Source organism: Chloroflexota bacterium (assembly GCA_009840355.1).
In the GTDB taxonomy this organism is placed as follows: Bacteria; Chloroflexota; Dehalococcoidia; order Lucifugimonadales; family JADFKI01; genus Bin90.
Map to the genome: position 1 here is coordinate 1 of VXNZ01000039.1, position 57,671 is coordinate 57,671.

At 58.9% G+C, this 57,671-nt stretch carries 46 protein-coding genes, 2 tRNA genes and 1 riboswitch (1 of these 49 running past the window's edge); of the genes, 31 read left to right on the forward strand and 17 right to left on the reverse strand.

Features of this window, described 5'->3' with window-relative positions:
* Positions 1-463: 463 nt before the first annotated feature.
* A complete protein-coding gene (locus F4X57_10695) occupies positions 464-1,114 on the reverse strand; it encodes a GPP34 family phosphoprotein (protein ID MYC07618.1) in 651 nt (216 codons plus the stop codon).
* A gap of 825 nt (positions 1,115-1,939) precedes the next feature.
* Between F4X57_10695 and F4X57_10700 the strand changes: the two genes are divergently transcribed.
* The 10 genes from F4X57_10700 (at position 1,940) to F4X57_10745 (ending at position 12,985) form a co-directional block, all read left to right on the forward strand.
* Positions 1,940-3,421, forward strand: a complete 1,482-nt coding sequence (locus F4X57_10700; GenBank protein ID MYC07619.1) for a circularly permuted type 2 ATP-grasp protein — start codon at positions 1,940-1,942, stop codon at positions 3,419-3,421.
* Positions 3,422-3,714: 293 nt separating this feature from the next.
* Positions 3,715-5,118 carry an ammonium transporter gene (locus tag F4X57_10705; protein ID MYC07620.1) on the forward strand — a complete coding sequence of 468 codons (1,404 nt, stop codon included), beginning with the start codon at positions 3,715-3,717 and terminating at the stop codon, positions 5,116-5,118.
* 38 nt (positions 5,119-5,156) lie between these two features.
* Positions 5,157-6,098, forward strand: a complete 942-nt coding sequence (locus tag F4X57_10710) for an alpha-E domain-containing protein (GenBank protein MYC07621.1) — start codon at positions 5,157-5,159, stop codon at positions 6,096-6,098.
* Positions 6,099-6,348: 250 nt separating this feature from the next.
* A complete protein-coding gene (locus tag F4X57_10715; protein ID MYC07622.1) occupies positions 6,349-6,687 on the forward strand; it encodes an STAS domain-containing protein in 339 nt (112 codons plus the stop codon).
* A gap of 164 nt (positions 6,688-6,851) precedes the next feature.
* The gene (locus tag F4X57_10720; GenBank protein MYC07623.1) at positions 6,852-7,106 is read left to right on the forward strand and encodes a hypothetical protein; all 255 of its coding nucleotides are present in this window, start codon (positions 6,852-6,854) and stop codon (positions 7,104-7,106) included.
* Positions 7,107-7,538 carry an ATP-binding protein gene (locus F4X57_10725; protein MYC07624.1) on the forward strand — a complete coding sequence of 144 codons (432 nt, stop codon included), beginning with the start codon at positions 7,107-7,109 and terminating at the stop codon, positions 7,536-7,538. It begins immediately after the preceding gene.
* A complete protein-coding gene (locus F4X57_10730) occupies positions 7,535-8,857 on the forward strand; it encodes an ABC transporter substrate-binding protein (GenBank protein MYC07625.1) in 1,323 nt (440 codons plus the stop codon). Before F4X57_10725 ends, F4X57_10730 begins: the two co-directional genes overlap by 4 nt.
* A 15-nt stretch (positions 8,858-8,872) precedes the next feature.
* On the forward strand, positions 8,873-11,185 hold the full coding sequence (locus F4X57_10735; protein ID MYC07626.1) for a HAMP domain-containing protein: 2,313 nt from the start codon (positions 8,873-8,875) through the stop codon (positions 11,183-11,185).
* A gap of 95 nt (positions 11,186-11,280) precedes the next feature.
* Positions 11,281-11,757, forward strand: coding sequence for a nucleoside deaminase (locus F4X57_10740; protein ID MYC07627.1), 477 nt, complete (start codon positions 11,281-11,283; stop codon positions 11,755-11,757).
* Between the two features lie 31 nt (positions 11,758-11,788).
* On the forward strand, positions 11,789-12,985 hold the full coding sequence (locus F4X57_10745) for an LLM class flavin-dependent oxidoreductase (protein ID MYC07628.1): 1,197 nt from the start codon (positions 11,789-11,791) through the stop codon (positions 12,983-12,985).
* Positions 12,986-13,194: 209 nt separating this feature from the next.
* Here the strand turns inward: F4X57_10745 and aroA are convergent, their stop codons facing one another.
* From aroA to F4X57_10765, 4 genes are all read right to left on the reverse strand, one after another.
* The gene (aroA, locus tag F4X57_10750; GenBank protein ID MYC07629.1) at positions 13,195-14,472 is read right to left on the reverse strand and encodes a 3-phosphoshikimate 1-carboxyvinyltransferase; all 1,278 of its coding nucleotides are present in this window, start codon (positions 14,470-14,472) and stop codon (positions 13,195-13,197) included.
* Between the two features lie 113 nt (positions 14,473-14,585).
* Entirely contained in the window at positions 14,586-16,013 is a 1,428-nt protein-coding gene (locus F4X57_10755) for a methyltransferase domain-containing protein (protein ID MYC07630.1), read from the reverse strand.
* Positions 16,010-17,665 (reverse strand): hypothetical protein, encoded by a 1,656-nt coding sequence (locus tag F4X57_10760; protein MYC07631.1) that lies wholly within the window; start codon positions 17,663-17,665, stop codon positions 16,010-16,012. Before F4X57_10760 ends, F4X57_10755 begins: the two co-directional genes overlap by 4 nt.
* 9 nt (positions 17,666-17,674) lie before the next feature.
* Positions 17,675-19,252 carry a D-aminoacylase gene (locus tag F4X57_10765; protein ID MYC07632.1) on the reverse strand — a complete coding sequence of 526 codons (1,578 nt, stop codon included), beginning with the start codon at positions 19,250-19,252 and terminating at the stop codon, positions 17,675-17,677.
* A 457-nt stretch (positions 19,253-19,709) separates the two neighbouring features.
* On the opposite strand from F4X57_10765, the gene F4X57_10770 reads away from it, so the two are divergent.
* From F4X57_10770 to F4X57_10800, 7 genes are all read left to right on the forward strand, one after another.
* Positions 19,710-20,823, forward strand: a protein-coding gene (locus F4X57_10770; protein ID MYC07633.1) for a peptide chain release factor 2 whose coding sequence is annotated in 2 segments (ribosomal slippage) — positions 19,710-19,775 and positions 19,777-20,823 — 1,113 coding nt in all. Because the reading frame shifts where the segments join, the coding sequence is not laid out codon by codon here.
* Positions 20,824-20,946: 123 nt separating this feature from the next.
* Positions 20,947-22,839, forward strand: coding sequence for a peptide ABC transporter substrate-binding protein (locus F4X57_10775; protein MYC07634.1), 1,893 nt, complete (start codon positions 20,947-20,949; stop codon positions 22,837-22,839).
* A gap of 93 nt (positions 22,840-22,932) precedes the next feature.
* On the forward strand, positions 22,933-23,610 hold the full coding sequence (locus F4X57_10780) for a hypothetical protein (GenBank protein ID MYC07635.1): 678 nt from the start codon (positions 22,933-22,935) through the stop codon (positions 23,608-23,610).
* A gap of 212 nt (positions 23,611-23,822) precedes the next feature.
* On the forward strand, positions 23,823-24,752 hold the full coding sequence (locus F4X57_10785; GenBank protein MYC07636.1) for an ABC transporter permease: 930 nt from the start codon (positions 23,823-23,825) through the stop codon (positions 24,750-24,752).
* 71 nt (positions 24,753-24,823) lie between these two features.
* Positions 24,824-25,789: an ABC transporter permease gene (locus F4X57_10790; protein ID MYC07637.1), complete on the forward strand. Its 966-nt coding sequence runs from the start codon at positions 24,824-24,826 to the stop codon at positions 25,787-25,789.
* Between the two features lie 258 nt (positions 25,790-26,047).
* The gene (locus F4X57_10795; GenBank protein ID MYC07638.1) at positions 26,048-27,568 is read left to right on the forward strand and encodes a hypothetical protein; all 1,521 of its coding nucleotides are present in this window, start codon (positions 26,048-26,050) and stop codon (positions 27,566-27,568) included.
* A gap of 90 nt (positions 27,569-27,658) precedes the next feature.
* Positions 27,659-27,732 (forward strand) — tRNA-Val (locus F4X57_10800).
* A 203-nt stretch (positions 27,733-27,935) separates the two neighbouring features.
* Here the strand turns inward: F4X57_10800 and F4X57_10805 are convergent.
* Positions 27,936-29,381: a trehalose-6-phosphate synthase gene (locus F4X57_10805; protein MYC07639.1), complete on the reverse strand. Its 1,446-nt coding sequence runs from the start codon at positions 29,379-29,381 to the stop codon at positions 27,936-27,938.
* Between the two features lie 78 nt (positions 29,382-29,459).
* Entirely contained in the window at positions 29,460-29,945 is a 486-nt protein-coding gene (locus tag F4X57_10810) for a DoxX family protein (GenBank protein MYC07640.1), read from the reverse strand.
* 469 nt (positions 29,946-30,414) lie between these two features.
* Positions 30,415-30,623: riboswitch (cobalamin riboswitch) on the forward strand.
* Positions 30,624-30,806: 183 nt separating this feature from the next.
* Here F4X57_10810 and cobN point away from each other — a divergent pair.
* The 12 genes from cobN (at position 30,807) to F4X57_10870 (ending at position 46,024) form a co-directional block, all read left to right on the forward strand.
* Positions 30,807-34,757, forward strand: coding sequence for a cobaltochelatase subunit CobN (gene cobN / locus F4X57_10815; GenBank protein ID MYC07641.1), 3,951 nt, complete (start codon positions 30,807-30,809; stop codon positions 34,755-34,757).
* Between the two features lie 73 nt (positions 34,758-34,830).
* A complete protein-coding gene (locus F4X57_10820) occupies positions 34,831-35,604 on the forward strand; it encodes an alpha/beta fold hydrolase (GenBank protein ID MYC07642.1) in 774 nt (257 codons plus the stop codon).
* A 34-nt stretch (positions 35,605-35,638) separates the two neighbouring features.
* Positions 35,639-36,586: a hypothetical protein gene (locus tag F4X57_10825; GenBank protein MYC07643.1), complete on the forward strand. Its 948-nt coding sequence runs from the start codon at positions 35,639-35,641 to the stop codon at positions 36,584-36,586.
* Between the two features lie 10 nt (positions 36,587-36,596).
* Positions 36,597-38,645, forward strand: a complete 2,049-nt coding sequence (locus F4X57_10830; protein ID MYC07644.1) for a magnesium chelatase subunit D family protein — start codon at positions 36,597-36,599, stop codon at positions 38,643-38,645.
* Between the two features lie 737 nt (positions 38,646-39,382).
* Positions 39,383-39,595, forward strand: a complete 213-nt coding sequence (locus F4X57_10835; protein ID MYC07645.1) for a hypothetical protein — start codon at positions 39,383-39,385, stop codon at positions 39,593-39,595.
* A gap of 91 nt (positions 39,596-39,686) precedes the next feature.
* Positions 39,687-40,421 carry a CbtA family protein gene (locus tag F4X57_10840; GenBank protein MYC07646.1) on the forward strand — a complete coding sequence of 245 codons (735 nt, stop codon included), beginning with the start codon at positions 39,687-39,689 and terminating at the stop codon, positions 40,419-40,421.
* Positions 40,422-40,443: 22 nt separating this feature from the next.
* A complete protein-coding gene (gene cobO, locus F4X57_10845) occupies positions 40,444-41,046 on the forward strand; it encodes a cob(I)yrinic acid a,c-diamide adenosyltransferase (GenBank protein MYC07647.1) in 603 nt (200 codons plus the stop codon).
* A 123-nt stretch (positions 41,047-41,169) separates the two neighbouring features.
* Positions 41,170-41,451 carry a hypothetical protein gene (locus F4X57_10850; protein MYC07648.1) on the forward strand — a complete coding sequence of 94 codons (282 nt, stop codon included), beginning with the start codon at positions 41,170-41,172 and terminating at the stop codon, positions 41,449-41,451.
* Positions 41,452-41,714: 263 nt separating this feature from the next.
* Positions 41,715-42,806 (forward strand): nicotinate-nucleotide--dimethylbenzimidazole phosphoribosyltransferase, encoded by a 1,092-nt coding sequence (gene cobT, locus F4X57_10855; protein MYC07649.1) that lies wholly within the window; start codon positions 41,715-41,717, stop codon positions 42,804-42,806.
* Positions 42,803-43,744: an adenosylcobinamide-GDP ribazoletransferase gene (locus F4X57_10860; protein MYC07650.1), complete on the forward strand. Its 942-nt coding sequence runs from the start codon at positions 42,803-42,805 to the stop codon at positions 43,742-43,744. The genes cobT and F4X57_10860 overlap by 4 nt, the downstream gene beginning before the upstream one ends.
* On the forward strand, positions 43,741-44,742 hold the full coding sequence (locus F4X57_10865; protein ID MYC07651.1) for a cobalamin biosynthesis protein: 1,002 nt from the start codon (positions 43,741-43,743) through the stop codon (positions 44,740-44,742). The genes F4X57_10860 and F4X57_10865 overlap by 4 nt, the downstream gene beginning before the upstream one ends.
* A gap of 427 nt (positions 44,743-45,169) precedes the next feature.
* Positions 45,170-46,024 (forward strand): aspartate dehydrogenase, encoded by an 855-nt coding sequence (locus tag F4X57_10870; GenBank protein ID MYC07652.1) that lies wholly within the window; start codon positions 45,170-45,172, stop codon positions 46,022-46,024.
* Positions 46,025-46,120: 96 nt separating this feature from the next.
* Here F4X57_10870 and F4X57_10875 read toward each other — a convergent pair.
* Positions 46,121-46,208, reverse strand: a tRNA-Ser gene (locus F4X57_10875).
* A 191-nt stretch (positions 46,209-46,399) separates the two neighbouring features.
* On the opposite strand from F4X57_10875, the gene F4X57_10880 reads away from it, so the two are divergent.
* Positions 46,400-47,287, forward strand: a complete 888-nt coding sequence (locus tag F4X57_10880; GenBank protein MYC07653.1) for an ion transporter — start codon at positions 46,400-46,402, stop codon at positions 47,285-47,287.
* A 90-nt stretch (positions 47,288-47,377) separates the two neighbouring features.
* On the opposite strand, the gene F4X57_10885 is transcribed toward F4X57_10880, so the two are convergent.
* Positions 47,378-48,862 (reverse strand): sulfatase-like hydrolase/transferase, encoded by a 1,485-nt coding sequence (locus tag F4X57_10885; GenBank protein ID MYC07654.1) that lies wholly within the window; start codon positions 48,860-48,862, stop codon positions 47,378-47,380.
* An 83-nt stretch (positions 48,863-48,945) separates the two neighbouring features.
* Between F4X57_10885 and F4X57_10890 the strand changes: the two genes are divergently transcribed.
* Positions 48,946-51,045, forward strand: a complete 2,100-nt coding sequence (locus tag F4X57_10890; protein MYC07655.1) for an NgoFVII family restriction endonuclease — start codon at positions 48,946-48,948, stop codon at positions 51,043-51,045.
* A gap of 34 nt (positions 51,046-51,079) precedes the next feature.
* Here the strand turns inward: F4X57_10890 and cbiE are convergent, their stop codons facing one another.
* The 8 genes from cbiE to F4X57_10930 all read right to left on the reverse strand — a co-directional run.
* A complete protein-coding gene (gene cbiE, locus F4X57_10895; GenBank protein MYC07656.1) occupies positions 51,080-51,766 on the reverse strand; it encodes a precorrin-6y C5,15-methyltransferase (decarboxylating) subunit CbiE in 687 nt (228 codons plus the stop codon).
* Positions 51,727-52,674: a GHMP kinase gene (locus tag F4X57_10900; GenBank protein ID MYC07657.1), complete on the reverse strand. Its 948-nt coding sequence runs from the start codon at positions 52,672-52,674 to the stop codon at positions 51,727-51,729. Before F4X57_10900 ends, cbiE begins: the two co-directional genes overlap by 40 nt.
* On the reverse strand, positions 52,665-53,291 hold the full coding sequence (gene cobU / locus F4X57_10905) for a bifunctional adenosylcobinamide kinase/adenosylcobinamide-phosphate guanylyltransferase (GenBank protein ID MYC07658.1): 627 nt from the start codon (positions 53,289-53,291) through the stop codon (positions 52,665-52,667). The genes F4X57_10900 and cobU overlap by 10 nt, the downstream gene beginning before the upstream one ends.
* Before the next feature lie 14 nt (positions 53,292-53,305).
* On the reverse strand, positions 53,306-53,566 hold the full coding sequence (locus F4X57_10910) for a DUF4160 domain-containing protein (GenBank protein MYC07659.1): 261 nt from the start codon (positions 53,564-53,566) through the stop codon (positions 53,306-53,308).
* A complete protein-coding gene (locus F4X57_10915) occupies positions 53,559-54,149 on the reverse strand; it encodes a DUF2442 domain-containing protein (GenBank protein MYC07660.1) in 591 nt (196 codons plus the stop codon). Before F4X57_10915 ends, F4X57_10910 begins: the two co-directional genes overlap by 8 nt.
* Before the next feature lie 45 nt (positions 54,150-54,194).
* Positions 54,195-55,721 (reverse strand): cobyric acid synthase, encoded by a 1,527-nt coding sequence (locus F4X57_10920; protein ID MYC07661.1) that lies wholly within the window; start codon positions 55,719-55,721, stop codon positions 54,195-54,197.
* 249 nt (positions 55,722-55,970) lie between these two features.
* Positions 55,971-56,618 (reverse strand): histidine phosphatase family protein, encoded by a 648-nt coding sequence (locus F4X57_10925; protein ID MYC07662.1) that lies wholly within the window; start codon positions 56,616-56,618, stop codon positions 55,971-55,973.
* A gap of 134 nt (positions 56,619-56,752) precedes the next feature.
* Positions 56,753-57,671 carry the 3' portion of a histidinol-phosphate aminotransferase family protein gene (locus F4X57_10930; GenBank protein MYC07663.1) on the reverse strand. Its footprint extends 167 nt past the window's final position, so 919 of the gene's 1,086 nt are visible here — the last part of the coding sequence; its start codon lies beyond the right edge, outside the window; it ends in the stop codon at positions 56,753-56,755.

Here is a 57,671-nt window from a genome sequence, read left to right on the forward strand (position 1 = left end):
AGCCAAAGTTATGAATAGAACGGCTCGTGTCAACAACATATGGACTTGGTACTAGTTTGACCTTTGTGCCTGTCATTCGTGTATGTGTTGACTAGGCTGTGTGGACATTTCGACGATGGCTTTAATTGCCTTGTCATTTCGAGCGAAAGCGAGAAATCTAAAGTCGAAAATAGGCTTATGTGCAACGGTCCTTGCCTTCGCGGGGACATGTTAGATTCCTCACTGCGTTCGGAATGACAAGGAAACTGGGTGCGGAATGACATTATAAGCGTATCTGGGCAAATGTCCGCAGAACCTAATTCGCTGACAGCGCTGACAGATTGGGTATAACAACCTGCCGTTCCCGCTTCGCGGGGAAAGGAGAGCGGCGATGAGAATACGAGAAGAGTCCCTTCTGTCCGAAGAGCAGAAGGGACTCTTGCAATCGTCAACCAGTGTCAGGCGTATGACTTAGTGTGCCGTCCTAGTATGCGTGCGGCTGCACCGATGCGGCGATGGTCATTTCGATGTCGTGGATACCTCTTGACAGCGCTTGTCCGATTAGGTCTAGGCGGCGTACTTGTTCAATGCGGGGTGCTACGTTGTCTAGTTCGCGGTTGGATAGCAGGCTCTTGAAGATGCCGCAGGCGTCGGCAAGGCAGATGATGACCACATCGCGCGGCGACGGTATCTCGTCGCTGAACAGGACGCCCATGATGCGCAACTTCACCTCGCGCTCGGCGGTGCCGTCGATGGACGGGTAGCGCCGCGAACGGAACACCCACAGGAAACGGTCGTCTTCCACTTCCAAAATGCCCTGTTCTATCAGCCGCGACAACACCTGTTCGCGGATGGTGTCCGCCTTGTCCGCGGTCTGCTCCAGCCAGTAGCTCGTGTTGCGGTTGGTGCCGGCGGCAATATCCTCGAGCGTCGGGTCGAGCAGGCTGTCGCCCGTCGGTGTGCTGTCGATCAGCACCATGTTCTCCAAGTCGGTGTCGATGCGGTTCTCCAAGGCGAGGTCCATCAGCACGCCGCCTGCGAGCGCGTAGTCCAAAGACCACTTGGGAACGCGGGCGAACCGTCCGTCGCCATCGTTAAGCAGCAGTAGAATAACCTCCTCTGCGAATCTCAGCATGAAATTTCTCCTCTCTGTAAGTTGGGCATCATGTCGTTCACATCCATTCCAACCGTTTCCCCCGCCCAGCGGAGAAGGGTCAGCAGAGCGAATGCCGCGCTTACTATATGCTATCTCATTTTGCTTTTGCGCACACTATAATAGCATGATATTATGCCCGATAAATACATGGCGCGACTTGATTTCGAGAATTGTATCTGTGCCGCCCCTTTTCCATTTGACGATGGAAGCCTTCCATAAATCCCTTTCCCCTTGACATGGGGCTGAAGCCTTGGAATGCCGGGCTGCGGCGATTTAGGAATGATAATTATCGAGTATCAAGTATTCTCACCATAGAGGGAATATTGCAACGCGTAAGAAGCTCAACCGCGTGGATTCCTGCTTTCGCAGGAATGACGAATTGAAAATCAAATGCATAGTGAGAATGACAATTATCGGTTGGGTTGACAATATCATATAGTCGCCCCCACACTACTCATTCACAAACGCACGAAGGCACAAAGGCACGATGGTAAACGCACGAAGGTAAACGGGTAGAAGTGCAGGGTCTTTCAGTTGTCACCCTGAACGAAGTGAAGAGTCTAAAATCGTTGTGTGGAAACAAGGCTGTCCGTAGTTAACGCGTTTAGATTTCTCGCTTCGCTCGAAATGACCTGAATAATACCTGAATTATCATGAAAGAAATATGCAAAAGGGTACATTTAGGACAATTGACGGGAGTTTCACCCCCATCCTAACCTTCCCCCATCAAGGGGGAAGGGACTTTTGCATATTTCTCAATCGTGACATGAGTGATCGAAAGACCCTAGGTAGAAGTGGCAAGATATGGATTTTGACGCTTATCGATTGAATCCGGCGATATATGATGAGATGTTTTCTGATGACGGTAGTCCTCGCAGGCATAGTTTGCTGCTGCATCAGGAACTGCTTGATATATCGCTGGAAGAGCTGTCAACCATTCAGGAGCGCGTAACGCGGTCGTTCTCGAACGAAGGCATTACATTTACCGTTTACGGCGACGAAGAGGCTGAGGAGCGCATCATACCCGTCGATTGCGTGCCGCGAGTGTTGTCCGCTTCCGAATGGCTGCACATCGAAAGCGGGCTTACGCAGCGTATCGCGGCGCTTAACCTGTTCCTGCAGGATGTGTACGGCAACGCGGCGCCGGTGGGCGCAGACGGCGAATCCGGCGGCAACGGCACAATGCCGAGAATCATCGCGGATGGCGTGATACCGGCGGACATGGTGGAAAACTGCCCGCAGTACCGTACCGAGATGCGCGGCTTTTCCGCGCCGCACGGCGCTTGGGTTTCGATATGCGGCACGGACATCGTGCGCACCAACGACGGCTTTATGGTGCTCGAAGACAACCTGCGCGTGCCGTCCGGCGTGTCCTACATGATTGCGAACCGCAAGGCGGTCAAGACGAGCTTCCGCCTCCTATATCGCCAATCGAGAGTGCGCGAGGTGGAACACTACGGCAGCGTATTGCACGAGACGCTGGCCGAGCTTGCACCTGAAGGCAGGACCGACGCTACCATCGCTTTGCTGACGCCCGGCATCTACAACTCGGCGTTCTATGAGCACATGTTCCTCGCGCAGGAAATCGGCGCGGAGCTGGTCGAAGGCAGAGACTTGCAGGTGGACAACGGCGTCGTGTATATGCGCACGACGAAGGGACTGCGCCGCGTGGACATCATCTACCGCCGCGTGGACGACGACTTTATCGACCCGCTGGTGTTCAGGAAGGATTCGCTGCTGGGCGTGCCAGGCCTGATAGACGCCTACAAGCGCGGCAATGTAACGATGGTGAACGCACCCGGCACCGGCGTCGCGGACGACAAGAGCGTGTACGCTTTTGTGCCGGATATGATCCGCTATTACTTGGGCGAAGAGCCGATACTCGCAAGCGTGGAGACATACCTGTGCCGCAGGCCGCAGGACTTGGAGTACACGCTGGACAACCTAGACAAGCTTGTGGTCAAGCGCGTGGGAGAATCGGGCGGCTACGGCATGCTGATAGGCGCGCACGCCACACAGGCAGAGCGCGACGAATACGCCGAGCAGATTTTGGCAGACCCGGCGGACTTCATATCGCAGCCCACGCTGGACCTGTCGCAGTCGCCGTGCTTCATCGAAGGCGGCTTCGAGCCGCGACATGTGGACTTACGTCCATTCGTGCTGCACGGACGCCAAACGCGCATAGTGCCAGGCGCATTCTGTCGCGTGGCGCTCAAGCGCGGCAGCCTCGTAGTGAATTCGAGTCAAGGCGGCGGCGGCAAGGACATGTGGGTGTTGGAGGATTAGGCTCTGTGGACGGTTCGACGATGACTCTGATTTCCTTGTCATTGTCATTTCGAGCGAAAGCGAGAAATCTAAAGTCGAAAATAGGCTTATGTGCAACGATTTCAGATTCCTCACTGCGTTCGGAATGACATTATAAGCGTATCTGGGCAAAATAAGCGTATCTGGGCAAATGTCCACAGAACCTAGCAAGCCGGAAACTACAAGGTATGACATGAACTGAGTGCCGTTTTGCCCCATTCTGCCTATACTCTCCATCCCGTTAGACGAAATATGCATGAAGAAAGGACGCACGCATGAAGACATTCGCAGCCTTTTATAGGCGGCACAAGTACGCGACACTTGCGGCGCTGCTGCTGGTGTCCGTCGTCTGCATATTCGTGAGACCGGACATGGCGCACGCGGCGGGCGTGGACGAGGAGACGATGTTCGTCTTCAACACATTCTCGTTCCTCATCTGGGGGGCGTTGGTAATGTGGATGTGCGCCGGCTTTACGATGCTGGAATCCGGCTCGGTGCGCACGAAGAACGCATCGACCATCTGCCTGAAGAACATTGGCATATACTCCATCGCCGGTCTCGCCTACTTCGTCATCGGATACAACCTGATGTATGTGGACATTGTGGGCGGCGTCATCGGTTCGTTCAACCTGATGTACCAGTCCTCCGCCGAAGAACTCGCGCTTCTGGGGGGCGACGAATCCGCGACTGCGGCAGTTATCGGCAATGGCTATGCCACGATGTCCGACTGGTTCTTCCAGATGGTCTTCGTGGCTACGGCGGCGTCCATCGTGTCGGGCGCGCTGGCGGAACGCGTGAAGATGTGGCCGTTCTTCCTGTTCACGCTGGCGCTGACTGCGGTCATATACCCCATCGTTGGCGCGTGGACTTGGGGTGGAGGCTGGCTCGCCGAGCTGGGCTTCCAAGACTTCGCGGGATCGACCATAGTGCACAGCACGGGCGGCTGGGCAGCGCTCGCCGGCGTGCTGATTGTCGGACCGCGACTCGGCAAGTTCCGCCGCGACGGGTCGGTTCGCTCCACGCCGCCGTCGAACATTCTGGTCGTAACGCTGGGCGTGTTCATTCTTTGGTTCGGCTGGTTCGGCTTCAACGCGGGTTCGCAGCTCGCGCTGGGCAGCGCACTCGATGTCGTTTCGATGGCAAATGTGATGGTGAACACGAACCTCGGCGCGGCTGCCGGCGTGATGGCTGCGCTCGCAGTGTCCCGCCCGGTGCTGGGACGCATGGACTTGGTGGCAGGGTTGAACGGCGCAATCGCCGGGCTGGTGTCCGTTACCGCGGCGCCGGACATGGTTGACCACTGGTTGGCTATCATCATCGGCGCGGTGGGCGGCATTATACTGGTGCTCGCCGTCAAACTTATGGAACGGCTGAAGTTGGACGATGTTGTCGGCGCGATACCGGCGCACCTGTTCGCAGGCATCTGGGGCACGCTCGCGGTCGCCATCACGAAGGGACCGTTCCTGACGCAGATTGTCGCGCAGCTCATCGGCATTGTGGCGGTTGGCGTGTTCGTGTTCTGTGTATCGTGGATAGTGTGGAAGCTGCTGGACATCGCGCTGAGCGCGCGCGTTTCGCCTAGTGTGGAGCGTATCGGGATGGACGCGGGCGATCTGGGGATAGAGTCGTACCCCGAGTTCGTGCTAATGCCGGAAGAAGACGACGAGGAAGAGGTATAACCGAATTGCTTGCCCGCACCGCGCAAGGTTTATATTGGATGAGCCGCTACTTGGAGCGGTCACAGCACCTGTGCCGCCTGCTTCGCTTGCAGTCTCAGGCGCTGATCGACCGTCCCGTCCGAGAGATTAACCTAGGCTGGAGCCGCATCTACGGCAGCGTGGGTCGCGTTCCGCCCGCCGGCTACATCGAGTCGTTCGACAGCGATAGCTACGCGCTGGCAGACTCGTACACGCTCGCCGGAGACGCTACATTCGAGCGGGACAACCCGGAATCGGTGTGGAGCTGCTTCGCGCTGGGCAGGGAGAACGCACGGCAGATGCGCTGGTCGATCAGCGCGGAAATGTGGTCGTGCCTCAACCTCGCGTATCTGCGCATCAAGGACTTGAACATCGAGGATATTTGGCGCACCTCTCCGGAGAGCTTCTATGCGAACTTGGAGGAGGATATCGACACATTCAACGGCGTGGCGTCCACCACGATGTACCGCGACGAAGGTTGGCACTTCCTGCGGCTTGGGCAGTTCATCGAGCGCGCGCAGCTGCTTACCTCGCTGCTGATAACGCAGCTGGAACTCGACGAGAGCGGCGAAAACGGCGATGTCAACATCGCGGACTGGATGACCCTGCTGCGAATGTACCACGCGGTAGAGGCGTACAACCGCCGCTTCAATGTCGAAGTGGCGCCGGGTAATGTGCTGGATGTGCTGGCGACCGACGGATTGCTGCCCGTATCGCTGGCGCGCACTCTGGACCGGGCAGGCTTGGAAATATCGTCCATCGGCACGGGTCCGGACGCGCGAGCGAGCGATTCGACAAGGCGGCTTGCAGGCAGGCTGTCGTCGATGATCCACTACGAATGGCCCGACAGGCAAGACAAGAAGGCGATGCTGGTGCGCGCGAACGAACTATGCCGCGACCTGCACCAGCGCGTGAGCGACACATACTTCGAGTATTCGACGGAAGAGCTGCCGCGCCAGTGAGGGACGCTATTCTACCAATCCTGTACATCTTGTTTAGAAAAACTGCGTTAAACTGCAATTTATAAGTGCCGTAGTCTATGGTAGTCTATGGTAGTGTTAGGTGTTGTGGAGATTTATTGGAGGGTATAGAGGCAGACATTCCTTGCTCTAAACTTTTCCAGTAATTTGCAATGCCTATCCTTTGATGTAAAATACCCATAGCAATTGAAGCCGCAACTTCAGCTACCTGCAAGCCAAGGAGACAATATCCGTGAAAGTTAACATTGAAAGAGAAGGCGACATCCTAGTTGCAATGGTGGAAGACCGTGTTGACGGCACCAATGCCGGCGAGTTTCAGCAGGCGCTAGAGGCTGACATTAGTGAGAGCGATCGCATCGTAATCTTGGACTGCGAAGGGCTTTCGTACATCAGCAGCGCGGGCTTGCGCGTGGTGCTGCTGATGGCGCGCGCGCTCCAGAAGCAGAATTCCAAGTTCGCCATTTGCTCGCTCTCCGAGCAGATTCGCGAAGTCTTCGAAATCAGCGGATTCGACAAAATTATTCCTGTCCATCCCAACCGCACGGCCGCGGTAGAGGCTCTTGGCGACTAGCGGCAAGCGGCGGATATGTCATCGCGGAGCGGCGCTTGTGCAGAGTCGCCATTTTGCGCTCGCACCCGCGCGCTGACAGCCATAATTTATACCGCCCATATAAGCGCATAGTCCAAACAACCACATAGCCGGTTGCAATATCCGCACGAATTGGGAGGAATTCCGTGAGGGAAGCCGAATACAAGATTTTGGTGGTGGACGACGAACCTGAGATTGAAGCTATGGTTCGCCAGCGCGTGCACCGCGACATCCGCTCCGTCATCATCTCCGATTACGGTGTCATGTCCGACATCCGCACTGCAATGAACCGCGGCGCGTTCGACTTCGCGGACGCCGTGCCGGACAATCCCATAAGCTCATTCGCGGACGGCGCAGCGCAGTCCGACGATAACACTTGTTCAACCCTACGCCGAAGTTGAGTGCCAGCCTTGAGCGCAAAAGTATCGCTGAATATCGAATCTTCGCCTGAAGCATTGAACCGCATCGTTGATGCGATCGAATCCATCAGCCTTCAGGAAGAATGGCCGCCCGAACTTCTCTTTACGATGAACTTGGTCATCGAGGAGCTGGGAATAAACATCATGGAGTACGCGTACGGCGGCGATTCCGGCGAGGCTTTCGAGATTATTATCACTTCCGAGCCGAGCGAGCTCACCGTGGACCTGGTTGACGCGGGTCCGCCGTTCAACCCACTGACGGACGCGCCGGAACCGGACACCGAAGCACCTATGCTGGACAGACCCGTTGGCGGGCTGGGCATCCATCTGGTCAAATCCATGATGGACGAGGTGGACTACAAGCGCGAATGTGACCGCAACCACTTGCGATTAGTCAAGCGGAGGGAGAAATGAACATCCCGGCTCCACTTACTTCATTCAGTATTGGAGCCGCCGTTCTGCTAACTCTAGCTGTCGCCCTCGCCGCCTGCTCCGATACAGGGTCGAATGAAGGGAGCACACCCGTTGCCGTATCGCAAACTGCACAGGCGGCGGCAAGCGCGGGGGATACCCTAGCGACTGGCCCCGTGACTGGCGCCGCGACTGGCAACAGCGCAATCGCCACCAGTGCCAGCGCGGGCGGCAGTGGCGTAACCGACGACGAGGTGCTGTTCGGGCAATCCGCCGCGCTGTCCGGTCCCGCGCTTGAACTCGGATCCAACATGCGGCTGGGTATCGAAGCCGCCTTCCATGAAGTGAACGAACAGGGCGGCGTGAATGGCCGCATCCTGAAGCTAGTATCGCTCGATGACGCATACGAGCCGGAAGCCGCCATCACGAATACGCTGAAGCTCATTGAGGAAGAGGGCGTGTTCGCGCTCATCGGCGAAGTAGGCACGCCCACATCGCGCTCTGCCACGCCTATCGCCGCGGACGCAGGCGTACCGTTCATCGCGCCATTCACCGGCGCCGAGTTCTTGCGCGACGACGACTGGGACAACATCGTCAACCTGCGCGCGTCCTACTATCAAGAAACCGAGGAGATGGTCGAGCGCCTGACGCAGGACTTGGGCATAACGAGCATCGGAGTGCTGTATCAGGACGATTCGTACGGACGGGCGGGCTATCGTGGCGTGCGACAGGCGCTTGACCGGCGCGGCATGGAACCCGTGTCTATCGGCTTGTACCCGCGCAACACCAAGGCAGTGCGTGCGGCGCTGCTCGACTTGAACCGGGGGGACCCTGAAGCGGTAATAATGATTGGCGCGTACGAACCCGTCGCCGCGCTGGTGGAACTGGCGCGGTTCACCGGCACATCACCTGTGTTCCTGACGGTGTCGTTCGTTGGCAGCAACGCACTCGCGAACGAACTCGGCACGGATGGCGCGGGCGTGTATGTTACGCAAGTCGTGCCGTTCCCGACGGACTCATCGCTGCCCATAGTATCTGCGTACCTGCAAGCGCTATCCGCATACGACAGATTCTCCGACCCCGGTTTCGTGTCGTTGGAGGGCTATTTGGCAGGTCGGCTTGCCATTGAAGGCTTGCAGCGGTGCGGTCGCGATGTTGACCGCGCGTGCTTCCTGGACATACTGAACAGCACGGACGGAATCGACATCGAAGGGTTTCCGCTGCGCTTCGGCGACGACAATCAGGGGTCGGACCAGGTGTTCATCACCGTTATCGGCGAGGACGGCGAATACCATCCCGTAACCACTTTGAGCGACAACTAGGCAAGAGGTTGCGAATTGATCACTCATCAGCCTCCTGAATCGGGTATTAGACGGCTTCTTGAGAGCCGCTACCGCATATCCACTCAACTATACTTGGCGATTGGCAGTGCGGTCGCGCTGACTATCGCGGCGAGTTTGGTCGGCTGGATTTCGTTCAACAGCGTCGGCGAGGCGCAGAGCACGGTGAACGAAGACAGCCTGCCGGAGGTCGTGGCAGCGTTCGGCATCGCACAGAACAGCGGCACGTTGGTGAACGCCGCACCGTTGCTCACCGCGTCAACGAGTCCGGAAGAGCTTGCTGACGTATCGGCGGCTATCGACGACGCGCGTATCTCACTAGACCAGCACCTTACCGTCCTGCTTGGCGCGGATATGTCGAGCGACACGACGATTATCAGCTTGCAGCGCTTGCCCGATATTCCCGGCTTGACGGACCTCTTGAATCTTGACGATGTGCAGATATCGGACGACGAAGGTGGCACATCGGAACATATACGCTCGCAGGTGGATACCCTCACCATCGGCATTGGCGCAATCGAAAGCGGCATGACCGAGATTTTCGAGATTAACGAGCAGAAAGATGCGCTGCGGAGCGAACTCGCCATTATGCGCGAGCAGATTGACGATGTGATGGTGCCCGCAGTGGACAACCAGCTCTTCTATACGATGACAGGCTATCGCAATTTGGGAGACGCGCCGGCGGAGCGCGTCGAACACTTCTCGGAAGCTGAACTCGCGCGCTATCGCAGCCTAGCCGGTCTGCATGCCGATGCGACTACCGCGAGCCAGATATTGGAAAGCTCCTTCTCCGTGTCGTCGGCGCCGCACATCGAGCCTCTGCGCGAACGTTTCGAGTCTGCCGCAGGCAGTATGGACCGCAACTTGGCGGCGCTCGAAGGCTGGCCCTACCGTCCTCAGATATTGCCGCTGATGAGCCGCCTTGTAGAGCTTGGCACCGGCACGGACAGCGGATTCGACCTGCTTGAACGGCAGCTTGTGATAAAGCAGCAGCAACAAGACCTGCTCGCGCTCAACCGCGCCATCGCGTCCACGCTGGTGCAAGAAGTCGATGCGCTGGTAGAATCGGCACGAACCAGCGCGGATGAGGCGACATTAACATCCGCGCAGGCGATACTGACGGGCAGGACGCTGCTGCTGGCGATTAGCGCGGTTAGCATCGTTGGCGCGCTGATAGCGTGGTTGTTTGTCGGGCGAATGCTGCTGCGCCGCTTGTGGACGCTACACGACCGCATGTTGGAAATGGCGGGCGGCGATTTGGAGACTGAGGTCGAATTGGACGGTCGAGACGAAGTGGCGGACATGGCGCGTGCGCTCGAAGTGTTCCGCCGAAATTCGCTTGAGGCGCAGCGCCTGAACCTCGTAGAAGAACTCGCCGATGAACTGCTGAACAAGAACGAAGAGCTGGAGACCGTGCTTGCGGACCTAGAACGCGCGCAAGACCAGATTGTGGTGCGAGAGAAGCTGGCGGCGCTGGGCGAGCTGACCGCCGGCGTCGCGCACGAAATCCGCAATCCGCTGAACTTCATTAAGAACTTCTCGGAGGCATCGGAAGAGTTGCTTGACGAGCTCGGCGAACTGATGACGGATGTCGCGGATGACCTGGACGAAGAGGACAAGGATTACCTAGATGAGATAACCGGCGACCTGACCGGCAACATGGAACGCATCCGTACTCACGGCGACCGCGCAAACCGCATCGTGAACGACATGCTGATGATGGGCAGGGACACGGGCGAACAGCGTATGACCGACATAAACTCGCTGCTGGACGAACACGCGCGGCTGGCATATCACAGCGCGCGCGCGCTCGACACCGAGTTCCAGCTTGGCATAGAGCGCGACTTGGACCCGAACATGGGCGAGGTGAATGTCGTGCCGCGAGACTTGGGCCGTGTTTTCCTGAACATGGTCGGGAACGCCTGCGACGCCACGGACGAAAAGCGGCGCACGATAGATGCGGAAATTGCCGCAGAGGGACACCCGGCGGACTCCGAGCCGTACATGCCGACGCTATGGATTGCCACGCACAGGAGCGATCACAATATCCAAATCCGCATCAGAGACAACGGCGGCGGCATGCCTCCGGACATCATCGACAAGATTTTCAACCCGTTCTTCACCACCAAGCCCACCGACAAGGGAACGGGCCTCGGCTTGGCAATATCCAACGACATAGTGCGTCAACACGGCGGCACCATCACCGTAGAATCCCAGCCCGACGAATACACCGAAATGCTTATCGAAATCCCGCTAGAGACGCCGGCGATAGAGGCAGAGGCGCTAGAGGCAGAGGCGGTGAGTTGTTAATCGATGCACTCAACGATTGCGCTGCGTATAGGCAGGATGGGGCAGAGTAAGGGCGAACAAGCGCAAGGAATATCCTGTCGCATAAAGAGCCAGCCATGACCGCTATGACAACGGTGACCACAGTGACCACAACAGCAGTTCACGAACGGTATATGCGGATCGCGCTCGAAGAGGCGCAGCGGGCGGCGGATGAGGGCAATGTCGGCGTTGGGTCGGTGATTGTACTTGGCGGCGAGCTTATCGCGCGCGGCCGCAATCTCGTACCGACGACAAATGATCCGACGGCGCACGCGGAATCTGTCGCGCTGCGGGAGGCGTCAGTCGTGCTCGGCACGGACAACATGGCAGGCGCTACGATGTACACGACATTCGAGCCATGCCCGATGTGCTGCGGCGCGATGATGAACGCGAACATCGCGTGCTTGGTAATGGGTGGCAGACCGACCGCCGAACAGACGATGTGGGGCGATTACACACTCGAACGCCTGCTGCAAATGTGCCGCTGGAATGACCGAATCGAAGTCATAACCGGCGTCCTAGCCGAAGAGTGCCTTTCCATCCGCCTGCCATAGCAGTTCCTTCTACCTGTGGGGGAAGGCTAGGATGGGCAGTATAATACACATCAATACTGCAACTCTATATCACCGCGACCTAATAGCATCCATCCAAAGCATCCGCCTAAACATCCACCTAAACATCCACCTAAAGCATTCACCTATAGGCGAGAGGACAAGGCTACCCATATTGAGATTTGGCGCGTTTTGGCAAGTCCCCGGATACTTAGGCTCATCGGTGGCGCGCCGCCACTGGGAGACCATCGAGCAGATTGCGCTCGCTGACAAGCTCGGCTTTACGACGGCGTGGCTCGCGGAATCGACATTCTTCCCCGGCCGCCCGATGTCCAATCCGCTGATGGTGGCGTGTTCCGCCGCCCACCTCGCGCCGCGCATCCGCTTCGGCACGCTGGCGGCGCAGTTCCCGCTGCACCATCCCATCCACATGGCTACGCAAGCGGCAACCTGCGACATTCTGACAAACGGCAGGCTCGACCTGTGCCTTGGCGGGCGTTGGGGATCGCCGTCCGGTCAGGCATTCGGTCAGGCGGGCGACATTAGCAGCGCAGAAAGCCGCGCTCGCGTCGCAGAGGGCATCGAATTGCTGAAGGCAGCGTGGACGCAAGAGCGCGCGAACTTCGAGGGCGAATACTGGGGGATGAAGGACCTGCTGGTGATGCCGAAGCCGGTGCAAGAGCCGTTCCCGCCGCTGCTGCTCGCCGCGAACAGCGACGAAACATTCCCGTATGCGGCGCGCATGGGTCTGGGCGTCATCGGCACGACGCTGAGCCAGCCGATGCCGAGAATGATCGACCGCCTGCGCGAGTTCGAGCAGGCTACGAAAGGCAAAATCGCCGCGCATCCGCAGCCGTTCCATGTGAACATATCGTTCTTCGTCGCGGAGACGCGCGAGAAGGCGCACGAACTGATGCGGCGCAATTGGCGCGACGATGATGTGGTGAACACGGCGGCGCCGGACCCTACGGCGTCATCGATAGGCACGGCGCGGCACAGCTTCACAAGCGGCGTAGGCGGCTGGGCGACTTGGGACTTTGATGAGGCGCTGAAGTATTCCATCTACGACAGCCCGGAAGGCTGCATTGAGCAGCTAAGCCAACTGCGCGCAGACCTGCCCGGCATGACCGAGTGCATCTTGGAGTTCAACCGCCGAGGCCGCCTGACCAACGAAGAGATAAAGCAATCAATGCAGCTCTTCGCCGATAAGGTGATGCCCACGCTGGCGTAGGAGGATTAGATAGCGTTTCCTTCTAGGTGGTGTTGACATTTCGCCATTTTCCTGTCATTTCGATCGAAGCGAGAAATCTAAAGCCGGAAACAGGTTTGCATGCAACGATTTCAGATTCCTCACTGCGTTCGGAATGACAACGATAGGGATTTGTGAAATCGTCTTGAAGGTTTAGGGATGGGGGCAGAGCGCCTACACACTGCCCTATCCTACTCGCAAATCTCCCGCAGCCGGTCGAAGTAGTCGGGGAAGGTCTTGGATACGGTGTCGGGATCGTTGATGGTGATGCTGGAATTGCCTAGCGCGGCGAGTGAGAAGCACATTGCGATGCGGTGGTCGTTGTAGGTGTCGATGACGGCGGTGCGGATGTTAGCCGGCGGCGTAATCTCGATGTAGTCCTCGCCTTCCACGACGCCCGCGCCAACTTTGCGCAGCTCAGTCGCCATCGCCGCGAGCCTGTCGGTCTCCTTGACGCGCCAGTTGTGCACATTGCGAATCGTCGTCTTGCCCTCGGCGAACAGCGCCGTAACCGCGACAGTCATAGCGGCGTCCGGAATGTGGTTCAGGTCGGCGTCGATACCCGTCAGCGAACCGCGCGAAATCTCGATCCAGTCGGGCCCGCTGGACACATTCGCGCCCATCTGCTGCAGAACCTCCGCATGCGCGATGTCGCCTTGAATGCTGTCGTCGCCCACGCCGTTGACGCGCACAGGACCGCCGCCAATCGCGCCGGCGGACAGGAAGTATGACGCGGACGACGCATCGCCTTCCACGAGTATGCTGCCGGGCGATGTGTAGTGCTGGTTGCCGGGCAGGCGGAACCATTCGTAGTCGCTGCGTTCGACCTCGATGCCAAAGCGCCGCATCACGTCGAGCGTCATCTCGATATATGGCTTGGATACCAAATCGCCCTCGACTTCGATGGTCAGCGGCGCGAGAGCCATAGGCGCAGCCATCAGCATGCCGGTGAGGTACTGGCTGGATATGTTGCCGCGAATGCGAACCGTGCCGCCTTTCAACCCGCACGCGTCGATGGCTAGGGGCGGGTAGCCGTCCGCGCCGGTGTACGCAATCCGCGCGCCAACCTGCCGCAGCGCATCCACAAGATCGCCAATCGGACGCTCCAGCATGCGCGGCTCGCCTGTGAGCGTGTATCGACCGTTGCCCGCGCAAATCGCGGCGCACAGCGAGCGCATCGTCGTACCGGAGTTGCCGAGAAACAGAGTCGCTTCGCCTTCAGGGAACGCGCCGCCAAGCCCGGTAACCTCGCAGTACGCGCCATCGTCGGAGTGGCGAATTCGCACACCCAACGCGGCGAGCGCGTTCAGCATGTGCGTGGTGTCGTCGGATTCCAGCAAGTTGCGAACCTGCGTCGTGCCCTCGGCAAGCGCGGCGAGCAGCAGCACGCGGTTGGACATGCTCTTGGAGCCGGGCAGCCGTATCTCGCCCCGCACGCCGCGAATGGGTTGTAGTGTGAGTTGTTTCATATTGTTGCCCTCCGGTTATTCCGGGAATGCCGATGCAGGTAATCCGCGAATTGCTCCCGTACCATCTTTCCATACATCCCATACATCCTGTACATCAATTTCAATTGCAGAAATTATAGCCGACCGCCCATATTTGTGGCGCGTCGCAGTAGGTAGATGCGCGGGCGGATATAGCCGCGCCGGTATGGGATGCTGATAGGGATTTCCTTGTTCAAGTCCCACTGCGAGGACTCTGAGATGGCGTCGAGCATTGCGCGGTGGCGCGTGGTGATGGCGACGAACGCGGCATCCGGCGCGGCGACTCTGGCGGCTTCGGCGAGCGCGGCGCGATATAGAGATGCGATTTCGGCACCTTTTGGCAAGCCTTCCTGCACCATGCCGAACGGCAAGTCTGCTGTTATCGTATCCACGCCGGCGTCAGGCAGGGGGATGTCGGCGCAGTCGGCTTGCAGCATCGACACCGATGTGCGATGTCCGGCGGCGCGCAGATTGGCATCGGCGCACTGCAACGCGGATTCGCTGATGTCCACGCCGGTAACGCTCGCGGCGCGTCCCATGCCGAGCCGCTCTATCATCAGAGTGCCGCTGCCGCAGCATAGGTTCAGCACGTGCTCGTCTTGGCGCGGCTTGGCGAGATTCACCATCACACTCGCGACGGTGGCGTTGAGCGCGCCCTGCATGTCGCAGACACGCCACCTGCGCGCGGACAGCGGCAAAGGGCTTGTGCGGATGAGTGCCTGCCAGCCACCTTCGTCTTCGGTCGCGCGGCGCACGGCGATTTGCAGATTCGCGGCGTCTTCGGTCGGTTCGAGCGCGATGGCGGCGGCGATTTCCTCGCGGAGCCGAGCATAGACGCCGCTGTCCGATCCTGCCGCCGCAATGCGGAATGTGCGAAACGCGCCGTCAGGTCGAGCGTCCAGTACGCTGCGAATTGCGCTGAGCAGGCGAGTCAAATGCTGATGCCCGAGCAGCGCGCGCGGACGCGGCACGGCGAATGTTTCGACTCTGTGGATGGCGGTTATCGTGCGGAGTTCGCCGAAGCGGCGGATGCTGCCGTCAAAGCGCAAGCCAAAGCGCCCATCAGCGCCGCCGCCATTAGTCAACACTGCCCTGCCCAACACTGCCCTGCCCGACGACGCCTTGCCGAACAGCCTGCGTATCTCACGGCGGGCGTACTCCTCTAACCCAATGACAGTCTCCACTTCATAAACCTGCGCGGTGTTGATGTCCGGCTTGTCGCTGCGCGCGGCTGCGTTGCGGGTATTTCCACCTTGCACTTTCGATCGGCGAGCATTCCTGCCGCGCTCAATTTGACTGTCCGTATTCCTGCTGCGCGGATTTCTGCCACGCGCATTTTCGCTGTCGGAGTTCTTGCCACTTGTGTTACGACCGCGTGCATTGCCACTCTGCGCGTTTCCGCCGCGTACATTCGCATTTCCGCGTGGTGTTCGCGTTCTGCGCGTGTCTTGCCTGCTTGCGGGTGAGTTACGCGCGGGCGAGTTGCGTGTACCTGATCTGCGTTTCGGTGTTCTGCGGGTCATCTGTCATTCAGCCTTACGACTAGGTTTGTCAGGGCATCGTCGTCGCCCACGTTGCCGGGGAATATGATGCAGGGCATGCCGGGATGCAGCGTCTCGTCGCCGAGTATCCAAGCCGGCACGCCCGGCGCTGCCTGTCCCGGCGACCATGCGCGCCGTACAGTAAGCGCCTTCGTCGCGACCGCGTATGATGTCGCGCCGCCTTTTACCACGACGCAGCGTGGGCGCACGCCGATGCCCGCGACAATCTCGGAGATTGCCTGCGATACCTGGTGTCCGATGGCGAGGCTGTGGTCTGCGCTGCGTCCCTCAACGAGCGCGCGGCTGGTGTACAGCACGGCGTCCTTGCCTTCGCGGACGGCGTCTTCGGCGGCGCGGATGCTGCGGTCAATCTCGGCTTGGCGCGTGCTGTCCGCAAGCAAGTGGCTGACATTCGCTTCCACGCCGCGCGCGCCGGTGTTCGCGAGCAGGTGGTCGAGCTGCCCGGTCGTGCGCGGCACGTGCGAGCCTACGACGATTAGCATGCCGTTGTCGCTGCCCACGCTGCCGGCGCTCATGCCGAGTTCGGCGGGCGTCAGCAATTGGCGTTCAGTCTGCCCCAACAACGCCTTGATGAACGATGCGGCGGCGCGGAACAGGAATCGCCTGCCGCCCGATTCGACTTGCAGCATGCCTTGCACGAACACTTCCATGTCGCGGTTGTTCGCGCCGCTCACGACGCAGATGCCGCTATTCGAGAGAGTCGATAGAATCGCTGCTACTCGTTCGGGACCACCTAGCCGCAGGTCTTCGATACTGACGCTCGCCACTGAATCGGCTGGCACTTCGCCCGAGGTCTTTTCTTCGACCCATTTGCGCAGGTTGGACGATGTGAAGGCGAACGCTGGGTCGCGGGCGAACTCGGTTTCGCCGACGGGTGCTAGCCACTCGCCGTCTAGTACATACTGCGTGTCGTTGATGGTGAAGCGGCCGCCTTCTAAGAACAGCGGCGCGATTATCCAGCCGCTCGGATTAGGATTGCCAGCCTTGTCGCTTGCGGGTTTGGCGGACGAATCTTGAGCGAGCGCGGATTCGATAGCGCGCATGTCGGTGGGGAAGTGTCCTCGCAGGGTGGAATCAAGGCGGCTCACTATCGAGAAATCGACGCCCGCCTGCCGCGCCGCTTCGCACAGGTTGCGCGTGATGAATGCGCTGACCGTCCGCGCCTGCGATTCGGGCATCGTGCGCGCGTTGGTCACCACGAAGAACGCGCGGCTGTCCGATTCCAACTCCGAGCACAGCGCGTCCACCGACCAGTCCATCAGCACCGCGATGTCGTGGACGCTCTGCGTGCCCATCACATCGTCGTCCAATATGACGATTTTTCTGCCGGACGCATTCAACGCGGCTTCTATGTGCGGCAAGGGGTCGGCATCCCACTGCCGCGGCAGGTTGTTCAATGCATCATCAAGGCGCACGCGGACGGATTGACCGGCGTGCGAGTGCTGCGATTGAGTGGCTGGCGGCAGGCTGGCATGCACATCTTTGTCGTACTCGTGGCTGGATTCGCCGACTTGCTCGCGCTCTTGTGCCAACTGCGTGCCTGACGAATGAGAGTCCGGCGGCTGCTTATTCGACATCTGTGCATTTCGTGGCGGCGTATTTGGCGATGGCATGGTTATCCGCTACCTGCCGACGGAGCGACCCGGCAGCGCGCCGGTGTGTTCGCCGTTGTCTATGACGACAGTACCGTTGACGATGACGTATTCGATGCCGATGGGGAACTGCTTGGGTTCTGTGCGCGTGGCGGGAGTGTGCACATTGCGCGGGTGGAACACGGTGATGTCCGCTTTCATGCCGTCCCGCAAGATGCCCCTGTCGCTCAGTCCGATGCGCTGCGCAGCGAACGATGTCATCTTGCGTATCGCCTCCGGCAGCGAGAGCTGGTTTTCCTCACGCACATACTCGGCGAGAATGACGGGGAAACAGCCATAAGTGCGCGGACTGGGGAAATCGCCTACCAGCACGGCGTCGCTGCCAACCATCGACAGCGGATGGCTGACGAACGCAGGCAGCGTGTTGCCGTTCGCGCCGTCCGTTACATAGCAGGTCTGCAAGTCTTCTTCGAGCAGCAGGTCGCATATCGCATCGACCGGATGCTGCCCGCGCACGGCGGCGATCGCCTCCACTGACATGCCCTCATACAAGTGGTTGTGCGGCTGCTTGAAGTATGTCAGCCAGACATTGTCCCAAGAGGGCCCGCGCGGTTCCATCTCGCGGCGCAGACGTTTGCGCGCGTCCTCCGATGCCAGCGCCGCTTTCAGATTCGCGACGCCGCCGTCGTGCGTCCAATCCGGCACCATAATCAGCAAGCGCGTGCTGCCGAACACATACGGGTAGCTATCGAAAGTAACATCCTGCCCGCCGTCCGCCGCGTCTTCAACTAGGTCGAGCAGCCCCTGCCCGCCGCCGGTGCTGGGGGCGCGCTGGAAGAAGTGCGTGATGTGCACGGGGATGCGGCTGCGCGTGCCGATTTCGAGCGCCTCGCGGAACGGGTCGAGATAGCGGTCGCCGAGCCGATAGCGCACATGCGTGTGGTAAAAGCCGCCCATATCCGCGACAAGCTCGCTCAGTTCAACGAGTTCGTCCGTGTCCGCGTAACTGCCCGGCGGGTAGTCCAGCCCGGTGGACAGCCCAACAGCGCCTTCCTCCATCGCCTCGCGGGTAATCGCCTTCATGTCCGCAATCTCGGACTCGGTCGCGGGTCTGTCGTCCCAGCCCACGGCGTTGATGCGCACCGGCGCATTGCCCAGAATGTACGCGATGTTCACAGCCGTCTTCCGGTCGAACATGGCGAGATACTGCTCAACCGTGGACCACCTGCCGGGCAAGGGCGGGTTGCCGTCAAGGCCGGAATTGAGCGCAACGAAGTCGAGAAAGTCTTCGTGCTTGTGGAACGGCGCGTAGGAATTGCCGTCCACGCCGATGAGCTCGGTGGTGATGCCTTGCCGCACCTTTGGATGATGCTCCGGTTCGGACAATATAACCAGACCGGCGTGTGAGTGCATGTCGATAAAGCCGGGCGAGACAACATGGTCGGTGGCGTCAATTGTGCGCGTCGCATCGACGCCGCTGATGTCGCCGCGAAACACGCGCACCACATCGCCCTCAACGCCCACCGCACCGTAAAAGCCGGGACTGCCAGTACCATCGATGATAAGCCCATTGGCGATGAGCAAGTCCAGCATATTCACCTTCTCCATTCCTGCCTTTTTGGCATGCTCCTATGGGCTGCCTCTATGCTTGCCTTAATTGGCCTGCCTCAGGCGCGTCGTTGTTTGCAATCAGGTATCGATAGAACAGGATTGTACACCGTCAATCATCACGCGCCAACATTGCCAATATTCACAAGACGATTTCACAGATGCAATTTATACCTGTCATTTCGAGCGAAGCGAGAAATCTAAAATTGCTGACTATGGGTTGCCTTGTTTTCACACGGCGATTTTAGTCCCTTCACTTCGTTCAGGGTGACAATCGAAAGATAATGGCAGGGTGACAACCAAAAGACCATGGGCAGGCGAGCGGCACGGCATATATCAAGATTAGTTTATACTAATCGGTTACGCTGATATAATCATTTACGGCGCGGCTGCTAACCACTTTTGCAGGAAGCGCGTTTCATAATTTACACAGCGACTCGCGAGGATGCTAGTTACGATGCAGGATATTAAGAGTCAGATTGCGGATGTGAGGGGCAGGATTGCCGAACTTCTGGTGCGTCTTTGACCTGCCTGTTGATGAGAAGGAGATAGCCGCGCTCGAAGAAGAGGCGACGGCGCAAGGCTTTTGGGATGTGCCGGAAGCGGCGCAGCGCAAGATGCAGCGGCTGTCCGACCTCAAGGGAAAGGTCGCAGACTGGCGTACGCTCGAAACGCAGGCGGAATCGCTCGAAGACTTGCTGCTGCTCTCCATCGAGGAGGGAGACTATTCTCTGCTGGACACCTTTGTTCAGGAATTGGCAGAAATGCGGCGCAGACTCGCCGAGCTGGAATTCGATCTGACGCTGTCCGGTCCGTACGACGAGCGCAACGCCATCGTCGCGCTGCACGCAGGCGCAGGCGGCGTAGAATCGCAGGACTGGGCAAGCATGCTGATGCGGATGTACCTGCGATGGGCAGAACAGCGCAGGTTCAAGCAGGATGTGCTGGATGTGTCGGTCGGCGACGAAGCCGGCATCAAGAGCGCGGTGATTCAGGTTACGGGCAGGTTCGCTTACGGCTATCTGCAAGCGGAACGCGGCGTTCACCGGCTCGTCAGGCTATCGCCGTTCGACTCCGACCACGCGCGGCATACATCGTTCGCGCTGATGGAAGTGCTGCCCGAAGTGGAGGAAGGCGTCGATGTCGCCATCAACCCGGACGACCTGCGGGTAGATGTGTTCCGCGCGGGCGGACACGGCGGGCAGAATGTGCAGAAGAACTCGACCGCGGTGCGAATAACCCACCTGCCGACAGGAATCCGCGTCAGCTGCCAGAACGAGCGCTCGCAGCACCAGAACCGCGAAATCGCGATCCGAATACTGCTGTCGCGGCTGGTCGAGCGGGAGATGGAAGAAAAGGCGCGCGAGATTGCGCGGCTCAAGGGCGAGCATGTGTCGCCGGAATGGGGCAACCAAATTCGCAGCTACGTGCTGCATCCGTACAAGATGGTCAAAGACCACCGCACCGGCTACGACACCTCAGACGTCGATGCCGTGCTAGACGGCGAACTCGACGATTTCATCAAGGCATGGCTGACGACAAAAATCGGAAATGACGAAAGTACATCATAATTATAATAGACGCGACTTTTCGTGCTAATGTACATTTCTCTTTTCGTTAAATTAATAGCGTTTTGAGGATGAATAGAGTCCCTTCCCACTTGAAGAGGGAAGGTTAGGACGGGGGTGATAAACATGGTGAACAACATAAGCAGATTTATGATTATCCCGATGATGCTGGTAGCGATATTCGCGCTGCTTGCATGCAGCTCGGATGTCGCTGTCGAAGAGCCGGCCCCAGCCGTCGCGCAGCCGACCGCAGGCAGCGAAACTACGGCAGAGGCGACCGCGACGCCGGAATCACCGGCTGCTATGCAATCTTCTGCACAGCAGCAAAGCACGCCTAGCACGTCTGCGCCGTCCGGCACACCGACAAGCATTCCGGTGCAGACAGCGCCGCCGACTGCCTCTCCCGCCATAAGCGCGGCATCGACCGAGCGCGACAGCGACAAGCCCGTAGGCGGCGTGATGCGCCGGCTGTTCAGCGACCCGCCGACGCTCGACCCGCACAAGACATCCGATACCACATCCGCGTTCATCGTGGGCGAGGTGTACAGCGGGCTGGTTACGCTGAACACCGACTTGCAGATAGTGCCGGACATCGCGGAACGGTGGGAGATTAGCGACGACGGCATGGTCTATACATTCCACCTGCTGCCCGACGCCAAGTTCGCGGACGGCAAGCCCGTAACGGCACAGGACTTCGTTTATTCGCTCAACCGCGCGGCAGACCCCGAACTGGCGTCGCCGGTCGCGCGCACTTATCTCAGCGACATAGTGGGCGTAACCGAAGTGCTGGACGGCGAGGCGACCGAGATTACCGGCGTCAAAGCCATCGACGAGCGCACACTCGAAATCACCATTGACGCGCCCATCGCATACTTCCTCGCCAAGCTGACATACCCGACCGCCTTCGTGGTGGACAAGGCGAATGTGGAAGCGGGCGGCGACAACTGGACTGACGCGCCCAACTCGACGGGTCCGTTCAAGCTGAAGGAATACCGGATAGGCGAGCACATCATCTTGGAGCGCAACGACAACTTCTACCGCGAGCCGGCGTATATAGACCAAGCCGTGTTCAACTTGGCGGGCGGTCAGGCGATGGCGCTGTACGAGAACGACGAGATAGACATCACGGGCGTCGGGCTGTTCGACCTTGAGCGGCTGAGCGATCCGAACGAGCCGCTGAACGCAGAGTTGAAGGTCGCGCCGCCGGGCTTCAGCGTGTCGTACATCGGCTTCAATGTGGACAATCCGCCGTTCGACGACCTACACTTCCGCCGCGCGCTGAACTACGCCATCGACAAGGAACTCATCGCGAACGAAGTGCTGTCCGGACTGACGGTGCCGGCATACGGCATACTCCCGCCCGGCTTCCCCGGCTATACCGATGACATCGAAGGCTTGACGTATGACCTAGAGCGCGCCGTTGACGAAATCTGCGCGTCTGCATACGCCAACGCTGCCCGTTGCGACGAAGCAAGCGCATCCGGCGACTTCCAACTTGGCGAAGGCGAGTCGTTCTACGCTGACGATGGACCGCGCATCGTGCTGTCCGTGTCCGGCACGGGCGGCGACATCGGCATCGACATGCAGGTCATCCTAGAAATGTGGAAGACAGGTCTCGGCGTGGAAGTGGAGATTCAGCAGTCCGAGTGGGCGACATACTTGCAAGACCTGAACCGGCGCAACTTCCAGATATACGCGCTCGGCTGGCAGGCGGACTACCCGGACCCGCAGGACTTCCTGGACATCCTGTTCCACACCGAAAGCGAGACCAACCACGGCGCATATTCGAATGCGACGGTTGACGCGATGCTGGAAGAGGCGCGCGTTGAACGAGATTCCGCGCGGCGGGTCGAGTTGTATAATCAGGTGGAGCAGATGATAATAGACGATGCCGCGTGGGTGCCGCTGTGGTACCGCAGCGAGCGCAACTTGCTGCTCAAGCCGCACATCAAGGACTATCGCCTAGTGCCGATGACCATCCCCAAGCTGCGGTACGTGTACTTCGACTACGACAACTAGCATGTTAGTCTAACAGTGCGTCAGTCTTTCAGTTAGTCAGACTGACGCACTGACAAATTGACAGACTGAAATACTTCTCACCGGAGGATAAAAATGCGACTGATATTGGCGGGATGCGAGTACACGGGGACTAGCACGCTGGCGTTTGCTATCGACGATTGGATGGAGGCGAACATCGGCGCGCGCTTTCCTCTGATTCACGACCACTGGAAGCTGCCGCACACATCGGGGCATCCGCAGCCGGACATGACCGAAGAAGAGCGACAGCAGGTGCTCGCGCTCAGCCCCATCCTCAGGGAGATGACGCAGCGGCACAGCCTGTACTACCACATCCAGCCGAATTCGTGGCTCGGTCCGGACTGGATGGCTATCGGCTTGCACATCGACGACGCGGTGTACAGCCCGATGTATTTCGGCTACGGCGCAGACCACCAGGACCACGACCGCAAGACGGTCTCGCGGCAGGTGGAAGACAGCATCCTGCGGTTCGCGCCGGACATCGTGCTGGTGCATGTGAAGGCGTCCGCCGAGGTCATCGCACAGCGCATGCAGGCTGACCCGCGCGAGCATAGCCCCTTGACGGTGGACGACATCCCGACCGTGCTGAGCCGCTACGAAGAGGCGGTCGCCAACTCCACGCTGCGCCGCAAGATTTCGCTGGACACCGGCAATGGCAGCGTCGAAGAGACGATAGCCGACTTTGCCAGCAAGATAGAGCGACACCTGAGCGAAGCCGATAGGTCGCGCATATTGGTGCATCGGAGTTGGTAAGGAGTTTTTAGTTTTCAGTCGTCAGTTTTCAGTTGTCGGGCAGTGACGGCGTTGCGTAGCATCTGAGTACAGGCTATCCTTGCGCTGTTGTGGGCGCCATCGAAGAAGTTCGCCGGCTGCCGCGCTGAATGCCTGACCGACTGACCACTAACAACCGACACACTGACCACTGACCACTGACCACTGACCACTGACCACTGAAAGACTTTACTATGTGGGTGTACATAGCGCGCCGCTTGCTTTGGCTGCCCGTGCTGCTGATAGCGACAAGTCTCGTTACCTTTACGCTGCTGAGATTTGGTCCCGGCGATCCTGCCGAAGTCATTCTCGGCAGCCGCTACAATGAAGAGGCGGCGCAGCAGATACGCGGGCAACTTGGGCTGGACAAGCCGTTCGGCGTGCAGTACGCGACATACATGTGGGGCGTAGTGCGCGGCGACTTCGGCGAGAGCTACCGCTATCGCGGGCGCTCGGTATCCGAGTTGCTGTTCCCGAAGATGTGGGTGTCCTTCCAGTTCAATATCGCAGTGATGTTTGCCAGCCTCGTCATCGGTCTGCCTCTAGGCTTCTACATCGCCCACCGGCAAGGCACTTGGCTGGACCCTGCCGTCGTCGCGATAGCGCTGTTCTTCAGCTCGATCCCTATCATGATTACCATCCCGTTCGTCCTCTGGGGATTGTGTCTGAAACTGAGCCTGGTTCCCTGCTCCGGATGGGGTGGACTCTTGGACCCGCGTATTATCACGCCGGTCATCACATTGGGCGTATTCGGAGTGGCGGGCTTGGTGCGCTTCATGCGCGCGAGCACCTTAGACGTTCTCGGGCAGGATTTCATCCGAACCGCAAATGCCAAGGGACTTTCGGTAGTCACGGTCGATGTGCGTCATGTGTTGAAGAACGCGATGATTCCCATCGTTACCTTGCTGTCATTCTCGCTGGCGGGCATATTCATCACTAGCTTCATCGTCGAGCGCATACTCGGCATTCCGGGAGTCGGCAACTTCACCATAGACTCCATCTTCAACCGCGACTATCCCATCATACTGGCGGTGGGGATACTCGGCTCGGCGGGGTTCGTCATCGCCAACCTGCTGGCGGATATAACCTACGCCTTCATAGACCCGCGGATACGGTATCAGTAGCGAAATCAATCGTTAGCCGAAGTAGCGAACTATCGACATACCGATAAACTGACCGACTGAAAGACTTAATCATGGCAGTGGCAGAAGTCGCCGAAGCCGCGGAAGCGCGGGAAAGAAGCAAAGGACATCTCAGGCGGGCGATGGAGCGCCTTGTGCGCAAGAAGATTGCCATCGTCTGCATGGTCGTGCTCGCTATCATATACTTCGCGGGCATATTCGCGCCGCTGGTTGCGCCTTATGACTACACGGAAGTCAATTACACCGCCATCCGCAAGCCGCCGAGCCTCGAGCATTGGGCAGGCACGGATTTCGGCGGACGGGATGTGCTGTCTCGTGTGCTGTGGGGCATTCAGAATACGGTCATCATAACGCTTGTTTCGATGGTGACGGGCGGCTTGCTCATCGGCATTACGATGGGATTGATATCGGGATACTTCGGCGCATGGATCGACGGGCTTATCATGCGCGTCGGCGAACTGTTCGCCGCGTTCCCTGACATCTTGTTCATGATAATCATCGCCGCCGCGCTCAGGCCGCGCTTCATTGATATGGCGCGCCAAATCGAAGAGAGCACCGGAATCGACGGCATAGTGCGCACCGGCATAGTGGACTACTTTGTCATATCGCTCGCATTGGTCGCTTTCGGCTGGGTGGGAATGGCGCGCCTTGTGCGGGGGCAAGTGCTGTTTCTGAAGGAGACGCCGTTCGTGGAGGCGGCGCGCGCGGCGGGCGCGAGTACTCCTCGCGTGCTGTTTGTGCATCTGCTTCCCAATGTCATCAGCCCCGTAGCCGTCAGCGTCTCGGCGGGCATGGGCGCGATGATCGGCGCTGAAATAGTCCTCAGCTGGCTGGGGCTGGGCATACAGCCGCCGCGTCCGAGCCTGGGGCAGATGCTATTGCAGGCTGGCAGCATCAGCGCGCTGCGCGAAGTTCCTTGGCTGCTGATTGCGCCCAGCGTAGTGGCGCTGGCGCTGGTGCTTGCCTGGAACTTGCTGGGTGACTCGCTAAACGATGTGCTAAACCCACGCACGCGGTAGTGGTCAGTTTTCAGTGGTCAGTTTTCAGTGGTCAGATGTCAGTGGTTAGGCTTTGTGGACATTTCGACGATGGCTCTAATTTCCTTGTCATTTCGAGCGAAAGCGAGAAATCTAAAGTCGTAAATTGGCTTATGTGCAATGATCCCTGCCTCGCAGGGACAGGCTTTAGATTCCTCACTGCGTTCGGAATGACAAGAAGAATAGTGCTGGAATGACAAGAACAGCGCGGAATGACGGGTTGAAAGTTATGGAGGGGGAATGCGTCGTGTTGCTGCGGGGATAGCGCCTTACTTTGTCGTCTTTTCGGCGAGCGCTTGCGGGCTGATAATCGAGATTGTCGCGTCTCGGCTGCTTGCGCCTACGGTGGGCGTGTCGCTGTTCACCTGGACTAGCATCATCGGCGTGGTGCTGGCGGGAATCAGCATCGGCAACTACCTCGGCGGCTTGACGGCGGACCGGTTCCCCACGCCCAAGACGCTGGGCATATTACTGTTCGGAGCCGGGTTAACCAGCCTGAGCGTCCTGCCGCTGCTTGAAATCGTCTCGCGATTGTACGACTCGCTGCACATCCTGCCGCGCATCGTGCTGATAACATCCACGCTGTTCCTCGTGCCGAGCGTCATATTGGGCATGGTTTCGCCGGTCGTCATAAAGCTGCGGCTGAGCGACCTTTCGCGGACAGGCAATGTCGTGGGCAAGATATACGCCGTATCCACCGCGGGCAGCATATTCGGCGTGTTCGTAACCGGCTTCGCGCTCATCCAATGGTTCGGCACGCGGCCGATACTGCTCGGCGTCGCCGTGTTCCTGCTGCTGATGGCAATCGTGTTCGGCAACTTGTGGCGTATGCGTATCGTGGGCGCGGCAGGTCTGGTTCTATTCGCGGGCGTTGCCGCTATGGGATTTGCCACGGACTCGCTGCAGACCGAGTGCCAAGTGGAAAGCAACTACTTCTGCATCAAGGTGCGAGAGCGCGAGGTGGACGGACGCGAAGTGCGCACGCTCGCGCTCGATAGGCTGATTCACAGTTATGTCGATCTGGATGATCCGACATTCTTCGTGTACGGCTACGAAAAGATATTCGCGGACGTCTCCACGATGGTCGGGCACGACAAGCCGCAGTTCAGCGTGCTGTACATCGGCGGCGGCGGATACACGATGCCGCGCTTCTTGCAGACGACATATCCGCAGAGCCGTCAGGAAGTCATCGAGATTGACCCGGCGGTAACGCAGGTTACGCACGAATACTTGGGCATGCCGCGCGACACGGCGATCATCACGCATAATCAGGACGCTCGGCTGATTATCCCCGAATTAGAGGCGGGCAGGTACGACATCGTTATCGGCGACGCATTCAACGATGTGTCAGTGCCGTACCACCTGACGACTATGGAGTTCAACGAAGAGGTCAAGCGGCTGCTGACGGACGACGGCATATATGCGGTGAATGTGGTGGACAAGTTCCACAGCGGCGGCTTCCTGCGCGCGGTCGTTACTACGCTGCGGGCAAGTTTCCCGCATGTGTACCTGCTGGCGGACAGCGATAACTTCGTGGAAGACAACCGCTTCACATTCGTCGTCGCGGCGGCGATGCAGCCGTTCACTTATGCGGATGTGTACTTCGCTAGTCACGCGCAGGGACGCGGCGACCCGGAGTTGACGGTGATGTCGCAAGACGAGCTGGACGACTGGCTAGCCAGAAAGCGCAACATCCTCCTGCGCGACGACTATGTGCCGGTGGACAATCTTCTCGCGCCCGTATTCCTGGAGATTCCGTAGGCATTTACCATCAGGGGGCAGAACTAACATGGATGGTCAGGATGTTGCGCTTTATTGCAAAGGTTAGCGGAGTTGGGTAGGATTGCGATGCCCCCCGTAGTTTAATTGGAAAGAACGACACCCTTACGCAGTGTTAGATACGGGTTCAAGTCCCGTCGGGGGGTCTATCAGAGCGTTGACCAGAGAGTTGACAACAAATGCCGGATTTGCTAGTATTCGTTTGCGTAAGGGTGTTATGTAGTTCACCGATTGAACTAAACTAACACAGGGGCGTTCTCCGAATGCGGGGAGCGCCCTTTCCTTTGTCGTTACCCCAAACCACCCTTGCCTTCACAGGGGCAGGCTCTAACCTTGCACTCTGAAGGGATTAGAGCGCCTGCAATGTCGCGGTGAAGGTTCGGCTCCAGTTTTGAGATGAGTGCTTTTCTACTACGGACAGGAGTTTGCGGTTGCGCCGGCGGCGCTCTTCCAGGGGCATCCGCAGCGCCTGATATGTGGCTTCTGCCGTGCCGTCGATGTCGTATGGATTGACGATGACGGCATCGTGCATTGTGCTTGCTGCGCCGGCAAAGCGCGACAGCACCAGCACGCCGGGCGAATCCTCGCCTTGCGCCGCGACGAACTCCTTCGCCACTAGGTTCATGCCGTCTCGCAATGGCGTAACCAAACACACATCGGCGTCGTGGTAGAAGCCCGCCAAGTCGGACTGCGCATACGACCGATATAGGTATCGTATCGGCACCCAGCCCGCCTCGGAAAAGCGCCCGTTTATCTGGCCGACAAGGCGCTCCACCTGTTCCTTTTCCTGCACATATTCCGGCACGCGCGTGCGCGACGGCGACGAAATCTGGATGTAGATTAGCTTGTTACGCAGGTTCGGGTGGCGCTCGAGCATGCGCTCGAAGATGCGCAGACGGTTTGGGATGCCCTTCGTGTAGTCAAGTCTGTCCACGCCTAGAATGAGCTGCAGGTCGGGCGTGGACGCAAGCGACAGTTCATCGACCAGGCTGCGTTTGCCGTTGCCATTGAAGCCGCCGCTGCCGTCGCCCTGACTGCCGTTGTCCCGGCGCGCCTTTTTCGGGCGGAATGTGTCCGGGTCTATGCCTATGGGGAATACACCGAGCCGCGTGGCATTGCCTTCGTAGTAGTAGGTGTCGCCGTGCGATTCGCCGCTGAGTTCGATGTCTAGCGAGTCCACGAGATTGTGCATGTAGCGTTCGTTGTGCAAGCCGACGAGGTCGTATCCCAGCAGCGCCTGCAGCGTATCGTGCGACCACGGCAGGATGTTGAATATCTCCGCCGGCGGGAACGGCACATGCAGGAAGAAGCCAATCTTGCCGCGCCAACCCATGCGGCGCAGTTCGTAACCGAGGTGGAACAGGTGAAAGTCTTGTACCCATATCAGGTCGTCGCGGCTGAGCAATGGCAGCAACGATGAGGCGAAGCGCCGGTTGACGCGGCGATAAGTGCGGTATGTTTGGCTACGGATATCCACATGCGAGGGGAAGCTGTGGAGCAGGGGCCAAAGCGTGCGGTTGGAATAGCCGAGGTAGAACTGGCTAACCTCGTCGCCGGACAGGTCCATCGTGGCGTGCTGCAAGCGCCCGAACACCCTGACGGTTGGGCCCATCGTGACTCTGCGGCGGGAGGTCCGGCCACTCCAGCCGAACCACATCCCGCCGCTAAGTTCCATTGCGGCGCGAACGGCGGTAACCAATCCACCCGCCGACGCCTCGCCTTTGCCTTGCTCTTCGAAGCTTTCACTGGGCGGGACACGGTTCGACACGACTATGAGTCTGCGGTTCAGCGCCATGGACTGCCGCCTTTCAGAGCGCGATGCCCCGCCGCACTAGGCCGCACTATGAACGATTGTTGATACTGAAATCGATGTTTATAGGGGTTCCCGCTTGAATACTACGCGGTCAAGCGCGTACTTACCGCCGCCGATAACGCCGATAACGCCCGCAACGATGAACCACAGGATGGTAACTTCGCCGCCGTGCGCCACGAACGCATTGCCGCCGTCCGGAGGATTGGGATACAGGTGCGGCCAGGGCCAGACAGGGCTAAGCATGGCGTGTACGCCGAAGTACGCGATTATCATCGTTACGGCGATAGCGCCTGCGCCGAGCCGCGTCAGGAAACCGAAACCGATGAGCAGAGCAGAAATCAGCTCGACCCAGCCTGCGAGATCAACCAGTGCGCCAAGCCCGTTGGGGTTTGCGCCGGCGGGGAATCCCCACAGCAAGAACGCCTTCTGGATTCCGTGCAGGAAGACCAGAATCGCGAATATAACGCGGAACAGCAGCCAAAACTCGTCCGCATACTTTTCCAAAATACCGCCGAAGATACCGGGTTGAGTGTCACTTTCCTGCATGGACCCCTCCTGAGCCGTTGCGGGCGTCTTCCATAAACCTGCTCAAATAAACTTGAGCATTCCCATACATTGGGCTATCAGTATGCAACGCAAAGCCAAATGTGTCAACATCTTACGCGCGCGAGGTACGAATGACAAGTGGTAACTAAACCATGAGACGATTTCACAAGTCTTTAATGTTGTCATTCCGACCCTTAATCTATTATTCCGAATGCTCTTCCCTTGTCATTCCGAACGCAGTGAGAAACCTGAAATCGTCGCGTGCAAACCTGTTCCCGACTTTAGATTTCTCGCTGCGCTCGAAATGACGATGAATTGCCGAAATGAAAGGGGTAACTTGCGAATGACAGGTACAAATGACAGGTATAAATTGCATTTGTGAAATCGTCTCAAACCATGCCCAGTATCAAATTCGCACGCTCTATTGACACTTATATCGCAAGGTGATAGATTTCGCGTGACTTGATATGTACCTTAATATAAGCTGAATATCTAACGCGCAGGTTTACGGGGAAGGGGGTGTGAATCCCCCACGGACGCGCCACTGTGAGCGGGTAGCGTTGCGGCATTTGCCACTGGTCTAGCCGATGCACCATATCGATGCACGGACGACTGGGAAGGCGCCGCAACCGCGACGATTCGCGAGTCAGGATACCTATCCCGCGCGTTGGAAGTTGGCTTCTCGTCGGTAGGGAGCGCTTCCATGCCCGCGCTTGTTCAGCGTGGGTATCGCTAATTTGCGCTCCGACTATTGTGGATGTCGGGGCGTTTTTTTGTCAGTCTTTCAGTTGGTCAGCAATGACCACTGCGTTTGATTTACGAACTGGCAGACTGACATGCTGAAAGACTGACTGACCACTTATGATTGTACTTCTGACCACATCGGACACGGACATCATGACGCTCGAGCGCGCGAAGGCGGCACTGCCGGACGGTCTCGCGGATACGGGCGCGGTGAATCCGTTTGCGCTGATGCAGGAAGATGGCGCGTTCGACGAGTTCGCGCGGGATGTGCTGCCGAATGCCGGTATCGTGCTTGCGCGGCTGCTGGGCGGCGATAAGGCGATGGGCGAACACTTCCGCACGCTTGAGTCGGAATGCGGGCGGCTAGGCGTGCCGTTGGTCGCGTGCTCCGGCGAGCCTGTACGCGATGCGGTGTTCGAGCGGCGTTCGACCACGCCTCCGATTGTGGCGCAGACGGCGTTCGAGTACCTTAACCACGGCGGGGTGGCGAATCTAGCCAACCTGCTGCGATTCCTGAGCGACGAAGCGTTGGGCAGCGAATATGGATACGAACCGCCGGTGCCGCTGCCTCAGGACGGCATATATCGCGCGGGCAGATTGGACGCCGTGCCACTCGACGAGTACCGGCGGCTGTACTGCGACGCGGACAAGCCCACCGCCGCGCTGCTGTTCTACCGCGCGCACTGGGTCAGCCAAAATCTCGAGTTCGTGGACGCGATGGTTGACGCGCTCGAACGGCACGGCTGCAACGCGCTGCCGGTCTTTTGCTCCAGCCTGCGCGAGGACAACGGCGCAGTTTTCCGCAAGTATCTGATGCGCGGCAATGGCGCAAACGGTACAGGCAGCGTTCATGTCAAAAACGAAAGCGGCATCGCTGCCGACCGGAACGGCGTGGATGTCACGGACGACTCACAGGGCGCGAAGCGCGGCAACGGCAACACAGCCGCAGCGGTCGATGTGGTGATATGCACGCAGAGCTTTGCCATGAGCCATCATCGTGGTGTGGAAAGCGCGCAGGCGGACGGTGAGACGGATGCGAACTGGGACATTCGCGCGTTGCAGCAACTGGATGTGCCGATTTTACAGGCTATCGTAGCCACCGAGCCGCGCGCGCTTTGGGAAGAGCGCGAAATCGGACTTAGTCCGATGGACATCGCGATGAATGTCGCGCTGCCAGAACTGGACGGGCGCCTCATCACCGTGCCGGTGTCGTTTAAGGAACGAGTCAATGCTGACATGGATGGGAAGGATGGTATGACCGGCGGCGAGACGCGGCGGTATGTGCCGGACTTGGAGCAGACGGAGGCGGTGTGTTCGTTGGCGGCGCGGTATGCGCGCATGGCTCGCACGCCCGCGTCCGAGCGCAAAATCGCCATCGTGCTGAGCAACTATCCAACGAAGGCGTCCCGGCTGGGCAATGCCGTCGGGCTGGATACACCCGCATCCGCCATTAACCTGCTGCGCGCGATGCAGAACGCCGGCTACACTGTCGAAGACATCCCCGCGCACGGCGACGAACTTATGCAGCGGCTCATCGATCGCTGCACCTACGACGCCGACATCCTCACGCCGGAGCAGATGCGGAACGCCGAAGGACGCGTCTCCGCCAATGAGTACGCCGGGCAGTTCGCCGCGCTGCCACAGGATGTGCAAGCCGATGTGCGCGAGGATTGGGGCGAGCCGCCGGGCAGCGTCTATGTGGACGACGACCACCTGTTCATAGCGGGTTTGCGGCTGGGCAATGTGTTTGTCGGCATACAGCCGCCGCGCGGATTCGGCGAAAATCCGATAGCCATCTACCACAGCCCGGATATTGCTCCCACGCACCACTACATCGCGTTCTATCGCTGGCTGCGCGACGGATTCGGCGCGGACGCGGTAGTACATCTGGGCAAACACGGCACGCTCGAATGGATGCCGGGCAAAGGCGTCGGGCTGTCGCGTTCCTGCATACCGGAGGTCTGCCTGCCGGACCTGCCGCACTTCTACCCGTTCATCATTAACAACCCAGGCGAAGGAACGCAGGCGAAGCGCCGCAGCCACGCGGTCATCATCGACCATCTAGTTCCCGCGATGACGACCGCAGACAGCTACGGCGACATTACGCGTTGCGAGCAGCTTATGGACGAGTACGCACGCGCGCAGGGAATGGACCCGCAGAAACTGCCGATGCTGCGTCAGCAGATTTGGGAAGTCGTGCAGAAGGCGCGGCTGAACGAAGACCTGAATGTGCATGAGATACCGGACGACTTCGACGACTTTATCCTGCACATCGACGGCTACATCTGCGAGCTGAAGGACGCGCAGATACGCGACGCGCTTCATACCTTGGGCGAAGCACCACAAGCTGAAATGTTAATCGGGCTGCTGCTCGCGCTGACGCGGCTGAACAACGGCGACATACCCGGCTTGCGACACGCCATCGGAGACGCGCTCGGCATCGATTACGCGGCGATGATGCGCGACAGAAGTGCGGCGGTTGCGAGTAGTCAGTTTTCAGTTTTCAGTGATATGTTGTCGGCTGTGAATGGGCAGGGACAGACGGATGGTTACGAGATACGCAGTGCCGGGGGTGTTGTTGAAGGGTTGGAAACGATGGCGCGCGAACTCTACCGGCGTCTGTACAAGACGGATTTCGACAGCGCCAGCGTAGAGCGGATAGCCACAGATATGCTTATCGATACCGGAGACGTGCCGCGCGTGCTGCGCTATGTGTGCGACAGCATCTACCCCGCGCTCACGCAGACGACCGACGAGATAGACGCGCTGCTTCGCGGCTTCGACGGGCGCTTCATATCGCCCGGTCCCGCGGGCGCGCCCACTCGCGGCATGGCAGGCGTACTGCCTACGGGCCGAAATTTCTACTCGATGGATCCGCGCAGTCTGCCGTCCGAAACATCGTGGCAGATTGGCAGGGAACTCGCGGATTCGCTTGTCGAGCGATACCTGAACGACGAGGGCGAATATCCGGAGTCGGTCGGTATCAGCGTCTGGGGCACATCAGCGATGCGCACGCACGGCGACGACATCGCGCAGATACTCGCGCTCATCGGCGTGCGCCCGACATGGCAGGAAGAAAGCCGGCGAGTGAGCGGGCTGGAAGTCATACCGCTCGAAGAACTCGGACGACCGCGCATTGATGTTACCGTGCGCATCAGCGGCTTCTTCCGAGACGCGTTCCAGAACCTCATCGTGATGATGGACGACGCATTCCACAAGGTCGCCAATCTGGACGAGCCGACAGGGCGCAACTTCATCTTGAAGCACTACGCCGCAGAACTCGCCGAGAAACGCGCGAGTGACATCAGCGTGGAGACGGCGGCATCCGAGTCTCTGTACAGGATATTCGGCAGCAAGCCGGGCAGCTACGGCGCGGGCATATTGCAGGCTATCGACGACGGCAGCTGGCAGTCCGACGAAGACTTGGCGGCGGTCTATACCGCGTGGGGTTCATACGCTTACGGCAGACGGCAGCACGGCGTCAGCGCGGCGCCGGAGTTTCGGCGGCGGTTCGCCGCGATCGATGTCGCCACGAAGAATCAAGACAACCGCGAGCATGACATATTCGACTCGGACGACTATATGCAGTTCCATGGCGGGATGATCGCGACGGTGCGCGCGCTCGCCGGCGACAATCCGCGACATTTCTTTGGGGACTCGTCGGACACGTCGCTGCCGCGCACCCGCGACTTGAAGGAAGAGGCGCAGCGCGTGTTCCGTTCGCGCGTGGTCAACCCGAAGTGGATGGACGGAATGAAGCGGCACGGCTACAAGGGCGCATTCGAGCTTGCCGCGACGGTGGACTACATCTTCGGCTACGACGCCACATCGCAAATCATAGATGACTGGATGTACCAGGAAGTTACTGAGCGATACGCGCTGGACGCGGATATGCAGCAGTTCTTCGAGCAGAGCAACCCGTGGGCGCTGCACTCCATAGCCGAGCGCCTGATGGAGGCGGCGGACAGGGGCATGTGGGAAAACGCACCCGAAGAGACGCTGAACGAACTGCGCCGCGTCTATCTGCAAACGGAAGCGCTGCTGGAGGAACGGCAGGAAGTTGGTTAGTTTTCAGTGGTCAGGCAGGCGAGGGCTGACATAGATGGACAGGATGGATAGGGCGGGAGATAGGTGAGCATAGATGCCTTATGTTGAGAATGGCGGGGTTCGCATTCATTACCATGTGGAGGGCGAAGGAATGCCTCTGGTACTTCAGCACGGGCTTACCAGCAGCATACAGCGCTGGTACGAGTTCGGCTTTGTCGAAGCGCTGAAGGGCGATTATCGGCTGCTGCTGGTTGACGCGCGCGGACATGGCGACAGCGATACGCCGCACGACGCCGATGCCTATGATCAGACGACGATGGCGTCCGATGTTATCGCCGCGATGGATGCGGCGGGCATCGACAAGGCGCACTACATGGGCTACTCCATGGGCGGCAGCATCGGATTCGCCATCGCGGAGTCGTTCGCTGACCGCTTTCACTCGCTTATAATCGGCGGCATGCACCCGTATCCGCTGGACGCCGCCAGGCTGGAAGACCGCATCAGGCGCATCAAATCGGGCGGCATGGAAGGCTATGTAGCAGACCTTGCAGCCGATGGCGATGTCATTTCGCCTGAGCGCAAGGCGCAGTTGCTCGCCAACGATCCTGAGGCAATCATCGGCGCGTCTTTGGGTCTCATCCAACGGCAGGATATGTCTCCTGTGCTGCCCACGATGACGATGCCCTGCTTGGTGTATTGCGGCGACGCAGACGGCTTGCATGTGGGCGCGTCGGAGTGCGTACAGCATATGCCGAATGTTACCTGGGTTTCGCTGCCGGGACTGGATCATACGCAAGCGATGGAACGGAGCGAGTTGGTGCTGCCGCATGTGCGGGCGTTTCTGAAGGGAGCAGGCGACGGGAACTAACATCGATGGACAGGATGGGAAGGATATGTGAGAAATGGCGGTCCAGAAACTGGGAAAATTGGAGCTAATGGATGTAAGGAAAGTCTGGCCAAATGAGGCACAGGACTTCACTCCATGGCTTGCGCGCAATCTGACACTGCTAGGTGATGCATTACAGATAGACCTTAAATTGGAGCGGACTGAGGCACAGGTCGGTGCTTTCTCATTGGACATTTTAGCGACTGATGGAAATGGCGTAGGGGTCGCTATTGAGAATCAACTCGGGACGACTGACCACACTCACCTTGGTCAACTACTCACCTATGCGGCCGGGTACAAGGTGCGAACCTTGATATGGGTAACGCCGAGTTTTAGGGACGAACACCGTAAAACGTTAGAATGGCTGAATAGTTGGGCTCCAGACGAAATTGAAGTCTATGGCGTAGAAGTGCGTGCCGTGCGTATCGGAGATTCGCTCCCTGCTCCTGAATTCGTTCCTGTTGTATTTCCCAATGAGAGAAGACCTAGCCTGCAAGGTCCGGATGCTCCCAATCGCAAAGAGTTCTATCAGCCACTGGTGAATAGGCTGCGAGAAGAAGATTTCACCACAAAACAAAACGCTACATCCGCTTGGATACAAAGATTCGAATCCAATGTGCCGGGGCTGACATACAATGCTGATGTCGGAAGCAATCCGAGAGTGTTTATGTCCATGAGTGATAGAAACACGAAGCAACAAGTCTTCGACTCATTGCGCGAAGATGCGGAGCGAGTAAAACGAGTGGAGAACGCTCTAGGGATACAGGATGATCCTAGTACTGAAATAATATGGAAGACCGCTCCAGGGAACATATCAGTATCCAGAAAAGGTTCTGGTAACAATATGACGGACGAGGTAAGAGACTGGATGTTTAACTATCTCATCAAGTTCAAGAAAGTCTTCAATCCTCATATAGAAGCGATAGTTAACAATCTACCTACCATACCATCTGGCGATGAGTGACTGATTTGGCATGACGCAGCACAACTATGACCCACAACATAACATCTTCCCCTTCTCCGCCATCGTGGGGCAGGAGCGGATGAAGCTCGCGCTGGTTCTGAACGCCATCAATCCGGCGATTGGCGGCGTGCTGATTCGCGGCGAGAAGGGCACGGCGAAATCCACGGCGGCGCGGTCGCTGGCTGCGCTATTGCCGCAGATCGATGTATTGCCGGGATGCGCGTATCGCTGCGAACCAAGCGTGCCATTCGCGGGCTGCGGGTTCTGCGAGGCGTCTCAGCGGGATGCCGTATCGCGGCAGGTGCGCCTGGTGGAGCTGCCCGTGAGTGCGACTGAAGAGGCGGTGGTGGGAACGCTGGACATCGAAGCCGCCATACGCGAGGGTAGCCGCCGCTTCGAGCCGGGTCTGCTCGCGGCGGCGCATCGAGGCATCCTGTACATCGATGAGGTGAACCTGCTCAACGACCATGTTGTCGATGTGCTGCTCGACTCGGCGGCGATGGGTCGCAACTTCGTGGAACGCGAGGGCATCTCGTTCGCGCATCCCGCGCGCTTCCTGCTCATTGGCACGATGAATCCGGAAGAAGGCGACTTGCGACCGCAGTTCATCGACCGATTCGGGCTTGCGGTGGAAATCGACCATATCCGCGATGCAGAACGCCGCGCCGATGTGATACGGCGGCGCATCGCTTTCGAGAACGATCCGGCGGCGTTCCGAGAAGGCTGGGCGAAAGCGGAATCGGCGGAGCGAGAGCGCATCGCGTCCGCCATGGCGCTGCTGCCATCAGTCAAGGTCGATGACGGCATCCTGACATTCATCGCGCGGCTGTGCGCCGAGCACGATGTTGACGGGCTGCGCGCGGACATCGTGATATACAAGGCGTCTCAAACTCTCGCGGCGTACGAGGGCAGGACGAGTGTAACGCCCGAGGATGTGCTGCGCGTGGCGGAGATGGCACTGATGCACCGCATGCGCCGCCAGCCGTTTGATGACCCGGAGATGAACGGCGAGCGGCTGCAAGAAATGGCGCAAGACTTGCTATCGCAAAATCAGCCGCCGCCCGAAAACTATATGCGCGAACCTGACATGCCGGATGCGCCGCCGCCTGAATTGCCACTTGAGACTGAACACCGTAATGAACACTATGAGGACGGCGCGGATGAGGATGTGTTCAGCACCGGCGAGTCGTTTCAGGTCAAGCCCCTGAACTTGGATGCGCCGGACAGTCAGGCGCGCGCGAGCCACGGCAGGCGCACGGTAAGCCGCGTGAGCGACCGGCGCGGGCGATATATTGGCGCGGCGTTACCCGATAGCAAGGTAACTGATCTCGCCGTGGACGCGACGGTGCGCGCGGCATCGCCGTATCAACTGCGGCGCGGCGCGGACCACACTGCGACGGACGGTAATCTCGCGCTCAAGGTGGAGGCTTGGGACTTGCGGCAGAAGGTACGCGAGTCGCGGGTTGGCAACCTTGTCGTGTTCCTCGTGGATTCCAGCGGCTCGATGGGCGCGCGGCAGAGGATGGTCGCCACGAAAGGCGCGGTCGTATCGCTGCTGATGGACGCGTACCAGCGGCGCGACCGCGTGGCCATGATTGCGTTTCGCGGCACGCAGGCGGAGGTCGTCTTGCCGCCGACGGGCAGCCCAAAGTTGGCGCAGCAGCGGCTCGACAATTTGCCCACAGGTGGCAGAACGCCGATGGCAAAGGCGCTCGCGGATGCCCGTAGGCTCATCAAGCAGCAGAAACAGCGCAGCCCGGACACGCCGCCCTTGCTGGTAATCGTCTCCGACTGCCGCGCGAATGTGGGCATGTCCGGCGACAAGTCTGACGGCAAATCGGGCGGCGATCCGTTCGACGATGCGCTGCGGATGTGCGAGGAATTGCGCCAAGACAAGGTGCGCGCGATAGTGCTAGACCCGGCGCCGCGCAGCAACCGATTCGGGCTAGTGGAGCGCATCGCTGACGCGCTCGGCGGCGAGTACATCCCGCTAAACGAACTGCGCGCGGACGCGATTAGTTCGGCAGTGAGACGGGTGCAGGATTCGGAAGTGCGATAGTATGGCGGCGCCGTTAACCAGCGAAAGCAAGGTAGATGGTATTGAGACTGTCCAATTCAGATTATGCGTGATTCCACAGGTGAAGATTACGGATTATCTGCTTGCGCCATAGCATACCGGCGGCATGCGCAAACAAGTCTTTTCACAAAATTCGGTTGCAGTGTTGAAAATTGGCAGGGTTTTGCAGACGCGCTTTCTGTAACAGAGTTTGGCATGCGAAGCAATGAGGGTTATTGAAGACAATTTCGGGACCCGATGTATCATACAAGGCGCATAAAGGCAACTGATTGACGCAAGACTTATGCACGGACAGTTTGGCAAATATAGATACGGTTAGCGGAATCCCAAGTCTGCTTGCAGCGTACCAAGTATCAAGAAGGCGAGTATCAAGAAAGGAGTGAATGACTATGCCGGAGAATACGACATGGTTGTGCTTGCCGAAGATGTTTCGGGCGACGAATGCGAGTGGGAAGTAGGGGATGTTGGCACAATCATTCACATCTGTCCAATATCCAAAAGGAGGGGGCATTTGTGGTGGGTCTCGTTACAATTGGCGGCAACGCTATCGACATCGCCACAATTCCCCACGACGGCTACGCTCTATTACGGACTCCGACAGCGCCCACGCAAGAATGGCTGGGTTGCAGGTAAATAAGGGGATTTCTGTCTGGGCATCTCCCGGCAATCTATTGAATGAAACGAATCATTTAATTGCTAAAAGTCAAGGAGGGTAAACTATGGCTGCAATGGCAAGAGAAGGCGGAATCCTGTCCCGCAAGGCGATTGGACTGCTCCCGTGGATAGGCGGAGCAGCGCTGATGCTGTATGCGATGGGCTATGTTGACGGCAGCGTTCACGCCGCCGCGTTCATCGGCGAACAGGGCGCGGCGCTGGACTATGTCCATGAGTTTTTCCACCATGCGCGGCATGTCGCTCTGATGTGTCACTAGGCATTCGTCAATAGTCAACTTATATGCGGTTGCTGGCGAATCATCACTGATGACCGATTACTGAACGCTGATAACTCTGGGGAGGCTCGCTATGCAACGAACAATCATTCGCGCGGTTCTTGTGGGTATTGTGGCAGGCTTGATTGTGGGCGTGTACCATAACATCTTCACTGTGCCGATTATTGAGCAGGCAATTGTGCTCGAAGAAGAGCGTGCCGCCGCCGCACTGCCCGCCGGCGCACAGGCAGAAGAAGAACCGCCTCTGGTGTCTCTCGGAATGCAGCGAGTTGGAATGGCTCTCGGCACTGCCATACTTGGCGGTGTGTTCGGCCTCCTGTTCGCGGGCGCCTATGGAATGCTGCGCTGGTCCCTTCCCAACTCTAACGCAATCGCTATGGCGGTTGTTGCCGGGCTTATTGGGTTCTGGGCGTTGTCGTTCCTCGTTTCCGTAAAGTTTCCATTTGTGCCACCGGGCGTTGGAAGCGAGGACACCTTGCTATCTCGGCAGGCGCTTCACCTGCTGTTCTACATTATGTCGGCGCTGGGCGTAGCGGGCGTCATTATGGCGCTGAACGAGATCAATAACAGCGCGCAATCCCAGGCAGCCCGCCAGGGATTCTACGCTCTAACAGGGCTGGTTTACGCAGCGTTTTTGGTTCTCATATTCTGGCTGGTTCCCGGCAACCCTGACCCGGTGCCGGTTCCCCCCGCTTTGTTCCTGGACTTCAATAATGTAACGCTCATCGGCCACCTGCTGACATGGTTGCTGATGGCGGCTAGCTTCGCCTATCTGCTGAAGAAAGACCAGATTTCCTCTCAAACCTGATAACCTAACATCGGAGGCGATTATGACCACTGACTCCACCGCGAACGAAAATGGATCCACGACAGAGACTGAACGCGAGCATCAGCCCGTTAAGGGGCCTCGCATCAAGAAGGGGCTTGTCGTCGTCAACACGGGCAACGGTAAGGGCAAGACGACCGCGGCGCTGGGCGTGCTGTTTCGCGCTTGGGGACGCGGTATGCGCGTGGAGATGTTCCAGTTTCTGAAGCACACCGGCTCGCGCTTTGGCGAAAGCCGCGCCGCCGAGAAGGTGGGCATCCCGATGAGCGCGATGGGCGACGGCTTCACTTGGCGCACTAAGAACATGGAAAGCACGCAGGAACTCGGGCGCGCTCAGTGGGAGAATTGCAAGCGAGCGATACTGTCCGGCGAGCACGATGTCATCGTCCTGGACGAGTTCACATATCCGCTGCACTACGGCTGGGTCCCCGTCGAAGATGTCATTGAGACACTGAAACAGAAGCCGCACATGCTCCATGTCATCATAACCGGCAGGTACGCGCCGGACGAGCTCGTGGAGTTCGCCGACCTCGTAACCGAGATGCGCGAGATAAAGCACCCGTACCGCGAGCAGGGCATCAAGGCGCAGCCGGGCTTGGAGTTTTAGGCGGTATTAACATCCATGGATATGGTGGGCATGGACAAGATGGCATTGACAAGATGGGTAAGATAGGATGAAGGCGGCAAAGCGCTTGCAAGACAGTAAGGCAGTAAGTAAGTAGGTAGGTCGATGGTAGAACAGTACGAATACTACGACGAGGACTTCGACAACGCGCTGGTGAGCATGCTGGACGAGGCGCGCGCGCGCGGTGACGGCAGCCGGCGCATCACCGCGAAGGAGCTGCACGCGAGCGTGGTAACATCACGCAAGATGTACATGCGGATGGCGTGCGACGCGATGTGGAAGCTGTGGCGAAAGCAAGGGGCATACGAAAGCCGTGTGGTCTTCACCCCCGCCAGCAATCAGGGATCGAAACTGGAGATAGAGTACGATGCAGCAGAAATGGACTGATAGTCGACTAATTGTCTATCAACTGCCATCCAGACACTCCTGACTGTCATTACGAGCGCTCATCATGGTCATTCCTCACTGCGTTCGGAATCAAGAATCGCCGATTGCAAGCAGGTATCTGACTTTGACTTTCTCGCTTCGCCTTTTGCTTTTAGATTTCTCGCTTCGCTCGAAATGACATGGCAAAGAGGGAATAACAAAAATGGCCCGGAATGACATGGCAAAAAAGATAACCCAAAGACCATGGAGAAGTAGCAATTAGAATGGCGCGGACACTTTCTGATGTTATAGCGGCGGTGATGCCTGCGGATACGGGCGCTATGCGGCGCGCGCTTGGTAGGCAGCGCAATCTGACGAAGCCGCCGGGCAGTCTTGGCAGGCTTGAGGATGTGTCGGTGCAACTTGCGGGCATATTTGGCAGCGAGCGTCCGATCATAGGCGGCAAGGCGGTCATAGTCGCGGCAGGCGACCACGGCGTCGTGGCGCAGGGCGTGACCGGCTATCCGCAAGAGGTTACGGCGCAGATGGTGCTGAACTTCCTCGCGGGCGGCGCGGCGGTCAGCGTGATGGCGCGTCGAATCGGCGCGCGACAGATTATCGTGGATGCGGGCGTTGCGGCGGACTTGCCGGAGCATCCTGAATTGCGCGCGGTACGCATCGACAGCGGCACGGCGGACACCAGCGAAGGTCCGGCGATGACTCGCGAACAGGCGGAGCGCAGCGTGCTGGCAGGCTTCGAGATTGCGGTGGAAGCTGCCGAGTTCGGGGCGGACCTGATTGCGGCGGGTGAGATGGGCATCGGCAACACAACCGCGTCGAGCGCCATCACAGCAGCGTTCACGGGCGCGTCTCCGCAGGAAACGACCGGCGCAGGCACGGGACGCAATCCCGAAGAGTTGGCGCACAAAGCCGCAATCGTGCAGCGCGCGCTCGATGTCAACGCGCCTGACCCATCGGACGGGTTGGATGTGCTGGCGAAGGTTGGCGGATTCGAGATTGGCGTGCTTGCGGGCGTGGCACTGGGGACGGCGAGCATGCGGCGCGCGCTCATCGTGGACGGATTTATATCCGGCGCGGCGATGCTCATCGCGCAGGCGCTCTGCCCTACTGCACGCGACTACATGATCGCGTCGCACCGTTCCGCCGAGAGGGGACATAGCATCGCGCTCGCGCACCTGAACTTACTGCCCTTATTGGAACTCGACATGCGACTCGGCGAAGGCAGCGGCGCGGTTCTCGCGATGCCCGTAGTCGAGGCGGCGGCGGCGTGCCTGAGCGAGATGGCGACATTCGGCGAAGCAGGCGTATCCGACCGCGACGATAGCGCAGTTGAGGCGGCGATAGATAGCCAATGAACGGGTTGCGCTCTGCCATCGGTTTCCTGACGATATTGCCGCTCGCCCCGCGTGATGCGCCTAGTTCTATGTCGTCGGCGCGCGGCTGGTTTCCGTTTGTGGGGCTGCTACTTGGCATAATCCTTGCCGCCGTTGAGTCCCTTACAGTCCTCTTACTGGGGGGGAATTGGGGATGGGCTTCGCTGGAATCTATGGAATCGGCTGTCTTTTACAGCGAACCTAGTCCCATGGTGATGCTATGGGCGGTAATGACGGTCGTGCTGCTGGCAGCGTTGACGCGCGCGCTACACCTTGACGGGTTTATGGATTCGTGCGATGCGCTGTTCGGCGGCTTCGACAGGGAGCGGCGGCTTGCGATATTGCGCGACCCTCATGTGGGCGCGTTCGCCGTCATTGGCGTAGTGTGCCTGCTGATGGCAAAGGCAGCGGCTATAGCGGCGTTGCCACAAGTAGGTCCAATTCCCCCGGTATCCCTGGACAGGCCCGACAAGTTGCCCATGCTGCTGCTGTTCCCCTGCCTTTCGCGCTGGGCGATGCTGCTGACGATGGAGCTGTATCCCTACGCGCGGCGAAACGGGCTAGGCACAGCATTCTTTCATGAAAGCAAGGATGCGAGCGGCAGCGATAGTGGCGCGAACAGCGATGGCAAACGGCGCATCCGCTGGCATTTGATACTTGGGTTCGTCTTCACGCTGGTCGTGAGCGTTGCACTGGCGGGCGTAACGGGCTTGATGATGCTCGCGGCGGCGTGCGCTGTGGCGTGGGGCGTGGGCGCATGGGCGACGCGGCTGCTCGGCGGCGTCACCGGCGACATATACGGCGCTGTCAACGAGATCGCGGAGGTGGCAGTGTTGTTGCTTGCGCTGATATTAATTGCGGCAGCGCCTATTAGCATATACTCGCCTCTGTTTGAATTGCTATGGTCGGTACTCCCATGACATGGTGGCTGCCGTGGCATCCTGACTGGTGGGTGAACGCGGGTGTGCTGCTGCTTGCGATCGCGCTGGACGCCCTACTGCCGGAGCCACCGAACGCGCTGCATCCCGTAGTCTGGATGGGCAAGGTCATAGCCGCGCTAGAACGACTCGCAGACGGACGCAGCGATACGGCGTCGTTCCTGATTGGCGCGATGATGGCGATAGTCGTGCCTGCGCTGTTCTGCGGCGCGGCTTGGCTTGCGGTCATCTGCCTGCGCGAGATTGGCGATATGCCGTATCTGCGCGACATTGCGTATCTGCGAGATTTGCCGTACTTGCTTGGCAGCGCGATATTGCTGAAGACGACATTCGCGGTGCGCGGGTTGGGACAGGCGGCGCGTGACACGCAGCGCAGCATCGAAGGCGACGATGTGGACGAAGCGCGGCACAGCCTCCGCAGTCTCGTCAGCCGAGACGCCGCCACGCTGTCCGAGCCGCTAGTCGCCGCAGCCGCCATCGAGTCGGTCGCCGAGAACACGACGGACAGCTACATCGCGCCGTGGCTGGTGTTCGCGCTTCTGGGCGTGCCGGGCGCATTCGCCTATCGCGCGGCGAACACGCTGGACAGTATGGTGGGCTACCGCGGCAAGTACGAATACTTAGGCAAGGCATCGGCGCGTATCGACGACTTGCTGAACCTCATACCGGCGCGAATATCCGCCATTCTGCTGATAATCGCCGGCGCGCTGTCCGGGCACAACGTGGCGCAAGGCTGTCGCACCGCATGGCAACAGCGCCGCCTGACCGACAGCCCCAACGCCGGCTGGACAATCGCGGCGACGGCGGGGCTACTAGGCGTCGCGCTGGAGAAGCCCGATCATTACCGCATAGGCAGCGCCTACCGCGAACCTACCGCGCCTGACATCAGTAGAACGGTGAATCTCGCGTACATCGTGGCAGCGCTAGGCGCGGCGGTGGCGGTAGGCGTAATGGCGCTCTTTGCTGCCGCTGCGGGATAGGCAAATCAGATTCACCCTTCCTCTTGACGGGCTGATGGGGATAGGCGAGGAGTATGTATTTGCTTGACGGCGCTTTGGCAGTTTCCCTTACGCCGCATAACGCTTCTGCCTGAGATTATCGTACAGGCTTGTATTATGACGGATATTTGGATTCTTCGCTCCGATGCACTGCGTTCAGAATGACAAGAATAGAGTTGCATTTCAAGTATAAAACGCTTCATGCACCAAATGTCCACAGAGCCTAGGTTCTGTGGACATTTGCGTCATTCCCGTTTTCACGGGAATCCAGAGCCGTAAGATGGAGTCGAATTCGTGCCAATAATGTTATCTGCAAACCACTGGATTCCTGCTTCCGCAGGAACGACGGGCTGAAAATCAGAAATGTCCACAAAGCCTAGCAACCCCTTGACTATTGCCGCCCGCCCCTTTGACAACTACACCGCGCGCCAATAGTATGTGCCACATGAGTAAAGCACGAAAGATTGTCGGAATCGCGGGCTGCGGTACTATTGGGCGCAAGGTCGCCGCCGCGTTGGACGGTGGCGCGCTGCCGAGCGCCGTTCTGGGCGGCATAACTAGCCGCAATTTGGAACGCGCGGCCAGTTTTGCATCCACGCTTGACGGCGCGACGCCGGTGGTCGAGTTGCAGCGTCTCGTGGAGATTGTCGATATTGTAGTTGAGGCGGCGCCGGCGAGCGCTATGGAGTCGATTGCGACCGCCACGCTGTCCGCAGGCAAAGATCTGATGGCACTCAGCGGCGGCGCATTGCTCGAACGCGACGACCTGTTTGCGCTGGCAGCCAACAACGGCGCGACGATATATGTGCCGTCGGGCGCGATAGCCGGTCTCGACAGCGTGGCGGGCGCGTGCGAAGGGCGAATCGACTCGCTGACGATGATTACACGCAAGCCCCCAGCAGGACTGAAAGGCGCACCCGGCATCGCCGCATCGGGCATCGACTTGGACGCGGTTACAGAGCCGACCGTCGTTTACGAAGGTGCCGCGCTGGAGGCGTGCAGACTGTTCCCCGCTAATGTCAATGTGTCCGCCGCGCTAAGCATGGCGGGCTTGGGTCCGACGAAAACGCGGATCCGAATCTACGCCGACCCGACCGTTGACAAGAACACGCACGACATCGTGGTCGAAGGCGAGTTCGGCAGGCTGAGCATCCGCATCGAGAACACGCCGTCAGATGAAAATCCAAGAACTGGCAAGATTTCCGCGCTGTCTGCACTCGCTACATTGCGAAAGATAACATCGACCGTTCAGGTCGGTACATGACGCTGTGGTCTGACAGGCGCTGCCTGTCGGGTGTGGCATAACGGGCAAAACTTGCGTGCGCCGCGTGGATATGGCACAAATCGGCAACGGCGCATATGGCGGAGGGGACAGGATTCGAACCTGCGGTAGCTTTCACTACTCCTGTTTTCAAGACAGGTGCCTTCAACCGCTCGGCCACCCCTCCGCGATGCGTTCGGCGCCGCGCCGAAGTCGCAAATCCAATTATAGCGCAAATGCCGCGCCCAATTCTGTCTATCCCAATATCCCTGCCAGTTTCCGCGCCGTGCTATTGATACAGGCGTTCAGTTCTGCGAAACTTTACGGTGCGCCTTCACGCGCGCCATCTTCACGAAAGGGTCGTAAGCCAACAAGACAATGCAGAAAGCCTCACTGTTAGCGGACAACCTTGTCAACAAGCGCGTTTTCGAGTACTTCATAATCGGTCTGATTCTGGTGAACGGTGTCATCTTGGGTCTCGGCACATCGCAGACCGTAGAGCGGCAATTCGGCAGCTTGCTTCATTTCGGCAATCAGATCATCCTGTTCGTGTTCATACTCGAAGCGCTGTTGAAGATGCTCGCGCACTCACCGCGCGTGGACAATTATTTCCGTGACGGCTGGAACGTGTTCGATTTCTTGGTGATAATCGTCGCGCTTGTGCCGGCGACGGGCGACTATGCGATGATAGCGCGACTGGCGCGTCTGCTGCGCGTGCTGCGACTCATTTCGGCGGTCATGGAACTGCGGCTCATCGTTTCGGCACTGGTGCGCTCTATACCCAGCGTCGGTCATGTGATGCTGTTGATGGGCATCATTGTGTACATCTACGCGATAATCGGCTACCAGCTCTTTCACGAGCACGACCCGATGCACTGGCGCAGCTTAGGCGCGTCAGTGCTGACGCTGTTCAACATCATCACGCTTGAAGGCTGGACTGTGGTGATGGACAACGCCATGCAGCTTCATTCGTGGGCGTGGGTGTACTTCGTCAGCTATGTCGTAGTGGCGACATTCGTGGTGATAAACCTGTTTGTCGCCATCATCATCAACAATCTAGACCAAGCGAACGCCGAGCGACTGCGCGAATTAGAGCCGCCCGTAACCCGCGAGGAGCTGCTGCGCGAACTACGCTCCACCCGCTCGGCCCTCCGTCGGCTAGAACACCGCCTAGAAGATGAAGGCATAACCACGCGGGGCGACGGCAAGGATGATGACGGCGAGGCGGACGACAGCGCAGACAAGACGCAAAACGGCAGGGAGTAGCAGTCCATTCCCCGCAATGTCATTCCTGTAAGTGTTAGGTAATTCGCTGACAGATTGGGTACAACATGGATGACAAACCCAACCTGCCTGCTATCGCGTAGCGGGCAGCGGCCCATCCACATCCGCTTGCAGCGCTACATCGTCAGCGAACGGCTTCGGGTATTCGTCTGAGCCTACTAGCCCGATTTGCCCTCTGCCGTACACCGCTTGCTTCGCGCCGTCCATCACTTCGTCCACATAGCGGGCGTACCAAGTTTCCAGCTCTTCGCGCAGCGCGGCGACTCTGCCCGCGTACGCCGGGTCGTTGACGATGTTCGCGGTCTCTGTCGGGTCTCCGGACAGGTCGTATAGTTCGTTGGGACCATGCGGGTAGCGGTGCACGTATTTCCAGTTGCGCGTGCGGATCATCCGCGTTGGCCCGTATTCGTCGAATACGAACACGGGCGTAGCATCCCCCAACGATTCGCCGCGCAGCACGGGCGAAAAGTCGGTGCCCGGCAGCCCGTCCGCGTGTGGGTTGTCCACGCCGGTATAGCCCAACAGCGTCGGCATCACATCGTACTGGCTCAGCAGGCGATCGCACACGAGGTCTTGCGGAACGCTGCCCGGCATCGACGCCAGCGCGGGGATTTTCACCGCCGTGTCGTACATATTCGGCGGGTATGTGCCGTTGCCCTTGCCCCAAACGCCGTGATGCCCCATGCTCATGCCATTGTCCGCCATGAACATCACCAGCGTGCTCTCGCGCAGTCCGTTCGCCTCCAGCCAGTCGAGTATTCGCCCGATGTTGCGGTCCATCTCGGTTACCGCGGCGAAGTAGCCGCTCAGCGCGATCCTGCGATTTTCAGGAGTATCGCCCACAGTCGCAGCGGATGGTTCTTTCGCCAGCTGGTTGGGGTGCATAGGCTCGTTGGGCACGGAGTCGAAGGCGCAGTTGTCGTGGAAGTCGTCGAAGACGGCATCCGGGTGTTCGTCGCGTCCCCAGGGCGCGTGCGGCGCGGTGTAGTGCACATTCAGCGAGAACGGCGCGTCCGAGCCGAACTGCCCGTTCAGGAAGTCGAGCGCGTTGTCGGTGATGATGTCGGTAACATACTCGTCGGTCTGAGAGCGCTCGCCGTTGAGAATCATCGGCGCGTCGTAGTAGTGTCCGCCGCCGGCGGCATGCACATTCCAGAACGAAAAGCCAGCGCGCTGCAACGCCGCATGCCCGATGTGCCACTTGCCGCTAAGTCCGCACTCGTAGCCGTTCTCCGCGAGCAGCTCGATGTATGTCGGCTGTCCGGCGATGTAGTCGATCTCCAAGCCGTCGTTGGGCAGGTAGGTGGCATTGCCTGCGCGCAGGAAGTCTTGCACTCCGTGCTGCGATGGGATGCGCCCGGTGAGTATTGACGCGCGCGCCGGCGAGCACACGGGCGACGCGCAGAAGAAATTATCGAAGCGAATGCCCGTCGCCGACAGCCGATCGAGATTGGGCGTAACCATCTCGTCATTACCCGCGCAGCGCATAGCCCAAGCCCCTTGGTCGTCGCTCAGAATGAACAGGATGTTGGGACGGTTGGGGTTAGTGCTTGGCATGGGGTGCTCCTTGTGTGAATGATAAGTTATCGATAATCAGTTATCATTGAGCAGAACAGAATAGAACGAACATCGCTCTTGATATGTCAATGAACTTCATTGCCGTAAAATATACGGCAATGGTTACAAGTGTCAACGCTAGGGCTAGAGAAATGACCACGCAACAAGGCTTTACATTCGACGATCCTGATCCCCGCACGCGAAGCAGTACGCTGAATGTTGTTTATGCCAAAGCGAAGTCGGTATCTGCGTTTGACCGTAGTCTATTTGCCGATTTTGATTCGATGAAGGCTTTGACATACACATCGAGTATTCCGATGATACTCGGGCTACTGAAGGATTTCGACTATGCCGAATTCGAGTGCATTTTCGGACATAACGGCGTCCTGACACGCTCTGCCGCCGACTTGCTTGCTTTTCAATCAGCAGTGGACGAAAGTTTGAACAAAGGCTTTGTCGGCATTGCAGGACTGTCCGAAGAACGCCGGCGAATAATCTACGACCGGGCGGCTAGTGGGGCAGCGCGGTTCTACGTGGTTAAGGACGCCATAGCCCATGCCAAGATATATCTGCTGGAGCGGGATGACTTGAAGCGCGTCATAGTCGGCTCCGCCAACCTATCCGAGACGGCGTTCTCAGGTCGGCAGGCGGAAACTCTGATAGTCTTCGACAATGATGACATGGCATGGCGGCACTATTCACGGCAATATGAAGCGGTTCGCTCAATCGCTTCCAGTAGGATTCCCCTCAGGGAGAAGCCTATCCCAGCCCAAGTTATGCCTATCGAAGAAACTCCTGCGTTGAAAGATACTGAAGCAAGCGAAACGGGCATATCTCTTTACATACCCGCTCAGATTGCAGACGAGGAAGAGTACAGTACGCCACAGATTCTAAACAAAGTGGAGCATATCAAGCCCATTTACCAAAAGGCAATGGCGGATATTAAGCCTGACCGTCAAGGAGTTGTTAGCTTCACTTCAAACATCGTGAAGCAGATGACGCGCATCGCAACCTCTGTGGGAGCTGACGATGCGCCCTCGACATATTTGTCATATGACGGTCAGCGGTTCATCTTATCGGACGACGATGTAAGCATGGAAACAGAACCTGACGAAGTACGAAGCGACGTAGAGGCATGGATCGAGTTCTTCAGCAACTATGAAAATGGCTTTGTGGGCGATGTGCCTCGCCTGCAGAAGGACTACTTCACTTTCATGTCATGGTTCTACTTCGCGCCGTTGATGTGCGATGTGCGAAACTCTGCAATTCGGACTGACGCTTTCAGCTTCGACCAGCCTATGTTCGCCGTGGTTTATGGGCAGAGCAATTGCGGCAAAAGCAGTCTTATCGAGACGCTTATGAAGTCGATGTTCTCCTATCCGCGCATAGTGGAGACTCAGTATTTCACGCGCAGCAACTTGCGAGGATTGCAGCATGCATACAAGCGTTTCCCAGTGGTGTTCGACGATGTGACGCGGGACAGGTTCAATCGCCACGCTCCCGAAATCATCAAAGAACCGGCAACTTCTCTTCCCGCCGGCGCTGAATATCCATGTTTCGCCCTCTCGATGAATGCGGACGCTCGAAGTTTCCAGCCTGAGATTGTTAAGCGCTGTCTGATGATTTACACGCGGACAGCCCTGCCAGGCGACGACACCGCCGCCCGCCGGCGACTGCAAAGGTCAGTGTCCAGCATCCGAGAACGTCTCACGACCGCCCTATATCGGCATTACCTACAGCAAGTTACGAGTTCAATGGAAGCAATACCCAAATCTGAGTATATAAACTTGGATGTGCTGGAACTGTCCTCGTCAACTCTACATCGCATATTCAAGGAAAATCTGCATGACGGCGCGAAGGTTCCCGATTGGTGCGCTCCCGCTTCGTTGGAAGAGTATCAGAATAGAGCGTTTGAGCGGCCTCGCCTGGTGCTCGAAAATCTGATACACCCTGACAAGTATGTGAAAGAGCGTCGCCCGCCTGTTGGGAGTTGGACAATATCGGGTGACATTGTGCTAATCGGTGTAGAACCGTTTTCCGCCAACCGCACTAAGGGCGATATACCGGATTGGATACTGGATGATACGGCGAGTGTGTCAGACCAGATTGCGATGAAGCGCGAACTGCTTGGTGATTTTCTCGGCAAGCAGATTCGGCGACCACGTCGCTGGCTGGTTTTCTAATCTGACATTTACACGAACCATACCTGCAACCCCATCACCCCATCGGGAACGCCAGTATCGTCAAGTCGCTGAACTCGGCGGGTTCGGAGGCTAGGGTGGATAGCGTGTATTCGGTGATCGTTTCGCCTTCCAGTGAGAGGCGCTGCAACGCCCAGAGCGGCGTGTCGGCGGGGATGCCTTGTTCTAGCAATTGGGCGGCGATTGTGGCGGGCATCAGGTCGAACGGACGCGGCAGCACGATGAGGTTGCGCCGGCGCACTCGCAGCATTTCCGTGAGTTCCTGCAAACCCGCTTCGTGCCCGTCGCGCGCGTGCAGCGTGATGAACAGCGATGTCTCCATCGTGAAGCCCAGCCGCGTACACGCCACCTGCACCGAGCTTATGCCGGGGATGAGCTCGACTTCGGCGCGACGCCGCACACGATCGAGCAACTCTTTCGACGAGAAGTTCAGGTCGCCCCACGCGCAGACAACGCAGTGCTTGCCTGCTTCCGCGTGAGACGCGAGTTGCTCCAGCACATCCTCTTGGTCGCGGTAGCGCATCGGCATCGCCTCGCCGCCAATCCAGCGCCGCACCGGACCAAGTACCGTCTCGAATCCAGCAACATAATCGGCGTCGCGGATAGCGTCCCGTGCCTTAAGCGTCAGCAAATCCGGATCGCCCGGACCCACGCCCACAATGGTTATCTTCGCCACAGAGTTGCCTCCTCCGGTTTGTTGCATGTTTCGACGGGAATAACGCCGCCGCCCACGATGCGGCGGTTGTATATTCGCCTTATACCGAACAATGTCTCCCACGCGCGCGATATGGCGTTCTCGGCGAGGGCGCCATCGTCGTCGAAGAGCATTCCCAGCACGGTGCCGCTGTGCGCCGCGGTGACGCCCACCGCGCCGGCGTCATCGGCGAGGCGTATCACTGCGTCCAACTGCGGCTTGTAGAGCAGATGCTGATTTGCAATCGCGCTGCGAGTCGCGCCTGCGCCGATGTCCGCCGCGTTGCCTTTCCGCACGCCGCGACTGATGAGCGACAACGCTTCCTCGAATTCGGGCTGCATTTCGAGCAAAATGCCGTCGCGGTTGACGCCGTTGAACGCGAGCGTGTCCACATCGCCGCCGAAATCCAGTACGACTACGCGCATCGGCGGAGGATGCCCCAGAATCTCCGCGATGTTGCCCCGCTTGTGGTCGAGAACGGCGATGCCGGGCAGCATAATGCTGTCGCTCGGCTCCACGCGCAGCGCGATTGACGCGATGGTCTGCGGAGATATGTCCTGCTGTTCGTCCAATGCGGCAGCGGTCGCGGCGATCGATGCCGACACATCAGCCGTGCTGCTCGCCATACCCTTGCCGCGCGGCAGTTGGCTCGACAAACGCAGGAGCGCGTCAACATCATCGCGTCCGAAGTGCGCCAGGGTCAGAATCACCGCTTGCCGAGATTTCGGCGCGTGCGGCGGCGCATCCACACGACCATCGCCCGGCGTTAGCGTAACCGTCGCGGTAGAGTGCATGTCGATGGGGCAGCTCACGAGGAAGTAGTCGCCATCAACCATGCCCTGCGCCAGCTCGCCGCAACTGCCGGGCGCGCGCATAGTCGCCGTGCGGGTGATGTTCGCCGTCTGTGTCATTCGCAATCGCGCCGCAGTCCTGAATCGAAGATGCCCATATCGGGCGTGTCACCTATATCGTTGATGTGCCGCGCGCCGAGCGCCCGCAGGTCGAGCGCGAGCCCAGCCGCCATAAGATACACCTTGTCCGCGCGAGATGCCACAAGCGAGTTGACGCGGCCAAGCGCATCGCGGTAGGCGCGCCCCAGCGAAGACGGCGGCACGACGCCTAGCCCAACCTCGTTCGTGACGATTATCCACTCTGCATCGGATGCGGCGTACACATCCAGCAATTCCCGCGCCGCGCCCGTGATTCGCGCTTCGCAATCGGCATCGTATTCGTACTGCAGCAGCAGATTGCTAACCCACATAGTCAGGCAATCCACGACGATGGTGTCGTAGAGGCACGGCGTGTCCGCGATACGAGCGCGGATTGCATCGGGCAAGCTGCGTGGCTCTTCGAGCGTGTGCCATTCGGGGGGGCGGCTTGCTTGGTGCGCGGCGATGCGGCTACGCATGTCGTCGTCGAGCGCCTCCGCCGTGGCGACGAACAGCACTCGCTCGCCCCGCATCGCAAGCCGCTCTGCAAGCGAGCTTTTACCGGAGCGCGCGCCGCCCGTGATGAGCGTGAATTTGCGGTTCATTCCAAATCTCACCCTTACCTCAATGGTGCAATTCTGCTCGGCGCTTCGCCGCGCTGCGCCTGATCCCACGCAGTCGAAAGCTCATCCTGATGCTCCCTAGCCCATACCATAACGCTCCGGCGTACTGAAGCGGGCAGGTGTCCCCGCAGCATGGTGATGGGATCAATGCCTACCAGCGCCGTACTGCCGCCGTATCGGACATGGAAGTGTGGCGGATTGTGGTCATTGTGGTACATGGAAATGACGATACCGTAGAATCGGCTGAGTTCAGGCATTCTGAACCAGAGGCGCGGCGTTATGGGACTTGATGATGGTGTTCAACTGCTCCCAAGTAATGCCGGTTACATCTAAATACAGCGAATCGGCGCACATCTCGATGTCATCGTTCCACGAGATTGTACCGTAGGATGTTACGCGAACATCTTCAAAGAAATCCGGCTTGTTCCACGCCTTGAAGACGCCTTTCCCCACAAGATGAGCGAGATTAACTTCCCCGCTGACACCATCGTTGAAGGCTAACCACAAGCGATAATCGGGGAGTGGAATTACATCGACTGCCGCCAATTGCCAGTCATTCCCGGGCGGCGTCGCTTCATCCTGAATCTCGGAAGGCAGTTCGTCATACGACTTGCCCGTGATTCGCAAGTACAAGTCGTAAGCGTTTTCACCAATGCCATCGCCCCACAGTATAGCGCCGCCGTGTACCCGCGCATTCTCGAAGACGCCCGTTTTTTCCCAGTCCTTATAGTATTCGTGGCGCAGCTTCTCTGATAGGTCAACTTCGCCGCTGACGCCATCGCTGTACTCAATCCATAGGCGATAATTCGGCAAAGCCTTCACGCTCACGGGCTTTAGCATATTCGCATTCCTTTCCCGCCGCTAATCGCAACCCACATCCGAGACCTACAACCCCACCATAGCATACACCGCGTCCATGTCCACGCTGTGGCGGATTAGGGCGGCTAGCTTGTCGTATTCGGCGTCGAGGTCGAGGATTGCGCCGTCGGGCAGTGTGATACCCTTGCGGCGCGCGATGTTCGTCAGCAGCGTGTGGCGCAGGCTGTGGTTGTGGAACAGCCCGTGCATATATGTGCCGAGCGTCAAGCCGTCCGCGTCCATCGCTCCGTCCGACGAATTCACCGACTTGCCGGAGCGCTCCGTGATGCGGAAGGGCGCACCGGATTTGCCGTCGCCGTTGTCGTAGGTCTGTCCCATATGTATCTCATAGCCGGCGATTGCGCTGCCGCCGTTGCCCGCCAGCATGCCCGCTGACGATGCAGCCACCTTGCCGCGAACCTGATGCGTAGTCTTGGTCGCGGCGAATGTGGTGGTGAGTGGCAGCAAGCCTAGTCCGCGAGTTTCCTGTACGGTGGATTCCACGCCGTCCGGGTCGAGTATGCGCTCGCCGAGCATCTGATAGCCGCCGCACACGCCGATGACCGGCGTACCGGCACATCGCCGCGCTGTTACCGCGTCCGCGATGCCGCTTTGTCTCATCCATTCGAGGTCGGCGACTGTGGTCTTGGAGCCGGGCAGGATAATCAGGTCGGGCGCGCCCATCTCGCTTGCGTTGTTGACATATCGCAGGCGCACACGCTCTTCGCGGTACAGCGGGTCGAAGTCGTCGAAGTTGGCGATGCGCGGCAGACGAACGACCGCGATGTCGATGAAATCGTCCGATTGACTGTTGTTCCACGCGCGTGGCGGGTCGAGACCGAGCGAGTCTTCTTCCGGAATGTGGATGTCGTCGAACCATGGGATGACGCCCGCGACACCCACGCCCGTGCGCTCTCGCAGTATGTCGAAGCCGGAGTCTAGCAGCGACGGATCGCCGCGAAACTTATTGATGACGAACGCCTTGACCAGCGCCTGCTCTTCCGGTTCCAGCAGCGCCATCGTGCCAACTAGTGACGCGAACACGCCGCCGCGGTCGATGTCGCCCACGATGATTACCGGCGCGTTCGCATACCGTGCAACGCGCATGTTGACGATTTCGTGCTCGCGTAGGTTTATCTCCGCCGGGCTGCCCGCGCCTTCGATGACCACGATGTCGTACCGGCTGCGCAGCGTGTCCAGCGCCTGCGTTACGAGCGGCCAGAGGCGCAGCTTCATCTCGTAGTATTCGCGCGCGGACGCCACGCGCGTCGGCTTGCCCATCACCACGACCTGCGACTTGCGGTTGCCTTCGGGCTTGAGCAGGATGGGGTTCATTTCCACAGTGGGCGCAATCCGCGCGGCTTCGGCTTGCACCGCCTGCGCCCTGCCAAACTCGCCGCCGTCCGGCGTGACGAACGAGTTCAGCGACATATTTTGCGCCTTAAACGGCGCAACCCGCAGCCCGTCCTGCGCAAAAATGCGACAAAGTGCCGCCGTCATCAGCGACTTCCCCGCATGCGAGGTCGTGCCTTGCACCATTATCGTTTTGCCCATTATTGGCGCCTTGTTCATCTGCATTTGCACATCAGCGTCTCCGGAATAAGCAACTTGCTAGGTTGTGTGGACATTTCGTCGCTGTATCTTATTACCTTTGTGATTTCTCGCTATCGCTCGAAATCTAAAGTCGGAAACAGGTTTGCAAGCGACGATTTCAGATTCCTCACTATGTTCGGAATGACAGATGAGTGCGCTTTTCGTGTTTGAAATGCCTCGCGCGCTAAATGTCAATACGCCCTAGTCCGGTTACTTTCGAGCGGCGAAAACATTTTTGATTACATCTTCTAAGTGGCTGGTGTCGTTGAGCAGATCGAGCGCTGCGCCGCCGTCGAATGTGTTGATGACGGTGATGCCGCAGTTCGACAGGCGCAGACGCCACATATACTCGGCAGGCATGCCCAGCATCGCGGCGATGAGCCCACGCAGCGAGCCGCCGTGCCCCGCGATGAGGATGTTGCCCTCGCTGTCTGCGTGCCGTGTCAGCAGTTCGTCTGCCGTCGTCTTCATACGGGCGTAGAGTTGAATGTCGCTCTCGCCACCGGGCGGCGCGAAGTCCACATCCTCGTCGAACAGCCGACGGAACAGCGACGGGTGACTGCGCTCGACTTGCTCGAATGTCAGCCCTTCCCACTCGCCGAACGCCTTCTCGCGCAGTGACACCATCTTGGTGAAGCTCATATCGCGGCCGCGCATAATCGCCTCTGCGGTGTGCGCCACGCGCTGTAAATCGCTCGAATACGCCGCCTCGAAGTCCAATGGCGCAAGCCGAGTCGCCACGAGTTCCGCCTGCGCGCGCCCCTTCGCGTTCAGCGCCGTGTCCGCCTGCCCCTGCGCGCGACCCTCATCATTCCAAGCCGTTTCACCATGCCTAACCAAAAACCATCTGCAATTCATTGCTTTATCCTGTTCCTGCTGTCCCTTCCCCTAGGAGGTAGGCTAGGGAGGGGCAAGATATTCCCCAAGTCATGCCAATATCCGCTATCGCCATTCGCTTGCCCAATCCGATTTCAAGTCTCAGTCATGCGAAGTCAGCCATGAGAAGTCAGCGCCATTAGCCCGCCAAATATGTCTCGCAGCGCGCCGATGAGCCTCTCGCAGTCCGCCTTTGTTTTAACGCCGATGCGGATGTATTCGGGCAGCCCGAACGATGCGCAGTCTCGCACACTGATGCGATGCCCGGTCAGCAGCGCCTGCCGCAGTGCGCGCGCATCGCCGACCTTGACCAGCACAAAGTTCGCGGCGGACGGCATGCATCGCAAGCCTATCGCATCGAGTTCGCTGACGAGGTATCGTTTGGCGGCTCGTGTCTCAGCGCGACCGTCTTCGACATGCCGCGTATCGGCGAGCGCGGCTATTCCTGCCTCCTGCGCCAAGCCGTTCACGCTCCAGCTGTGCTGCAACGCCCGGACGCGCTCCACGACTGCGGGCGGCGCAAGCATATAGCCCAGACGCAGCGCGGTCAATGCGTAGTCTTTCGTCATTGACCGCAGCAGCGCGACATTGCCTAGATTCAGCAGCGGCATCGAATCCCACCGCGCCTCGACGAACGGCAGATATGCTTCGTCCAGCATCAGCAGCGAATCTTCGGGCAGCGAGTTTGCGATACGCCGCACATCCGCCTCGCTCAGATAGCGCCCGGTCGGATTGTTCGGGTTGCACAGGAAGACCAGCGATGGCGCGCGCTCCGCGATAATGCGTGCCGCGCGCTCAATGTCCCAAGCGAAATTATTGCCTTCGTCCGCAACGATGCTGAGTACATCCGCGCCGTGCATATCGCAAGCTGCCGCGAATTCGCCGAATGTGGGCGCGAAGATTACTGCACGGTTGCCTGCGTTCAAATATGCGCGGGCAGTCAGATGTATCAGCTCGGTTGAGCCGTTACCGGCTAGAATTTGCGCTGTAGACACCGCCAGCCGCGCCGCCAGCGATTCGCGGAGCGCGGTGCAT

Bases quoted from the DNA above. Each gene is read 5' to 3' on its own strand.
- F4X57_10695 (MYC07618.1), bottom strand. From the start codon at position 1,114: ATGCTGAGATTCGCAGAGGAGGTTATTCTACTGCTGCTTAACGATGGC.
- F4X57_10700 (MYC07619.1), top strand. From the start codon at position 1,940: ATGGATTTTGACGCTTATCGATTGAATCCGGCGATATATGATGAGATG.
- F4X57_10705 (MYC07620.1), top strand. From the start codon at position 3,715: ATGAAGACATTCGCAGCCTTTTATAGGCGGCACAAGTACGCGACACTT.
- F4X57_10710 (MYC07621.1), top strand. From the start codon at position 5,157: ATGAGCCGCTACTTGGAGCGGTCACAGCACCTGTGCCGCCTGCTTCGC.
- F4X57_10730 (MYC07625.1), top strand. From the start codon at position 7,535: ATGAACATCCCGGCTCCACTTACTTCATTCAGTATTGGAGCCGCCGTT.
- F4X57_10740 (MYC07627.1), top strand. From the start codon at position 11,281: ATGACCGCTATGACAACGGTGACCACAGTGACCACAACAGCAGTTCAC.
- F4X57_10745 (MYC07628.1), top strand. From the start codon at position 11,789: ATGGGCAGTATAATACACATCAATACTGCAACTCTATATCACCGCGAC.
- aroA (MYC07629.1), bottom strand. From the start codon at position 14,472: ATGAAACAACTCACACTACAACCCATTCGCGGCGTGCGGGGCGAGATA.
- F4X57_10755 (MYC07630.1), bottom strand. From the start codon at position 16,013: ATGACCCGCAGAACACCGAAACGCAGATCAGGTACACGCAACTCGCCC.
- F4X57_10760 (MYC07631.1), bottom strand. From the start codon at position 17,665: ATGCCATCGCCAAATACGCCGCCACGAAATGCACAGATGTCGAATAAG.
- F4X57_10765 (MYC07632.1), bottom strand. From the start codon at position 19,252: ATGGAGAAGGTGAATATGCTGGACTTGCTCATCGCCAATGGGCTTATC.
- F4X57_10775 (MYC07634.1), top strand. From the start codon at position 20,947: ATGGTGAACAACATAAGCAGATTTATGATTATCCCGATGATGCTGGTA.
- F4X57_10780 (MYC07635.1), top strand. From the start codon at position 22,933: ATGCGACTGATATTGGCGGGATGCGAGTACACGGGGACTAGCACGCTG.
- F4X57_10785 (MYC07636.1), top strand. From the start codon at position 23,823: ATGTGGGTGTACATAGCGCGCCGCTTGCTTTGGCTGCCCGTGCTGCTG.
- F4X57_10790 (MYC07637.1), top strand. From the start codon at position 24,824: ATGGCAGTGGCAGAAGTCGCCGAAGCCGCGGAAGCGCGGGAAAGAAGC.
- F4X57_10795 (MYC07638.1), top strand. From the start codon at position 26,048: ATGCGTCGTGTTGCTGCGGGGATAGCGCCTTACTTTGTCGTCTTTTCG.
- F4X57_10805 (MYC07639.1), bottom strand. From the start codon at position 29,381: ATGGCGCTGAACCGCAGACTCATAGTCGTGTCGAACCGTGTCCCGCCC.
- F4X57_10810 (MYC07640.1), bottom strand. From the start codon at position 29,945: ATGCAGGAAAGTGACACTCAACCCGGTATCTTCGGCGGTATTTTGGAA.
- cobN (MYC07641.1), top strand. From the start codon at position 30,807: ATGATTGTACTTCTGACCACATCGGACACGGACATCATGACGCTCGAG.
- F4X57_10820 (MYC07642.1), top strand. From the start codon at position 34,831: ATGCCTTATGTTGAGAATGGCGGGGTTCGCATTCATTACCATGTGGAG.
- F4X57_10825 (MYC07643.1), top strand. From the start codon at position 35,639: ATGGCGGTCCAGAAACTGGGAAAATTGGAGCTAATGGATGTAAGGAAA.
- F4X57_10830 (MYC07644.1), top strand. From the start codon at position 36,597: ATGACGCAGCACAACTATGACCCACAACATAACATCTTCCCCTTCTCC.
- F4X57_10835 (MYC07645.1), top strand. From the start codon at position 39,383: ATGGCTGCAATGGCAAGAGAAGGCGGAATCCTGTCCCGCAAGGCGATT.
- F4X57_10840 (MYC07646.1), top strand. From the start codon at position 39,687: ATGCAACGAACAATCATTCGCGCGGTTCTTGTGGGTATTGTGGCAGGC.
- cobO (MYC07647.1), top strand. From the start codon at position 40,444: ATGACCACTGACTCCACCGCGAACGAAAATGGATCCACGACAGAGACT.
- F4X57_10850 (MYC07648.1), top strand. From the start codon at position 41,170: ATGGTAGAACAGTACGAATACTACGACGAGGACTTCGACAACGCGCTG.
- cobT (MYC07649.1), top strand. From the start codon at position 41,715: ATGGCGCGGACACTTTCTGATGTTATAGCGGCGGTGATGCCTGCGGAT.
- F4X57_10860 (MYC07650.1), top strand. From the start codon at position 42,803: ATGAACGGGTTGCGCTCTGCCATCGGTTTCCTGACGATATTGCCGCTC.
- F4X57_10865 (MYC07651.1), top strand. From the start codon at position 43,741: ATGACATGGTGGCTGCCGTGGCATCCTGACTGGTGGGTGAACGCGGGT.
- F4X57_10880 (MYC07653.1), top strand. From the start codon at position 46,400: ATGCAGAAAGCCTCACTGTTAGCGGACAACCTTGTCAACAAGCGCGTT.
- F4X57_10885 (MYC07654.1), bottom strand. From the start codon at position 48,862: ATGCCAAGCACTAACCCCAACCGTCCCAACATCCTGTTCATTCTGAGC.
- F4X57_10890 (MYC07655.1), top strand. From the start codon at position 48,946: ATGTCAATGAACTTCATTGCCGTAAAATATACGGCAATGGTTACAAGT.
- cbiE (MYC07656.1), bottom strand. From the start codon at position 51,766: ATGCAACAAACCGGAGGAGGCAACTCTGTGGCGAAGATAACCATTGTG.
- cobU (MYC07658.1), bottom strand. From the start codon at position 53,291: ATGAACCGCAAATTCACGCTCATCACGGGCGGCGCGCGCTCCGGTAAA.
- F4X57_10910 (MYC07659.1), bottom strand. From the start codon at position 53,566: ATGCCTGAACTCAGCCGATTCTACGGTATCGTCATTTCCATGTACCAC.
- F4X57_10915 (MYC07660.1), bottom strand. From the start codon at position 54,149: ATGCTAAAGCCCGTGAGCGTGAAGGCTTTGCCGAATTATCGCCTATGG.
- F4X57_10920 (MYC07661.1), bottom strand. From the start codon at position 55,721: ATGGGCAAAACGATAATGGTGCAAGGCACGACCTCGCATGCGGGGAAG.
- F4X57_10925 (MYC07662.1), bottom strand. From the start codon at position 56,618: ATGAATTGCAGATGGTTTTTGGTTAGGCATGGTGAAACGGCTTGGAAT.